This window comes from Streptococcus cuniculipharyngis (assembly GCF_007859195.1).
In the GTDB taxonomy this organism is placed as follows: Bacteria; Bacillota; Bacilli; order Lactobacillales; family Streptococcaceae; genus Streptococcus; species Streptococcus cuniculipharyngis.
In genome coordinates this window covers 57,672-115,342 of the sequence record NZ_VOHL01000001.1, presented here as the reverse complement: position 1 = coordinate 115,342, position 57,671 = coordinate 57,672, and the positions used below count along the sequence as shown (strand labels likewise).

The window sequence follows — 57,671 nt, the reverse complement described above, 5'->3', positions numbered from 1 at the left end:
CCCGTTAAAAGCTATGCCATTCCCGAAGATGAAACCATGGACGTGGGAATCCTCAAACTCCAAACACCTATCAGTTCAAATCCACAACTAAGCCATATCAAATTCCTTAAAATGGCTGATGAAAAAGTTATCCAATCTGTCAAGAAAGGACAACTTGTGCGAACCGTTGGTTATCCTGGTGATAAGGACTTTGGTACCCTCTGGGATAGTCACGGGGTTCTAAAAAATATTGAAGGAAATTTTCTCACTTTTAACGCTCCTATCACCTCAGGTTCTTCTGGCTCACCAATCTATGATAGCCAGTTCAACCTAATTGGCCTATCTAACGCCTCAACTGAAGACCCAAATAAGCCAACCACCTACGGTTTCCTCTTTGATAAAGCCATTCGTACCTTTGTTAATAAAAACTTAAACTCATAAAAAATAGCCCACCATGGCAATGGTGGGTTGTTTTTTGATGTTGTGTTGATGCTATTACTCAATAAATAATTGATATAGATAATCTTTTCTCAGCATATCTAAATTAAATACTTTGTTAATATGACCAAAGGCTTCCAATAAAGGAAGGTGGGCAGTTTTCCAACCTTGTCCATCTGTAACCCAAATAAATTCTACATTATCATCTGAACTTCTTACAAACTGACTGAGCTCGGTAAATTCTCCTGCCACAGCCTTTAATTTACTTCCGCCTCCTCCATAGTAATTGGTTTCAATCAACCACAGCTTATTATTTTCTTTTGAATAAACAGCAATATCAAAACGGCGTTCAGATTTATCAACCGGTACTGTAATTCCCCAAGTATCCAAAATATAGGGTGCTGTTGCTTGAGGTTTAAATTCTAAATTACATTCTTGACAGATTTTTGCAACATGCCTCTCTAAAATCCCTTCCATTGTTGAACCACTACGATTTTTTCGTGCATTGCTATCCAAGCCAGCTTCTACACCATAAACATAATCCACTAATGAACGATTGGCTTTATTTTGTAAAAAATCTAGCAGCCCAGCTTGCTCACTAAAATCAACATAATCTACGATACGAGTTGTATCAATTGTTGAAAAATTGAGTTGTTCAAAACTCATATTGTCATTCTCATCTATGGTTAAAATGTCTAAAATTTTGTCGCGACTAGCTATTAAACTAGGAATAGCTTTTAGTAAATCAGGTTGTTTTTCAAATAATTTTAAAGCCTCATGATAAATATCCATTTTACCAATTAAATAATTTAAAGTGTTTAATTCAAGTTCAAACTTTTTAGTTTCCCGTTCAACCTTTTCCCAGTTGACATAATATTCTGGTGTCCGATTAGTGATAGAGAGTGTGGATAAGAAAAAATTTAATCGTTCATCAGCAGACAGGCTAATATATTTTGATAGTTCCATTCTTAGATTTCCTTTTTTTTCTTAAGTTCTAGGAACAGGCAATCCCAGCTCCTTTAATGGGATATAGTTAAAATAAAATCCACAACCGACATCTATAATATAATTTAAAACATCTTTATACGCTGGATTATCAAACCAATTCTTATCTAGCAAATAATAATACTTAACTTCTTTATTTAGTGGGGAAAATAATTTACGATATTGTTTCAACTTAAAATCACAAGTCTGTAATTTTTCATCAACGCTGCCCTCAGTCGTTTGTATTTTCTTTTCAATAATAAAGACTGTATTATTAGCAATAACGAAGATAGCATCGTCTGGAAGTAATTTTTTAGAAATAATCTCACGATAATTCAATCCTACTTCATCAAAATAGCGATATAGCCCATGTTTCTGAAAAATTTCAGCAACAAATTCATCATTAAAATAAACTTTCCAACGTGCGATAGATTTTCGAGGTCTTTTTATTTTATCACCTGTACGCTTTCGTATAACTATATCAAAGTCATTATCAATAACTTCATAACCTTCTTGTTGTCGTATAAAAGTCGGTAAGTCAGTCTTTAATTCAAATGCCAGTCCTGTCTTGGTGTTAGCTCCACCTACTCCTCCTTTTTTCATTTTATCTTCTCCAATCTATTTTTAGCAATTTGCAAATAATCTTTTTCAGCATCAATGCCAATAAACTTTCTCCCTAAACGTTTAGCCACAACGCCCGTTGTTCCACTACCGACAAAAGGGTCTAGGACATAATCTCCCTCTTTAGTACTAGCTAAAATAATTCTCTCTAGTAAATATTCTGGCTTTTGGGTCGGATGTTTTCCTGCCCATTTTTCGGATTTAGATGTTAAGCTACCAGTCCAAACATCTTTCATTTGTTTACCACCATTTAGTTCTTTCATCAACTTGTAATTATAGCAATGCTTAGTATTTTTATCAGCCTTTCTCGCCCACAAAATGGTTTCTGTTGAGTGGGTAAAATAACGGCAAGACAAATTTGGTGCTGGATTAGTTTTCTGCCAAGTAATATTATTAAGAATTTTAAATCCCTCTTGTTCCAATGCCATACCTACAGAATAAATATTATGTAAACTTCCTGAAATCCAAATTGTTCCATTTGGCTTTAAAATTTCTTTAGCTAATCTAATCCATCGTCGATTAAACCTATGTTTTTCTTCTAAACCGTCAATTTTATCCCATTCCCCCTTATTAACTGAGACCACTTGACCACCTGAGTTTGAAAACCCATTGTTACTCAAAAAATAAGGCGGATCTGCAAAAATCATATCCATACTTTCTGGCTTCATTTTAGAAAGAAAATCAAATGTATCTGCATGGACTAAAATGGTTTGGTCCTTGTTATAGTATGGTTTAGTCATCATAACACCTCCATACTTATATTCGTTATTTAGCATAATTAGTTACAATAATCTCCGATACTTTCCCTCGGCTTGAAGAACTTGCTCCGTTTGTTCTGTTAGCTTCTACTTGGTGGATATGAAAATCACTATAAAGCTCTCTTACTAAAGGGTTTGACGAATTTGATAACATAACAAAAACACCTTCGTCACTTAAATACTTAAACATATCACGCAAACGAATTTGGTCTTGATAAGAAAATCCTTCATGCGTATAGGAAGTAAAACTACTTGTTTCTGAAAGTGGAATATAAGGGGGATCAAAATAGACAAAATCACCAGCCTTAGCATGTATGACTGCCTGCTCAAAATCACCACTTAAGATGATAATATCATTCTGGTTAAGGTAATCTGATATTGCTATAATTAACTCTTTATCAAGAATTTTCGGATTTTTATAACGTCCATAAGGAACATTAAATTGATTTTTAGAGTTAACGCGATAAAGTCCATTAAAATTCACACGCAACATATACATAATTCTAGCAGCACGCTCAACGTCTGTCATTCCAATCATTCTTCCATCTCGGTCTACTGAACGTAAATCAAGATAGTAGTCCTTTGAGTTAGATGCTTGATGTTCTGCTAGAAGACTTATTAACTCCTTAGGATTATCCTTAATTTGCTGATAACAATTTATCAATTCGATGTTAAAGTCATTGATAGTAGCAGTTTTCGGCACTAAATCAAAAAATAAAGCCCCCCCTCCTACAAAAGGTTCAAAATAATTCCCGTAATGTTCTGGCATTAATGATTTTATCTCAGGTAGCAATTGTCGTTTTCCACCAGTCCATTTTGTAAAAGGTTGTAAGCTCTCCTGGCTCTGTAAGATTGATTTCATACCCTCAATTATACCACATCATTCCCAGCTTGTAATAGCAAAAAACGACCCCTACGGGATCGTTTTTAGTCTAGCGAACTTCGACTTGGAGATTTTCAGTTAAAGATTTCACAATTTTAGTCATATAACCAAGAACTTCTTCGTCAGTCAGGCTGGCTTCTGAATTTTGGAAGGTCAAATTATAGGCCATTGATTTTTTACCGGCTTCAATGTTCTTACCAGCATAAACATCAAAGAGTTTAACTGCCACTAGGCGTTTGACTCCTGCCTGCTTGATACTATCAAGAATCTGACCATGGCTAACCGTCTTGTCCACCAAAAGGGCAATGTCACGAGAAACACTTGGGTATTTGCTAATCTCTTGGAAAACCAAAACATCTGGTAGCAAGGCTTCTAAACGGCTAAGATTGATTTCAGCCACATAGGTTTCTGGAATATTATAGGCCTTGGCAGTTTGTGGGTGAACCTGACCAAGTAAGCCAAGCTCTTGGCCTTGACAGAAAATCACAGCCGTACGACCTGGATGCATGTCTACCATTTCTTGGCTAGCAACAAACTCAAATGATAAGCCCAGTTTATCCGCAAGTGCCTCAACAATCCCCTTAGCATGGAAGAAATCTACCGGCACAGCTGGTGTTTGAAAATCTTTATCTGCGACTAGACCCGTCAAAACAAGGGCAAAGTGTTCATTTTCCGTCGGCAGGTCTTCCTGAGGGTTCTTGGTTTGTTCAAAGACACGTCCCAATTCATAAAGAGCAAGATTAGTGTTTTTTCGAGCCACATTGTAAGCAACTGTATCCAACATACCAGCAATCAGATTTTGCCTTAAAGCTGAGCGTTCAATAGTCATCGGCCACATCAATTCTGTCAGCTGACTTGGTTGAGGCGTAAAACTGAGCGCTTTTTCTGGTGTTGTCAAGGCATAGGTGATGATTTCAGACAAGCCTAAACCTTCTGCCAAGGTCTGCACCTGACGACAGAGAGACTGCATACTAGTCAACTCACCGACAGTACCATCCGTCTGAGGAAGGGTTGTTGGTAGCTTGTCATAACCGTAAATACGGGCAATTTCTTCCACCAAATCTGCTGGAATAGTAATATCCCAACGGCGTTTTGGTACGGAAACCATGAAGCCTTGCTCATCATTAGCCACAAAACCAAAGCCAAGCTGGTCAAAAATGGCTTCAATCTCTGACATCGTCAAGACTGTTCCTAAGCGGGTATTGACATAGTCAAGATTGGTTGACACCTGACTTGGTTCCAAATCCAACTGCCCCGCAGAAACGACACCTGCCAAGACTTGCCCCTCTGATAACTCAGCCAAAAGACTAGCCGCAAAATCTAGAGCTTCATAGCAATCTGCTTGATTGATGCCTTTTTCAAAACGGGCTGAACTTTCTGAGCGAAGACCGAGACGACTGCTGGTCTTGCGGATAGACTTCTTATCAAAAACGGCTACTTCCAAGACGACATTCTTAGACCCGGCATCAATTTCCGTATTGGCACCACCCATGATACCAGCTAGGGCAACTGGCTTATCGGCTACGGTGATGACCAAATCATCTGCCACCAAGTCACGCTCGTTACCGTCTAAAGTCACCAGTGTTTCACCTGCCTTGGCCTGTCGGGGTACAATGCTATTGGCTTCAAACTTGTCTAGGTCAAAGGCATGCATGGGTTGACCAAAGTACAAGAGGCAATAATTGGTCACATCAACCACATTGTTAATGGGACGAATACCTTGATTCATCAAGGTATTTTGTAGCCACTGGGGACTTGGCTTGATGGTGACATTTTCAATGACACGCGCCGAATAGAATGGCACCTTATCCGTCGCCAGTTCAACCGACAAGACCTGACTTGCTTTTTTCTCAGCCTCAATCAGCTCACGTTGCGGAAAGGCAACTGATTTGCCATAGATGGCAGCGACTTCATGGGCTACACCACGCATGGATAGGGCATCCGCACGATTGGGAGTGATTGATAACTCAATAATCTCATCATTGAGATCCAGGTAAGAAAAGACTTCTTCTCCTACTATTGCATGGTCTGGCAAATAGTAGATACCATCCGCATAGTCCTTGGGTACCACAGCATCTGAAATCCCCAATTCAGCTAAGGAACAAATCATACCCAAGGATTCCATCCCTCTGATTTTCCCTTTTTTAATCTTATAATTATCCTTGATGCGGGCACCAGGTAGGGCTACCATAACTTTGATTCCTGCCTTAACATTGGGTGCACCACAGACAATTTGGCGTAACTCTCCATCACCTGTATCCACCTGGCAAAGATGAAGATGAGTGTCTGGAACATCCTCACAGGACATGACTTCTCCAACAACAATTTTTGATAAACCTGCGCCTGCCTGACTAACACCTTCTACTTCAATTCCTGTGGTTGACATTTTTTCAGCCAAGTCTTGACTTGAAACCTCAATGTCAACCAGTTCTTTCAACCATTTGTAACTTACTAGCATCTTGTTCCTTTCTTTACTTGCTCTTCTTTCATAATCGGTTTTCTCAACAACCAATCCGTATCCACCGTATCACCAGTGATAAACTCATGTTGACCAAACTTTTCAAAGCCATACTTGGCATAAAAGGCCTGAGCCTTATAGTTATGTTCCCAAACACCTAGCCAAACCCAATCACAAGTTGACTTGTTTGCTAGGTCTAAGGCAAATTCAAAAATTTTCTTACCCAGACCAAGACCTTGGTAATCTTTTTTAATATACAAGCGTTGAATTTCAAAAGCATTTTCTAGTTCTTGCTCAGTTTGAGCAGAACCCTGATTGACCTTGACAAAGCCTACTGGCTCATCATCTTGCTTGATAAAATAGTACTGGGAGTTTGGATTTGCTAATTCTGCCGCTAGGTTGTCCATGGACAAGGTCGTCGCAAAATAAGTCTGCAAATCTTCTTCTTTGATTGACTGACCAAACGTATCAACATAGGTTTCCATGGCCAATTCTCGTAAGGTGGCAACATCTTTTTCGCTTATTTTAACAATCATGACAAGGCCTACTTGAATTGTTCAGAAAAACGGCTATCGCCTTGGTAGAAACCTCGAATGTCATTGATACCATAGCGGAGCATGGCAATCCGCTCCTGCCCCATACCAAAGGCAAAGCCTGAGTATTTACTACTGTCAATGCCACTCATTTCTAAAACACTTGGATGAGTCATGCCAGCTCCAAGGATTTCAATCCAGCCTGTTTTTTTACATACCGAGCAGCCCTTGCCCTCACATTTGAAGCAAGACACGTCCACCTCAACTGATGGCTCAGTGAAAGGAAAATAAGATGGCCGCAAACGAATCTTACGATCTTCGCCAAACATTTTTTGACTAATCAAGAGCAAGGTTCCTTTGAGGTCTGCCATGGAGATATTTTCTCCCACAACCAAGCCTTCAATCTGATGAAATTGATGACTATGCGTCGCATCGTCCGTATCACGACGGAAAACACGACCTGGCGAAATCATTTTCAAGGGACCTTTACTGAAATCATGCTGGTCCATGGCGCGTGCCTCAACAGGACTGGTATGCGTTCGCAACAAGATTTCCTCGGTGATGTAAAAACTATCCTGCATATCACGGGCTGGGTGATCCTTGGGTAGGTTCATGCGTTCAAAATTATAGTAGTCTTTTTCTACCTCAAACCCATCAATGATTTGATAGCCCATGCCAAGGAAAATATCTTCAATATCTTGACAGGTTTGACTCAAGATATGCCGGTTACCTAACTTGAACTGACGACCTGGCAGAGTGACATCTAGGCTCTCTTTTTCCAACTGGGCTTGAATGGCCATCTCTTCAATTAGTTTTGCCCGCTCTTCAAAAGCACTCGTTAAAACATCACGCACCTCATTAACCTGTTTACCAATCACAGGGCGCAAGTCATTTGACAAATCCTTAAGTCCCTTCAAGAGCTCAGTCAAACTTCCCTTCTTTCCCAGAACCTGCACGCGCAAGTCTTGCATATCACGGGCATGCTCATGGGTCATTTGAGCCAATTTTTCCTGCGTTGAGCGTTTTAATTCTTCCAACTGCGTTTGTAAATCCATAATTCCTCCAAAATCTCGTGGCGACCAACAAAAAAAGCATGCCAAAACCCCATCACTTGCGGAGCGTTGACACGCGGTACCATCCGTTTTTTGCCTGACTGAGCCAGACCTTAATTGCCAGTCCTTCAGGTGAGTGAATTGGCTAGACTTTCCTTGAGTAAGCTTTCAGTCACGGCTTACACTCCCTATCAAGTTCCCTCTAGTTACTAGTCTCACGGACCACTATTTAATTACCCCTTATTTTATCAAAAAATAGCAGAGCTGACAAGTTTTTATATTTTTAGTAAGCTATTTTACTATTCAGGGCGTTTCGATGACCATTTAGGATTTAACAACCCATTTTAGGTTTCATTTGTTATATTATAATTATCCAGTTGCAATGGATAATTACAACCTACAAAGGAGAAAATGATTATGAAAACAAATCACTTAACACATTTTAAAACAGTTACTGATGAAGAACTAGTAGTTAAAACTGGCGGCACTTCTTGGTGTCCACCAATCATGTATGGCGCTAATGGCTATTCCTGCCGAGATAAAAAAGGACAATGGCATTATATTGTTACTAAAGGTCCGCTAGAAGCAACATTGGGAGTCATGACAAACGGATGGGCATCATCAGCAGCAGGAGGGTTTGGCTTTGTTGGAAAACCGTAAAAAAGAAGATATAACAAAATCAGCACTGCTTGATGAAGTTAATTATTTACTAACTCAAGACTTGCCAGTAAAAGAATACGCCTTAATCCAACAATTTCGTTTGAAGTTATTGGATAACCGCAACTATTTTCCTAAACTTGCTCTAGATTTTGAAAAAAAACTAACACCATTAGCTATTAATCAAAAGTTATCAAAACCTCTAGCAGAGTTTTACCTAAGCTTAACCAAATTAAATAAAACTCATCAAACAGGAACTGGTTTGTCCTATATCCTTTCTAGTTTATTCAACCCTCGATAATTTTAATGAGGCAAATTTCAATTTATCATATCTTAACCTTCCATTTGCAACGGATAAATACAATATAGAAGGAGACTACATCATGAATACTAACTTTTTAGACAAATTTGAGCAAGTCCCTAGCCAGTCTTTAGCCACTATACAAGGCGGTTCAGTTACAGTAACAACAGTTCTTGTAACAGCTGCTAGTTATGTTGCTAAAAAAGCTCTTGATGGTGCTATTGCTGAAAGCACACGCAGTTGTCAAAAAAATCCCAATCAGTGGTTTTGTATTTCTGTTCCTTAATCAAGAGGATTAATTATGAAAAAAAATTGGAAATTATTTATAAATTTTTTTTTTAATTAGTTATGTAGTAGGCCTTGCTCTTAGCCCAATAAAAGATAATCTCCCAGTTCATTTCTATTATCCACTAGAATCTATAACCTATTTTATCTTATGTTACCTTTACCTTAGATATCTTGAAAAGAAAGGAAAGGAAAATAATATGAATACAACAACTCATATTCCAATTAGTGATGAAAAATTGTCAGGTATTATTGGAGGAACAGTCTGTTCTGTGTTTGATGTTCAATGTTGAGCATGGCCCAGTGTCAAACAAATAGGAAGTATGATTAAACCTGGTCCTAATCGTCCTTCAACTTGTGTTCCTAAAAGCGCTTCTAACCCTGCTCCACCTCTTCCCTGTCCTTAGATAAGATAAAAGAGCTAGACTTTGTCAAGCCCCAGATAAAATGGACAGTTGAAAAAGTTAGGTGTTTAGAAGGTATGACTCCCTAAATTCTAAGGGAGTCATGCCTTTTAATTTTTCTTGTGGTCTGTGGTGATTATACCAGTCAATGTATTCCCTGATTTGATGGACGAGGGCTTCCCTATCCTCAGGTGGAAATAGTCTCAAAGACTCACTCTTCAAGTGAGAAAAGAAATTCTCACATGCCGCATTATCATAACAATTTCCCTTGCCAGAATGAGATATGGTCACACCATATTGGTCTAATTTTCGGAGATACTGTTGATTGGTCTATTGAAAACCTTGGTCAGAATGAAGGACACAGACTTTGGTTGAATCCCAGGAATCATGAAAGACCTGGTCGATAGTGTCAAAAACTAACTTGTTATCATTGAAATCTGATAGTGTATAGGCTAAAATAGAATTGTCATAACAATCTTTTATGACACTTAAGAACATTCTCCCTTGTTTGTGGTAAACGTAGCTGACATCTGTTGTCAGTTTTTGGAGAGGACGTTCTGCTTTAAAGTTTCGGGCAAGCACGTTGTAGTGGACGTGTCTTGCCTTTTCATTTATCTCTCGTTGCGTGCAGGAGTGATACCGCTTCTTCCGAATCGGAGACTGGTAACCAAGAATACGCATATAACGCAAGACAGTCTTAGGGTTAGGGGAAAGTTGATAGTGTCTTCTCAGTTGATAAGAGATGAAGCGATAGCCCTTCTGAGTATCTTGGAAGATAGCTGTAATCTTTTGGGCTAAATGCGCATCAAACCGCTTATAGACCTGTCTCCCCTTGCTCAACCAAAGGTAGTAGGAAGATCTGGGGAAGCCGAAATAGGCACATAAAGCGGAGACGGAGTAACAATCTTTCAACCGCTCCACGACTTGATAGAGGTGGACTCTTCTCACGGATTGAGGAGAGTCCTTAAGGTCTTTAAAATCGCATTCTCCATTCGTAGATAAGTATTCTGTTCCTCTAGGGTCATCTCCTCTAGATTCCTGGTTTTGGGACGACCAGTGGACTTCCTACCTCGTAAATCCTGTGTGAGTAAAACAGGGTCTTCTCGGTATTTTCTTGTCCAAGTTAGAACCTGGTTGGCTGATTTTAAGCCATATTTTTTGACAATAGAGCTCATCCCTCCGCTCTTTCCGCTGAGGTAGTCTTCTACTACCTGTCGTTTGAACTCGGGTGGATAGTTGGTGAACTTGCTTCCTTTTTTGGCCATGAGAAAAGAACCTCCTTATATGAACAGTATACAACTTTTTTATACTGTCCATTATAAGTGGTTCTTTTCACTTATCTAGCTCTTGTTTTATGATTAAGGATTAACATTGACCTTGCCCGTTGCATAATTAAAGGTCAAACCACTCTGAACATTTGGCACAAAAACGTTAAATTCCAGTGTCCCATCTGAGGACTTGGCTTCCAGATGACTACCTGACGCCAAAATATTATTGCCATCATAAATTAAGCTTACCCGATAACGAACCCGCTTATTCTTATCCAAAGCTCGTCGAATCAGCGTTTCATAATAATTCTGACCAGTTGAATCGCTTGTATCTGCTTGATTAGCCCAAGCCGCTTGCGTTGCAATATTGGCAGGATTGCTGGCTGAGGCATCAAAACCAGTCAAGCCACCCGTAATCGCATAGCCTAACAAATGACCTCGGTCAACCGCATGGCTATACTCTCCCGGCAAATCATAAACCTGATACCAACCAGCAGGTTTCCAAGAGGTTGAACCATTACCAGTTTCCTCACGGTTTTTATACTGACGAGTCGCTCGTGATAGGAGGGCATTGGCTACCGTTGGCACTGTTTGCCCCTGAACTTGCTTGGTTTCATTATTAGCATAAGGCAGACTGGCCACATCAGCGTCTAGTGACGTTTTATTATTATTGATAATAAAGGCACCTGCCCCATTGTACTTAATTTTTGTCCCTAACTGTTTCTGGACAGCTGGGGTCAAAACGGAACGTGCTAGACTTTCCGTTGGTGTCCCATCACTCACTTTGGACCCATTATTAGTCACCGAGCCAGTCGTCGCCTGACCGGTCACTTGGCTGACCAGTTCTTGAACAGGATTGCCACTAGTGCTATTTAGACCAAAATAACCTAAGCCTAAACTGACCAAGAGTGCTAAGACCGATAGCCCTGACTTCCTTGCTTTTCTTGTCTGATATCTTGTCATTTTAGCTACCGTCCTGTAAATTTATCGAAAATCGCCTGCCATTTGCTTGGTGACAAAATAGCTAAAGGATTACGACCTTCTCCTAGCCCAGCATAGCCAATCATCAAGCCTAGGGCAAAAAAGATTAGACTCAATACCAGAACAAGCGCAATTAGACCAAACTGTTTTCTCACATACTTCCAACCACTAGCCATGACTGTCCTCACTTACCCGCTCAATTTTGGCACCAAGTGCCTTTAATTTTTCATGGAACTGATAATAACCGCGATCCAAATGATTCAATTTGCTGACAACCGTCTTTCCTTCTGCCACCATACCTGTTAAAATCAAGGCAGCACTGGCACGCAAATCAGTGGACATCACAGGTGCCCCCTGTAACTGCTGGCCGCCATGAATGAGAGCTGTCTCCCGCAAAATTTCTAAGTGAAGGCCCATACGACGCATTTCCTCCAAATGTTGGAAACGATTTTCAAAGACAGTCTCAATCATGGTTGATTCCCCTTTGACCACTGCCATCAAAGCGGTGAATTGCGCCTGCATATCCGTTGGGAAACCTGGATGAGGTAAGGTTTTGACCGTCACAGGTTTCAGTTGGTCACGATTGGCCTGAATGCGAATACCTCCTTTTTCTTCCGTCGCCTTAACGCCCATTTCCATCAACTTGGCCAAAAGCGGACGATTATGCTCCCAAATCGCATCCTTAATCAAGACATTTCCTGACGTCATGGCTGCCGCCACCATGAACGTTCCCGCTTCAATACGGTCTTGCACCACATCGTGCTCTGCCCCATGTAGCTCTTTGACACCGGTGATGGTCAGGGTTTCTGTTCCTGCTCCTTTGACATCAGCCCCCATCTTATTCAGCAAGATTGCCAAATCAACAATCTCAGGCTCACGAGCGGCATTTTCAATCACTGTCACGCCATCAGCCAAAGTAGCAGCCATCATTAGATTTTGGGTCGCTCCCACACTTGGAAAGTCCATGTAAATCGTTGCCCCTTTTAGCTTGTCTGCCTTGGCCGTGATGTCACCACCTTCTTGATGGATTTCTGCGCCCATCAATTCCAAACCTTTCAAATGCAAGTCAATCGGACGACTGCCAATCGTACAACCTCCTGGCATAGATACCTTAGCATGCCCTTGACGAGCCAAAATTGGACCCAATACCACGATAGAAGCTCGCATTTGACTAACATACTCATACGGTGCCTCGTCTAAAATCGGACCTCTGGCGTCAACCAAAATTTCATTCTTGGCTTGGTCAAAATCAACCTGGATATTCAGCCCTCGCACCACATTATTCATGGTAAAGACATCTGACAAAATTGGGACATTACGCAAGAGCGTTTTTCCCTCAGTCGGCAAAATCGTTGCCGCCAAGAGGGGTAGCACGGCATTTTTTGCCCCTTCAATCTTAACCTCACCACTTAGACGGGTTTGTCCGCCCTCAATAATAATTTTATCCACCATCATTCTCCATTCTTCTAAATAATTATCCACTTAACCTTGCCACATGAGCAAGCGACTAAAATTTAAGACGGCCAACATAAAATTGCTGACCAAATAGCCCAAGGCAATGCTCAACAAGAGTAAAAAAAGTCGTAAACGCCAGCTATTATCATGACTATTTTTTATCCAACGTGACCAGTCAAATAGCTGGAACAACAACTGATAAAACATGCCGATAAATAACAGATGGCTGCATAAACTAATGGTATTTTCGATAATTTCCATAGTGTTATTATAGCAGATTTAACCACTTTCGCAAAATTTACAACATCAGAAAAGACCCCTGCCTATCCAGAGGTCTATTTTTCAATATTTATTTCCTACACGAATGCGATTGATGGCCCGCTGCAAGGCAACTTTTGCCCGTTCCATCTCATCAATTCGATGGGCTTTCTCAGCTTCTGCCAAATCCTTCTCAGCCCGAAGCTTAGCGCGCTCAGCTCGGCTAATATCAATATCTCGCTCACGTTCTGCTGAATCAGCAATTATCGTAACTGTATTATCCTTAACTTCAATAATTCCCTTATTGACAGCAACCCAGTCCACATGACTATCCTTATCAATCCGACGAATCTTCATTTCGTGAACCACAAGAGGTGCAATCATATTAACATGATTAGGCAAAATTCCCAACTCACCATCTGGTGTTTTAATCGAAATAAAGTGTGCCTTATGCTGGTACTTGATGCCATCTGGTGTGACTATTTGTACGGTCATTTCAGACATCTTATCACCTCATTACTTAAAAGCCCATTTGCTTAGCTTTGGCAATCACATCTTCAATAGAACCAACCCCACGGAAAGCATCTTCTGGTAAATCATCATGCTTACCATCCAAAATTTCCTTAAAGCCACGAACAGTCTCAGCAACAGGAACATAAGAACCTGGTTGACCGGTAAATTGTTCAGCCACATTAAAGTTTTGTGACAGGAAGAATTGAATCCGACGAGCACGGCCAACCAAGACCTTCTCATCATCAGACAACTCATCCATTCCCAAAATCGCAATAATATCTTGCAGTTCACGATAACGTTGCAAGACGCGCTGAACCTCGGTTGCCACTTGATAGTGTTCCTCACCAACAATCTCTGGCGTCAAGGCACGAGAGCTTGAAGCTAAAGGATCCACCGCCGGATAAATCCCCATTTGCGTCAGACGACGTTCCAAGTTAGTTGTCGAATCCAAGTGGGCAAAGGCTGTTGCCGGAGCCGGGTCAGTATAGTCGTCGGCTGGGACATAGATAGCTTGAATAGAAGTTACTGACCCTTTTTTGGTTGAAGTAATTCGTTCCTGAAGTTGTCCCATTTCAGTTGCCAGAGTTGGCTGATAACCCACAGCTGACGGCATCCGTCCCAAGAGGGCTGAAACCTCTGAACCCGCCTGGGTAAAGCGGAAAATGTTGTCAATGAACAAGAGCACATCTTGACCTTCCACATCACGGAAGTACTCCGCAATGGTCAAACCAGTCAAGGCAACCCGCATCCGTGCCCCTGGTGGTTCATTCATCTGACCAAAGACCATGGCTGTTTTTTCAATGACACCAGATTCCTTCATTTCCCAATAAAGGTCATTCCCTTCACGGGTCCGCTCACCAACCCCCGTAAAGACCGAAATTCCCCCGTGCTCTTGGGCAATATTATGAATCAACTCTTGAATAAGGACGGTCTTACCAACTCCGGCACCACCGAAGAGGCCGACCTTCCCTCCTTTAAGATAAGGAGCCAGAAGATCAATAACCTTAATTCCAGTCTCCAAGATTTCTGATGAGGCTGATAATTCATCAAAGGTTGGTGCCTTCTTATGAATCGAATGACGTTCAACCTCGTCACCAAAAGGTTCCTCCAAGTCAATGGTATCCCCCAAAACATTGAAAACCCGTCCCAAGGTTTTTGGCCCAACAGGCACACTGATTGGACGCCCTGTATCAAGCACCTCTAATCCACGAGTCAAACCATCTGTCGACTCCATGGCAATCGTCCGTACCAGACCATCACCCAATTCTAAGGCAACTTCTAAAACGATTTTTTGCGTTTTGTCCTTATCCTTATAGACAATCAAGGCGTTGTTTATCTCTGGTAGCTTGTCGCCAGTCTCAAACAAGACGTCCACAACTGGTCCGACTACCTGAGCAATTTTACCTGCACTCATGTCTTTCTCCTTCTCAACTACTACTTGTTTTTATTCTAAAGCATTGGCACCAGCAACAATCTCTGTAATTTCTTGCGTAATTGTCGCCTGCCGCGCCCTATTATACTGAATGGTCAAATCATTAATAATGTTATGAGCATTATCTGTTGCTGTCTGCATGGCTGTCATCCCTGCCGCATGCTCTGCTGTTTTAGCGTCAATAATAGCTCCATAAATCAAGCTTTCCGTATATTGAGGTAGTAACTGCTCCAAAATCAATTCACGATTAGGCTCCAATTCAAAGCCTGCCTCTTTTTCTGACCTTGCTTCATCAGCCACCAAATCCACAATCGGCAACATCTGTTGCACCCTTACCTGACTGGTTAAGCTATTCACATGGTGATTATAACAGACATACAACTTATCAAATAGCTCTTCTTTATACATAGCTACGGATTGCGAAATAATGCGGCTCACATCCTCAAAACTAGGCTGGTCTTCCAAACCACGTAATTCAAAAGCCACATTCAAGCCCCTAGCCTTAAAGAAATCAGACCCCACACTACCAATCGAAATAATGGTATATTCTTGCTCATCATTGTCATGATAATCACGAATAATATCCATGACAGCTTTTAAAATCTTAGCATTATAACCACCGACCAAGCCCTTATCTGAAGTAATCACAAGATAAGCTGTCTTTTTAACCGGTCTGGTCACCAGCATGGCATTATCCGACCCAAACAACAATTCAGATTTGAGCAAATCTGTTGTAATCTGGCGTACCTTACTAGCATAGGTTTGAAAATCCTTGGCTGCTTGCTCTGATTTTACTAATTTAGCTGACGAAACCATTCGCATAGCACTAGTGATCTTACTAGTTTTTTCAGTTGATAAAATCTTTCCCTTAATTTCACTAAGCGAACCTGTCATGCACAACCTCCCTAGCTAAATCTTGACTGTTCTTTAAAGTCTTGAATCGCTGCATCTAGCAATGCCTCATCTGGCAGATCTTTGGTAACCCGAATAGTCTCCAATAAATCAGCATGATGAGCATCAAAATAGCCATACAAATCCGTTTCAAAGGCTAAAATATCATTAACTGGCACACTATCCAAAAAGCCATGTGTCAAAGCATACAGAATCAAAACCTGTTTTTCAACCGGTAGTGGCTTATGCAGAGGCTGCTTAAGAACTTCCACCGTACGACGCCCACGGTTTAACTTAGCCTGAGTTGCTGAATCCAAATCAGAACCAAATTGCGTGAAAGCCTCTAGCTCACGGTAAGAAGCCAAGTCCAAACGTAAGGTTCCTGCTACCTTTTTCATGGCCTTAATCTGGGCAGAGCCCCCTACCCGTGATACAGATGACCCTGCATCAATCGCTGGACGAATACCAGAATTAAAGAGCCCTTCTTGCAAGAAAATTTGACCGTCTGTAATAGAGATAACATTGGTTGCAATATAGGCTGAAATATCTCCTGCCTGAGTCTCAATAAATGGCAAGGCGGTGATTGACCCACCACCCAAGGCATCAGATACCTTAGCTGAACGCTCCAACAAACGGCTATGTAAGTAGAAAACATCCCCTGGATAGGCCTCACGTCCTGGTGGACGACGAAGAAGCAAGGAAAGCTCACGGTAGGCAACTGCTTGTTTAGACAAATCGTCGTAAACAATCAAGACATGTTGACCGTTATACATAAATTCTTCTGCCATGGCTACTCCAGCATAAGGAGCGATATAGAGCAGTGGAGAGGGCTGTGATGCTGAAGCAGTCACCACAATGGTATAATCTAGAGCTCCATATTGACGAAGGGTTTCGACCTGGGCACGTACGGTAGACTCTTTTTGCCCAATGGCCACATAGATACAGATAATATCCTGACCTTTTTGGTTAATAATTGCATCAATAGCAACAGAAGTTTTACCTGTCTGACGATCTCCGATGATTAATTCACGCTGACCACGTCCAATAGGCACCAAAGCATCAATGGCTTTAATTCCTGTCTGCAAGGGTTCAGCGACAGATTTACGCTCCATGACTCCAGGAGCTGGAGTTTCAATCGGGCGACTAGATGTCGTTACAATCTCTCCCAAGCCATCCACCGGTTGTCCTAGAGGATTGACAACACGACCAATTAGCTCAGGTCCTACTGGAACTTCCATGATTTTACCAGTACGTTTCACCAAATCCCCTTCACGGATACTTGAAAAATCACCCAAAATAATGATACCAACATCTGTTGACTCAAGATTCTGAGCCATACCATAGGCACCATTTGCAAATTCTAATAACTCGCCACTCATGGTATTATCCAAACCACGAGCACGGGCAATCCCGTCCCCGACATAAGTAATGATACCAGTTTCTGTGACATCAAAATTTGGCTTCAAATTCTCAATCTGTTGTTTAATTAAAGCACTAATTTCTTGTGTATTAATTGCCAAAGGCCACACCACTTTCTACTTTAGATTTGTTTTAAAATCTTGCAATTGCCGACGAATACTAGTATCAATAATTTGATTATTGGCTTTCAACACAAACCCACCAATAAGCGTCGGATCAATTGTCTCAATCAACTGACGTGTGTCAATCGCAAATTTCTCGCGTGCAACACGTAACATATTCTCTTTCTGACTGGCAGATAAAGGACTAGCACTGATAACACTGACATCAAATACCTGTCTCGCCCTAGCCAATCTTTCTAAGACCATCTCAAGAATCGGCAGCAAATAAGCTTCCCGCTTATTCTGCAAAATTACCTCAAGAAAATTTTTCAAATACGCTGAACTAGACTCTTGAAGCAACCTAACAAGACCTGCCTTATCTTCCTGGGAAAAAGCCAAGCTTGACAAATAGTCTGCCATCTTATTGTCACGCATGAGTTGAAGAAGGCTTGAGACCTCCTGATCAATAGTTTCAACACAATCGTTTTCCATAGCGACCGCAGTCAAGGCCTTGGCATATTGCTCAATCAGATTAGTCATCCTACTTCTCCCCTAATTGGTTCAAATACTGATCTACCAATTCACTCTGTGCCTTAGCATCTAGTTTGGTCATCAACAACTTCTCAGTCAGGCTGACGGTCAAATCTGAAATGTCATTTTTAACACTAGCCATGGCTTCGATTTTGCTTTGCGCAATTTCCTGATGAGCCTGTTCTTTCAGTCGTTTTGCCTCATCATGAGCCTGCTCAACGATTTTATTTCCTTGAACCTTACCAGTTTCCTTAGCACCTTCAATAATTTGCCCAGCTTCTTGACGAGCATTAGCCAGTTCTAGTTGGCGTTTATCCGCCAGCTCTTCAGCTTGACGTCTAGCTGTTTCCGCACCATCAATATCTTGCGAAATTTTCTGTTCCCGTTCCTTAAAAACTCCCGTCAACTGTTCCCAGGCAAATTGCTTAATCAGAACAAGTAAGAGTAGAATTGAACCAAGAGTGATGATGATATTACCAAGACTGGTTTCGTTGAATAATAAAGACATATTCTCTTCCTTTCTTAATCCTCTTCTCCTGCATTGAGTTTATTTCCCAAATAGGTTGATGCCAAAATGATAAAGACATAAGCCTGGATACAAGAAATAAACATTGAAAAACCAGCCCACAACATATTTAAAGCAAAGGCAACTGGAGCCAAGGCAATATTGAGGTTTTTCATCTGCAAAATCAAGGTGGTCATCACTTCACCGACATAGATGTTACCAAACAAACGAAGAGCCAATGACAAGATATTGGTTACCTCTTCTAGCAAATTCATGGGTAACATTGCTGGGTATGGACTTAAAAAACCTGTTAAATAACCTTTAATGCCATTTTTTCGGATACCTTCAACATGACACATTAGGGCGACAATCACTGACAGGGTCAAATCCACCGCAAAAACAGATGTTGGTGATGTCCACAAGTTAAAGTGCTCTGTTTCAATTTTCACTAACAAACCAAGGTTATTAGCGACCACCAAAAACAAGAAGATGACAAAGAAGAAAAGACTGTAATTCTCAGTATATTTTCCTAATTTTGGACTGATTGTCTCACGAACAAAATCATACAACCATTCAATCACATTCTGCTTGCCACTTGGTTTCAGGCGCATCTGCCGACTGCCCCAGTAAACCAAACCAAAAACTGCCAAAACAGTAATCAGAGACATGGCAAGAATGGTTAAATCAAAGGTAATGCCAAACAGGGTCACACTGGGATTGAGTAATGTTTCCAATAGATTCCCTCCTTGTTAATCCACAAAACTGGTCTATTTAACCAAGAAAGTGAAGACAAATAGAATGAAGAAAGTTCCCTCAATAAAAGCCACACCCAAGAACATCAATGAGCGAAGCTTATCAAACATTTCTGGCTGACGTGCAGCAGCTTTGGCAATATTGGCAACCAAGATACCTTCACCAATACTAACACCCAACACGGCAAAACCAAGAGCTAAAATTGCTAAATTCATTACGAATTCCTCCTATTTATTTTTTTTACTCCCTTAGTCTAGTCCTATTTTCTGAAAATGTCAACAAAAACACTAGGATAATAGCGTTTTCTTAGATTTATCTTAAACCTTTCTTGACCTTAACGAGCCCCAAAAAACAACTGTCTTCCTATTTAATAGGATTGATAAATTAATCAAAAGAACCAGACAATCTGTCTGGCTCTTTTGAACCTATTTTTCCAAATGCCAAATGTCCTTGGCATATTCTGTAATGGTATCATCCGAAGTGAATTTATCTGAATTGGCAATATTAGCCAAACTCATGCGAGACCATTTTTCTTGGTCTCGATAAAGCTGATCAATCTGTTCCTGAGCTTCTATATAGGACATAAAGTCCGCCAACAAGAAATATTCATCGTTATGGGTGACCAAGGCTTCAAAAATATCCGCCCCTTCACGCACTGCCCCCGGTAGACTACCATTGATAAAGGTATCCAGCACCCGAGTTAGGATAGGATTATTCTCATAAAGACTGCGTGAATAGTAATCATGAGCTTCATAATGGCGGTAAACCTCGTCCTTGTCCATGCCAAAAATCACAATGTTATCATCACCAACTTCTTCCTTGATTTCAATATTAGCTCCGTCCAAGGTTGCCAGCGTAATGGCCCCAGTCATCATAAATTTCATATTAGAGGTTCCTGAGGCTTCTTTAGAGGCTAAAGAAATTTGTTCTGAAACGTCTGCTGCCGGAATAATCAATTCCGCCAAGCTGACATTATAATTTTCTAAAAAGACAACCTTGAGCTTGCCCTGCAAAGTCTCATCATAATTGACCAAGTTGGCGACTTCGTTAATCAACTTAATCACTGATTTGGCAAAATGATAACCTGGAGCTGCCTTGGCACCAAAGATAAAGACGCGTGGCACCATGTCTTTGTCTGGATTATCCTTCAAATCCCAGTACAATTTAATGATGTGTAAGAGATTGAGCAATTGACGTTTATAGGCATGAAGGCGTTTGACTTGGACATCAAAAATTGCCTCCGTTGACACTTCAATCCCTGTTGTCTCCTTGATATAGGCTGCTAATTTGGCCTTGGCCACCTGCTTGACCTGATAAAACTCAGCCAAAACCTGACTATCATCAAGGTAGGCATTGAGTTTTCTCAATTCATGAATATCCTGCCGCCATCCCTGACCAATGGTCTCATCAATCACCTTGGATAATTCTGGGGCCGCAATTTGTGTCCAACGACGTTGCACAATACCATTGGTCTTGTTGTTGAATTTTTCTGGATAAAGCTGGTAGAAATCTTTCAAGGTATCAGCCTTGAGCAGTTCTGTATGCAATTTGGCAACACCATTGACAGAATAGCCCCCAATAATGGCCAAATTAGCCATATGGACGTGATGTCCCTTGATAATCCGTGTTTTTTCAATAATATGATGAGGAACCTCTTTTTCTGCCATTTCGAAAACAAAGCGATTATCAATTTCGACAATGATTTGGAAAACACGAGGAATGGTCGTTTTAAAAAGGTCTATATCCCATTTTTCCAGGGCTTCCGACAAAATGGTGTGATTAGTGTAAGACATGGTCTTAACCGTCGTTGACCAAGCCGTATCCCAATCTAAACCATAATCATCAATCAAGAGACGCATAAACTCGGCCGGTGCTACGGCTGGGTGAGTGTCATTGATATGAACAGCTACTTTTTCATGAATCCTTTCCAAAGGGAGCCCCTGTTTCAGGTAAGACTTGATAATAGTCTGCAAGCCTGCACTAGTCATGAAATACTCTTGAATCAGACGTAACTGTTGGCCTTCATAATTGGAATCATCAGGATATAGGACTGCGGTAATATCCTGAATTCGGCGACGCTCAGTCAGGGTTGGGTAATTAAGTTCATATTCTGCTGGAATTTCCACATCCCAGAGACGCAGATTATTAATCACCTGATTTTGGTAACCAATCTGCGGCACATCATAAGGCACGGCATGTAGGATTTGGGCATTTTCATAAACAGGCTTCAAGCGACCTGCATCATCTTTTTTCAGGTAAACTTGTCCAAAAAGTTTGATGTCAACAGTATGACGCTCCTTTTTGACTTCCCAAACATTACCATTAGAGCCAAACCATGAATCTGCCAATTCTACCTGATAACCATCAACAATTCGTTGCTTAAACAAACCATACTTATACCGCAAACCGTTTCCAAAGCCAAGGTAACCTGTTGTTGCCAAGGAATCCATAAAGGCAGCCGCCAAACGTCCAAGTCCCCCATTTCCCAGGGCCATATCATACTCAGCAGTTTTAACAGCTTCAAAATCTAGACCTAGGTCAGTAAAGGCTTCTTTAACTAAATCTAGAATGCCTAAATTTAAGAGATTTGTCTCCAACATCCGCCCTGGCAGAAATTCCATGGAAAAATAGTAGGCAACTTTTTGCTGCTTACTGGTAATCTCTTCATTGCGCTTACTCCATTCATTGGTGTAATATTTACGAATGACTTTGGCAAGAATGGTAAAAAGCTCTGCTGGTACAGCTTCTTCCAGGGTCACTAGTTTTTCTTCATAAAGTTTTTCTTTAAAATCTGTAATAAATTGTTTTTTGGTTAATGTTTTAATCGACATGTTTATTCTTTCTAAAAGGTAATGTGGTGATAAAGGTCATCATAGGCTTGACTAGCTGTATCCCATGAAAAATCACGTGTCATGGCTTGTTCTTGCAAGTGGCGCCAAGTTGCTTGATCATGGTTAAAAATCCAAAGCGCCTCCTCCAGAGTTTTAACCAACCAGTAGACAGAAAACTCTTGGAAGCCAAATCCTGTACCAGAGCCATCATAATAATTATATGGAAGGACCGTATCTCGCAAGCCACCAACTTCATGGACTAAGGGCAAACTTCCATATCGCATCGCAATCATCTGAGACAGGCCACATGGTTCAAAGGCACTCGGCATCAAAAAGAGGTCTGAGGCAGCATAAATTTGCTGAGCAAAAGCCAAATCAAACGATATTGTCGCCGAAACCTTATCTGGGTAGTGTTGACTAAACCAGCTAAAGCCCTCTTCAAACTGAGGATAGCCCGTTCCCAAAAGAACAATTTGCACGTCCTCCTGAATAATCTCATTCATAGCCTCCAGAACAAGATCAAAGCCTTTTTGATCAGTGAGACGAGAAACAACCCCAATCAACAAGGTATCCGAACGAACTGGCAAACCGAGCCGCTCTTGGAGAGCCGCTTTATTAAGTGCCTTATCCTCTAACTGACCGACCGAAAAATGTTTGACAAGATGAGGATCCGAAGCAGGGTCAAAGACCCCTGTGTCAATGCCATTGATGACCCCTGATAATTTATAGCGAATCATTCGAATAGCAGAATCCAACCCCTTACCAAATTCAGGAGTCATGATTTCCTGGGCATAGCTTGGCGACACTGTTGTTACCCAGTCGGCATAAACCAAGGCAGCTTTCATCCAATTCAAGCAATTATGCCAACGAAGGCTACCGCTCTCATAAAAATTCATCCCCATGCCAAACAAATCACCCAAGGTTTCAGGCGCAAACTGCCCTTGAAATTCGATATTATGAATGGTAAAAACAGTTTTAATGGATTGATAGGCAGTAATCCAGGCATATTTCTCTTTCAACAAAAACGGAATCATAGCTGTATGGTAATCATGTACATGAAGCACGTCTGGAACAAAATCCACCTTTTCCATCATGTCAATAGCAGCCAATTGGAAAAAAGCAAAGCGTTCATGGTCATCATCAAACCCATAAACTTGTCCACGATGGAAATAATACTGATTATCAATAAAGTAGAAGCTAACCTCTTCATGAACAAGACGCTTAACCCCAACATACTGCCAGCGCCAACCTACCTGGGTATAAAAGGAAAATAAGTCCTCGACTTGTTGACCATATTTTCTTTCAATCACATCATAATAAGGCAAGACGACTGCCACATCATGACCTTTTTTAACAAGTGATTTAGGCAATGCCCCAATGACATCGCCTAAGCCACCTGTCTTAGCAAAAGGAGCCCCTTCTGCTGCGACAAACATTAATTTCATACGATAATATCCTCTTTCACTCGCTGTCCTTTAGAAACAACTACCGGTTGTTCAGCTGTTCCACGAATCGTAACACCAGCATCAATGGTCACACCCTTATCAACAATAGCATATTCAAGCACAACATTCTGACCAATAGTTACCTTAGGAAAGATTAAACTACCGACCACCTGGGCGCCCTCCTCAATCAAGCAACCACGAGAAACAATAGAATGATCTACTTGCCCCTTAATCACACTACCAGAGGCAAATTGAGAATTACTCACTTTTGATGACTGATCAAAGTAAGTTGATTCTTCATTTTTTACTCTAGTATACACTTTTTGGTTGGAATAGAGAAGCGAATAGAATTTTTGGGGATCTAGCATATCCATATTCGCATCATAGTAAGACTTGACTGAACAGATATTCGCCAGGTAACCTGTGTATTCAAAAGCCAGAGATTCTTCCGTTACAATCAAATCTCGCAAGAGGTAACGTAGTTTGCGTGGATTTTCCTGCTTCGATTCTTCTTCTAGTTTTTCAATCAACCAAGGGGTATTAACCACATAAATATCAACTGACATTGGCTCAAGGTCACTGCCTTCAGACATTTCTTTTTTACCAACGATATTATCAAAATCATCAATGGCTAAAATCTCATTGGCAGGCGATAGAGAGGTCTTGGGAAGTTTTTTGTAAACAACCGTGATATTACGCTTGCTGGCATTATGAAGATGGATAACCTCTTCTAGATTAATATTACAGAGAATATCACAAGTCATATAGATGGTTTGATTTGAGCCAGAGCGTTTCAAGTAGGTCAAGACCTGCTCGTAATAATCGCGATCTGCGACCTCTTCTCCCCCGACTGTGTTATAAAATCCTAGGAAATAGTGGCTGAGCAAGGTATGAAAGCCCCACTCACGACCACTACGAATGTGATCAAAAACAGAACGAATATTTTGACCTCGGAAAATCCCGTAAACACTCCGAATTCCTGCATTAGCTAAACTAGATAACTGAAAATCAATCAGGCGATATTTCCCATCAAAGGGGAGGTTAGCTAATGGTCGTTTATCGGTTAGGCCTGACATATCATTATAGCCGATTGCATTGCCCAGGATGGCAGAATATTTATCAATTTTCATTTGGTACCCCCACTGTTTCATTATAGCCAACAACTTGTACTTGGCCTGTTCCGTCAATCACTACACCATCACTGATAATTGCGCCTTCACCAATAATAGCACGTGTAATCTTGGCTCCTACTCCAATCTTAACACCTGACATGATAAAACTGTCTTTAATTTCAGCACCTTCTTTAACTTGAACATTAGTTGACAAGATGGAGTGCTCTACCGTTCCAGCTACAAAACAACCATCCACAACTAAGGAATCCTTGACCGTCGCATCGGCAGTAATAAAATTAGGTGGTGCAATTAAGTTCTTAGAATAAATCTTCCAACTCCTATCCCGACTGTCTAGGGCATTATCAACGGCAATATATTCCATATTAGCTTCCCAAAGTGATTCAATAGTCCCCACATCCTTCCAGTAGCCTTGGAAATTGTAAGTATAGACACGCTCACCACCATCCAAGTAGGCTGGAATCACATGCTGACCAAAATCGGACATCTCAACATTATTTTTCTCTGCATCAATCAACATGGTACGTAATCTTGCCCAGTTAAAGATGTAAATCCCCATGGAAGCTTTGGTCGATTTGGGGTGAGCTGGCTTTTCTTCAAATTCAACAATGCGGTCATTTGAATCTGTGTTCATAATCCCAAAACGACTGGCTTCTTTCAGTGGCACATCAATAACTGCTACGGTCAGACTTGCTAGGTTATCCTTATGGGTTTGCAACATCTCATCATAATCCATCTTGTAAATGTGGTCTCCCGACAAAATCAACACGTATTCTGGATTTAAGCTATCAATATAATCAATATTTTGATAAATCGCATGACTAGTCCCTTGAAACCAACGGTTACCCTCGGTCGCTGAATAAGGTTGTAAAATTGTTGCTCCGGAATCCACTCCATCTAAGCCCCAAGCAGAACCGTTACCGATATGGCTATTCAATACCAAAGGTTGGTACTGCGTAATGACACCAACATTATTAATCCCTGAATTGGCGCAATTGGACAAGGCAAAATCAATAATACGGTATCTCCCACCAAATTGAACAGCTGGTTTGGCAATGTTTTGAGTTAATTTGCCAAGACGAGTTCCTTGACCTCCGGCAAGGATAAGTGCTAACATTTCATTCTTCATAGATGTATTCCTTCCTAATGTTACTTCCGAAAACGACGTTTAATTTTCCAAATACTAGCCCCTAAAGCGGGCAGAGTAAAGGTCAAGCGGTAGGGATAGTCTTTCCATAGTCTCGTTTCTGTTTTTTTATTACTATTGCCTTCTTTCCAACTCCCTCCATATCTATCTAGTTCTGTATTAAACACTTCCTCATAAATTCCTGGAACAGGAACCCCTATGGTAAATTCCTGACGCTCAACGGGGGTTAAATTAAAGACACATACCAAGAGTTCCCCCTTATCTGTCTTACGAATAAAAGATAGGACACTCTCTGCCTTGTTATCGGCATCAATAACCTCTAATCCCTGATAAGAATCGTCAATTTGCCATAAGGCCTTATGCTCACGATAAAACCGATTAAGCTGAGCGGTAAAATCGTGCATTTTCTGATTGAGGCCATCTGCTTCGGCTAAATTGCCCCATTCTAATTCCTGGTCATATTTCCATTCCAAAAATTGACCAAACTCTCCCCCCATAAAGAGAAGTTTCTTTCCTGGATGACAGATCTGATAGGCATATAGGTTTCGCAGACCAGAAAATTGCTGCTCTCGACTGCCCCACATCTTGTGCATCAGGCTTTTTTTTCCGTGAACAACCTCATCATGTGAAAATGGTAGAACAAAATTTTCCTTAAAACAGTACATAAAACTAAAGGTCAATAAATTGAACTCATATTGCCGGTAAATCGGATCCAACTCGTAGAAACGCAACGTATCATTCATCCAGCCCATATTCCATTTGTAATCAAAGCCTAGACCACCATCTGAAATCGGACTCGTGATTGGCGTGTCAGCTGTTGCTTCTTCTGCAATCATCATCACCTCCGGATAGTGATGCTTCATGACGCCATTTAATTTTTGTAAGAAAGAATAGCCTTGCCGGTTACGGTTACTGCCATCTTCATTGGGTTGCCAAGGCCCATCATCGTAATCTAGATAAAGCATGCTACTCACTGCATCCACTCGAATCCCATCAATATGAAACTGCTCTACCCAGTACAGAAGGCTGGAAATCAAAAAAGACTGAACTTCATTTTTTCCTAAATCAAAATTAAGCGCCCCCCAGCGATAATTATGAGCCCGGTCATGGTCTCTGTATTCAAAGGTGGGAGTACCGTCATAATAGGCTAGAGCATCGTCATTTTGCGTAAAATGGCCAGGCACCCAGTCAACAATCACACCAATATTATTGAGGTGGCAGGTTTCAACAAAATCTTGAAAATCTTCCGGTCGGCCGTAACTTGCTTCAAAAGCAAAATACCCCATTAATTGATAGCCCCAGCTCTTGTCTAAGGGATGAGCCATTAAGGGCATAAATTCTACATGAGTATAATTCATTTCAACCAGATAAGGGATTAGCTGGTCCTTTAGTTGAGCAAAGGTCTGCCCTTTTTTCCAGGAACTCGCATGAACCTCATAAATATTGACCGGCCTATCTTTAAATCCAAAACGTTTTCGCCTACCTAGCCAAAGACTATCCTTCCATTTTTTGGAAGTTGAAGGAATCAAGACAGCCCCTGTAGCCGGTCGTTGCTCGAAATACCTAGCAAAGGGATCAATTTTTTCAACAACTTGCCCTCCTTGTCGCTGAACCAGATATTTATAAATCTGCCCATCTTGAGCCGGTGCAAAGGTCTGCCAAATCCCACCATCTAACCGGGTCATCTCTAAGGGAGACTCAAACCAAGTTGTAAAATCTCCAATCACACTGACTTTCTCTGCCTGTGGGGCCCAAACCCTAAAATAGTATCCGTCCTTGCCATCTTTCTGTCCTGGATGAGCACCTAAAAAATCTTGTAAATGAAAATTTTCTCCTGTCAAAAATGTTCTTATGGTTTCCTTAACCATAACTAACCACCTCCCACTAATGAACGGCTTTAAAGCAAAAAAAGCCCAATCTCTTGGACTTTTTTCTTTTTTCAAAGGGCTTTTTTAAACATTTTTTAATCTACATTTATTATAGCACTTTTCTGAATATTTGTCACAGTTATTTTAGGATTTTTTTGCTGATTTTCTAATTTAATTTGGTAAGAACGATTGCTTCCTGTCAATCGATAAACCAATTGTTCCTCACTTAAGCTCTCTAGCTGCAAAATAGTTTCTAATTGGCTAAATTCTTGACAAGTCAATAAATCATCACTCAATTTCAGTCTAATGGCTTCCTTAACCAAGTTAATCGTCTCTTGATGCTTGGTTACCAATCGCCAATCAATTTGGTTGACCCGATCAGGGGCATTATAAGAATTCATGGCGTATTGCCTGTCCTGCTCTGTTAGCCGACCATCCTTACCTGTTGGAGTGCACTTGCTCCGGCAGAACTCTTGTCCCAACTGCATAAAAGTCATGCCTGGCAATAGGAGGTTTAAAACATTGGCCACCTCAAGGCGTCGCAAATGTTCTTGAGAACTATCAGTCGGGTGTAACTCCCAAAGCAGATCATTTAAATTATAATTATCATGGGCTTCAATATAGTTAACCACCTGACTAGGCTTTTGATAGGGGGCAAAATACCGCCCTCCCTTGACCAATTCAAACAAGGCGGTCACGGTTGCCTCACCAGAGACAAATCCCCCTTGAAAATGTCCGTAAACCTCCGCCCCCTTGATGGCATTACGCCCGTCATCATTGAAAAAACCAATTCCTGGTAACAGGTCTGCATTAGCTTTTTTAGCCTTTTGCCGATCTTCCAGGGTCCTTCCCAGGTCCCAACCCTCACCATAGAGGAGAATATTGGGGTCAATCGCATCAACCAATTGACGAATAGCTCTCATGGTCTCAACATCATGTAAGCCCATGAGGTCAAACCGAAAACCATCAATATGGTATTCTTCAATCCAAAAACGTATGGAATCCAAGAGGTATTTTCGTACCATTTCCTTTTCACTAGCGATTTCATTACCACAACCCGAGCCGTTTTCAAAAGACCCATCAGCTGTCATTCGATAGTAATAATCGGGAACCGTTAGCTGGAAAGCAGAACTCCTAGAAGAATAAGTATGGTTATAAACGACATCCATAATGACACCAATTCCAGCTTTATGGTAACGTTGAATCAACGTTTTCAGCTCCACAATGGCTGCTACAGGATGGGAGGGGTCGCTAGAAAAAATAGGGGTGGGCCGATTATAATTTTCAGGGTCATAACCCCAATTATAAGCATAGTTTCCTTCTTCATCCAAGGTTTGATGATGGTCAAAAATCGGTTGAAGTTGAATATAATTAATGCCCAAGGATGAGAGGTAATCAAAGCACGTTGCATCACCCCATTGATTTTTGGTTCCTTTTTGGCAGGCTCCTAGAAACTTACCTCGTTTATCTCTATCAACTCCCGAGGTTTTTGATTTTGAAAAATCTCTCAAGTGCATTTCCATAATGACTGCCTGGTTTGGATTGCTTAAACGCCAAGGGGCTGCAAGACCGTGAACAACCTTAAACCCTTCAGGTGATCTGTCTTCCTGTCGCAAGATAACCGAACGGCTACCCTGCCTATTGCCAGCAATCATATATGGGTCACGACTGTCACGGTAAGTTCCATCTGCATCATACAAGCGATAAACATAAGCATGGTTAGCTACATCTTGCTTGACGGTGCAAAACCAAACGCCTTGCGTATTATGAGCATGATTACTAAAATCAACGGTTTTACCACGCTGCATAGGGAGTTGCTCTACTAACTGACTGTCATCTGTCCAGTCCCGGTACAAGAGTAAGTCTACCCGACTGGCAGTTGGTGCCCAGAGGCGAAACTCTGTTTGCTCCCTTGTGTACTCCACTCCTAGCCAACCCGCATAGCCCCATTGCCGATCAAATTCACTAGCCTTAAGAACCATGTCAAAGGCATCCGGCTGAGAAAAACGATAGGAGGGACTGCTAATTGCCGCCTGTCTAGAATAATATAAGGTGTCGTCCCCTTCAACCAACCAAACATGGGTCAAAGGTTCCCCCACTTCTAAGTTGACCAAAAAATCACGGCTTTGCCAGGTAAAATCCTGATGTTTTAGTAAAAAATACACCTGAGATAAGGGAGACTGGGAGCAATAAGTTAGGGTGGCAACACGCCCAAAACTGTCTTGCTTGTTAAAAAGACAGTCAAATCCCTCTTGACCGTCCTGCCATTGCCAAATCTGGCTCTTCTTTGCTTGGGCTGATCGAGCATGATAATGCACTATCAAGGTATTTTTCATCCTAGTTGACCTCATTGCGACTTTCTAAATCTTCTACCTCGTGGGCAAATTTAGCAACAAATTCCTTGTACTCTGCTTCACTTGGGTCTTGACTGATGGCGTCATCCGAGATTTCGTCAGTATTGGCAAAAAATTCAATATGATTTTTTAGATTTTTCAAGGTAATCGGAGCATCTCCACCATATTCCCCATCCAAATTAATCATCATGCGCTGGTCGCTCTGGGGCTCAATCGTCAACTGACTGGTCTTAATGTATTCAATCCGCCGATCTTCAATATGCTTGCCCCCTTGAATAACCAAGCGAATCAGGTGACTAATTTCCAACAAATTATCCGTTTTGACCAAAATTAAGGTAAAATTACCATCATCCAGTTTAGCATCCGGAGCAATTTGCTCAAAACCACCAACCGAATTGGTCAGAGCGACAAAAATCATAGAGACATCCCCTTCAAAAACACCACCATCATGGCTAATTTTAACGGGAACATTGCTAACTCGGGGCAATAATTCAACCCCCTTAGCCAAATAAGCCAAATAACCGAAAATGGTTTTTAACTGGCTAGGGACACTATAGGTCAGCTCACTCAAACTACCTGCTGCTGCGATGTTAATAAAGTAATTCTCATCATAGGCCAGACCAATGTCTTGTTGGATAATCTGGTGTTTACCAATTATCTTGGCGGCTTCTACCGGATTTCCCCGAGGAATTTTTAGGGCACGTGCAAAATCATTGGTCGTTCCAGTCGGGATGATAGCCATGCGAGGTCGCTTGTCTAGTGGAGCAATACCATTAACAACTTCATTAATGGTGCCATCGCCTCCCGCTGCAATAACCAAATCAAATCCAACCAATCCTGCTCGTGTTGCTTCATCTTTAGCCGAATTTTCTTCGGCTGTTGTTTGAAAGGTTGACGTTTCATAACCTAAATCTTCTAAAATTGTGAGAACTTCCGCAACGTGCTTTTTCATCATTTCCTGACCTGACACAGGATTATAGATTAATCGTGCTCGTTTTACTTGTTTTGCCATCCTACAATTCCTCCAACCATTCTTCTGATTTAATGGTAATTCCTAATGCTTGTGCTTTTGCTAACTTGCTGCCAGCATCAGAACCAGCCACAAGAATATCTGTTTTTTTAGAGACACTCCCTGTCACCTTGGCCCCTAACGCTTGCAATTTTTCCTTGGCTGCTTGACGGGTGAATTTTTCCAATTTCCCTGTCAATACCACCGTCTGACCAGATAAAAGGGCATCACCAAGAACCAACTGGCCTTTGAAGGTCAGATTAAGCCCTGCCTCTGCTAATTCTGTCAAGAGTTGCTGGGCTCCCTTGGTTGAAAAATAAGAAACAATGGCCTGACCCACCGTTTGCCCTAGACCATCAATTTGGGCAACTTCTTCTACTTGAGCCTGACTCAGACGGTTGAGGTCGCCAAAGTATTCCAATAACTGCTGACTGACCTTGCTCCCCACATGACGAATACCCAAACCAAACAAGAGTTTCTCCGCCGAATGACTTTTAGAGGCCTGAATGGCTTGATAGAGTTTATCAGCAGACTTGTCCTTGATACCTTCCAAGGCTAAAAAGTCTTCCTTACTTAGTTGATAAATATCAGCCACATCATGAACCAGGTCAGCCTGAAAGAGTTTTTTTATCACAGCTGGCCCCAAGCCAACAATATTCATGGCCTGACGACTGGCAAAGTGAATTAAACGTTCTTGCAACTGACTAGGACATTGGGGATTAATACACCGCAGGGCTACCTCATCCTCATAATGGAGCAGCTCTTCCTGACAGGAGGGACAATGACTGGGTACAGGCATTTTCTCCTGACTGGTCCGTTTTGTCGTCACCACCTTCAAGACGGCTGGAATAATATCCCCAGCCTTATAGACAATGACCGTATCACCAATGCGGATATCCTTGTCTGCGATGTAATCAACATTGTGCAAGGTTGCCCGACTGACCTTGGTTCCCGCTAGCTGAACAGGACTGAGATTAGCCGTTGGTGTCACCACACCCGTCCGTCCAACCGTCCAATCCACACTTTCAATCACAGCTTCTTTCTCCTCAGCTGGAAACTTATAAGCTATGGCCCAACGTGGGGCCTTGACCGTAAAGCCCAACTCTTCTTGAATGGCCAACTCATTGACCTTGATGACAATTCCATCAATGTCATAAGGAAGCCGACCACGGTCCTGCCCAACCTCTTGGATAAATTGCCAAATATCTGCCATAGAGGCTGACACTCGGTAACGAGGGTTAACCGAAAAACCATACTGGCCCAGAGTTGTCAGCACAGCCTCTTGACTGGCCTGACGACTAGGACTAGCCTCCTGATAAAGAAAGGTCGCTAGCTGCCGTTGAGCAACCATGGCCGTATCTAATTGACGCAGGGTTCCTGCTGCTGCATTACGAGGGTTGGCAAATTCGGCTTGACCTTGCTCACGCCGTTCAGCATTTAAGCTCTCAAAGGATTTTTTTGGTAAATAGGCTTCGCCACGCACGGTTAGATTGACTGGAGCAGGCAGACTGAGCGGAATATCCTTAATCCGCCGCAGATTTTCCGTGATATTTTCACCGACCAGACCATCGCCACGTGTCGCCCCTACCTGCAAAAGACCGTCAACATAGGTCAGGGAAATAGACAAGCCATCAATTTTTAATTCTGCCAAATAAGTGGCCTGCGGAAATTCTTTCTTAATCCGTTTGTCAAACTCTAGTAATTCGGACTCGGAAAAAGCGTCCTGTAAACTGTACAAGGGATAGTCGTGCTGGTATTTTTCAAAACCAGACAAAATCATTCCCCCCACACGGTGGGTTGGGCTATCTGCCTGAACCAAGTCAGGATAAGCGGTCTCTAAATCAACCAATTGACGATAAAGGGCATCGTATTCAGCATCTGATACGCTCGGATTGTCATCTGTATAGTATTCCTTGGCATAGCGATTTAACTGCGCCACCAAGTCTCTCATCTTTTCTTTCATAAGTTTATTTTAGCATAGAATAGACTGGCAATCAAAAAATCAGAATAAAAAAGCTAGGAGTTATTGCCATCATACCTAGCCTTTCCTGCACAAATGAGACTAAAATAGTCAAACCAAACAGAGAGGTCTAGTCCCTATCCCCTTTTCAAAATTAAAAAAAGACCTGTCAAACAGGTCTATCATCATAAATCGAAGGGCCTACCAACCAAACTCCTCATAAAAAATCTGTCCCTTAGGCACACCATACGCTTCTAAACAAGCCATCCAATAACGAGCCATAGCAGCTGGCCCACTAATCAAAACTGTCACTGAATTCAATTCTTTTGGCAAACTGGCTAAAACCTCTTCTTCCTCAAAGCGTCCAACTAGACGATGGGCGACAAAATTCGGCCGTTTTGACCATTCTAGGAATTTTTCCTCATAAAGCAGCGCCTCCTTGGTGCTTGCTCCATGGAAAACAGTTGTTTTAATATTGGGATTGGCTTCAACAATGGATAAAATTGGTGTTATTCCAATGCCACCTGAAATCGCCAAGATTTCTTTCGGTGCCTGTTCATCAATAATGGTTTGATAAAGACCATACCCACCATTAACCATAAGTTGGGCAGGAGCCTCTAACTCTTGTAATTGACGAGTAAAATCACCATCACCACGAATGGCTAAGACAATATCGCAACTATTTTTAGGATTATTAACCAAAGAAAAGGGATGGGGTTCTTCCAAACCTTTTATATCGGGAAAAGAGATAAAAACAAAGTCACCCGCCCGTAAGGTCAAATCATGTTTGGCTGGCAACTGAATGCGAAACTCATGAATATTGTCCGCTAGCTGACGGTTGCTCACAAGTTGAGCTTGCACCCCTTGCGCTGTTTTCCCTAGCTTAGAGCGAAGATAGCTAAAGAAAACAAAGAAGGTAGCTAGATAAACAACCAGCATAAAGGGAACATTGCTCCGAATGTAATCAATCAATTGAATATGGACAAAAATTAAAAAGGTAGCCAATAGATTTAATCGGTGAAGGGCAAGCGATACCTCATGCTTAAAAGTTGTCTCGAGTTTTTTCTTGATTGTTGCCAAAAAAGGCACACGACTAGTTAACCATCCCGCCATAAAAATCAAGGAATACAATAACAAGGCTAGAAAAATATTAAAGGCAATATTCCCAGTTAGAGCAATCAAACCATAGGAAGGACTAGCCGACTTATGTAACATAGCTAGAAAAATAGCCACCATACTCAAAATACCATGAATCATATAAGCCACTGGCAAACCGATTAAGCGATCCAACCATTTTGGTTTAGTGCCAATATAGATAGCTAAAAGCATCCACACATAGGCAATAATACCGTTAGCAATGGCTAACTTTTGCCCCTCCATACCAGCGGGTAAACCTTGAACAAAGGTGTAAAGAAATGGCAGGGGTAGGACAAAAACTGCTACCAACCAAGCCAATAATGTTCTCAAATGATGGTTTTTTGACATGTTTCAAATTCTCCGTTTCTAAAAAATTGTAATCCTGTTTGATGGATATATAGGCCGCTCAGTTTTTCCTGAACAAGTAATCTATCAAAGACGGTCTGACCGGCTGATAAGGCGGCTGTTGCCCAGACATCTGCCCAGCTAAGACTATGACCAATAATCGTCACCTGTTTCAAATCTTCTGGACCAAGAATTCGTAAGTGTCTGCCGCGCTTACTATAACCAGAGGTGGCCACTGCTCCAGCTTTCATGGTCAGTTGAGCCAGCAAGTCTTGTGGCTTATCTGGATTTTCAATCCCAATCTTCCACGAGAAATCACTAGATTGAGCCGTAGCAAATTGCATATCTCCCGCCCCATTGATAGCCACTGCTTCAATTAAGGGATTAACTAGTAAAGGAAGCAAGTACTTTCGGTAAATCTTCTCAACAATCCAGCCTTTAACAAAGCCCGTCGGATCATAAGCATCGTGGTCATAGGGATTGAAAAAACCTTCGGTTTCAATCTTGGCTGCCTGAACAGCCGTATAGACCTCCTGAAATTCCTTATCAAATAAGACCTTTACTTGTCCTTGACGAAATTGTGTCACCAAGGAATGGGGTAAAAAGGGCGAAAATTTTGCCTCTAGCCGACCTAGTTCTTCTGTCACCGGCTCAACTAACTGGGACAGGGCTTCGGTAACTACCTGCTTATCCTGACCGACCAGACAGAGGGTAAATGGCATAGTCATGGCTTCTATGGTGTGTGATTGAATGGTTCTCATGACTGAGCCTGAGTGATGGCATCCTGTAAGGATCCCGTAAACCCTTTAAGGGCTTCAGAAGCACCAGACACTAACTCAACTTGACTGGATTGATTAGTTAAGGCCTGACTCGTGTACTGGGGCAGGGCATTTTCATTAATCCTAACCGAATTAGGATTATCTTGGGGATAGGCAAGCACATCAATGGCACTCATTTGGCCATTTGACACGGTTAGTTGAACCTGATAATCGCCGCGATTGGTCGTGACTACTTGACCGGTATAGGTACCATCTACTAAATTCCCAGCCTGGTCCTCGTTCATTGACGAGCTGGATTCATTAGTCAGGGCTAATTCTGACTGGGGCTGATAATTAGCCTTAGTCTCTGAAGCGGGCTTAAAGAACAGTAAGTAAATATCGGCAAGGGCAGCACCTAAAGCCAAGAGGCCGACAGCAGGAGCCATTAGCTTTTTTCTCATCATCACATTCCTTTCTGTATTAGGTATTCTATTTATCAATTATATCACATGATTCGTCCTTTTATATAACAGTTTTGTTTCATTTATATATAAAATTAAATTATTTGTGAAAGTATCTGTTTTCAAAGCTATTGAAAATCTCTTGAAAAATTACAAGTAATTTTTCAGTCCGGACAAACAAAAAGTTTTGACCAGCCTCAGCCAGTCAAAACTTTTTCTTATCACAACCCCAGACCGACACCCTGTCCAAACCGATCATATTTGTTATTTAGTTCCTTGATTTGTTGCCAAGTGACTTTTTCCTCGTTAGTTAACACCCAGAGCCTGTCATAAATCAAGGCACCAATTTATCCATAAAATCCCTTGAAACCATGTTTCAAGGGCTGAGGAGGACATTTTTTGAAGTCTGTTGGCTATAAACTATAAACCTTGTGATTTAACTTTGCTAAACCATTTGTCAAACTCTTCTTCTGGCGTCATGTGGACATCATCTGGACGTGTTTCATAACGTGCGTTATAATTGTATGTTACTATCAGTTTATCATTTAAAACATCATAAACTAGAAAACATTCTGTATGCGGCTTCTCTCCTAAATTGACATAATATTTCCTGATTTCCTCTATCTTACTCAAACAGTCATCTAACAGCAAACATTGTTTGTCACTAGATTCATTAACATATTCATTATTCGAAAGGGCTCGATTAATCTCTCCTCTTTCAACATATATGTTGTTAATTTTATAAAAAACATCAAAGCTCAATAAATGTCTCTCTGAAACATAGTAAATATAAATGTATTCTGCCAGATGATTAACATACTCACTCGAAGCTGATATTATCTGTTTATGAATATTATTTAACATTTCTTCAACACACATGTGGCAGATCCTTTCTAATTATTACCAATAATTTTACTAATTACTTTACCGCTATCAATCCTATACTTGATGTCAAATTTCTGCGGTCTTTTTGATAGTCCGTCATAACTCAGCCTAATACTCACTTCAACTTTTTTCCCTGCCTTAATAGCATTATGCCATAATCTCTCAAGTTCACGATACTCTCTCATATTGACGAACTTATCTTGAGAGACAAGATTATCTAGCTTTGGAGAACCTCCGAAGAGATCAGCAATCAGATGACCGGCATGATCGGTAACTATTTTACCCGTAGTATTAGGATTATGAGTAAGCCGTCCAGCATGAGTTTTTAATTGCAACTCACCCACACCAACTCCAATAATACGACCTAGAGCATCTGTCTCATAATAATAGTCATGCTCCCCTGAACGGTAATTAATATTTGGTCGTAAGTTTCCTTGACTATCAAAATGAGAACCATCCAGTATAATATTATTAGCTAGGATTAACATTTCTTCATTAGGTAGAGGGAAGCTTTCAATATCTGGTCTGCCTTGACTCTTCGGCGGCTGAACTGTTATCCCCTGACTTGGCTTTACTTGAGCGGGACCAGGTGTTATCCCTATCCCTGATGAAACAGACGGTGGATGGATAGTAATGCTTGGTTGCTTACCTGGCGTTGGAAATGTCTCAACATTTTTGACTGGTGGCGAAACAGCTATTGCTCCTACAATCAGTTTTTGATTTGGGTAAATCGATTTATTGGACAAACCATTCCATGTAACAAGTTCAGCAATCGTAACTCCATACTGATTAGCTATTCCCCACAATGAGTCTCCTCGCTGAACAGCATGGACTCTTTCTCCAGACTTATTTACTGGATTACTGATTGTCAAATTAAGCACCTGACCTGGGTAAATCAGGTCTCCAACAACTCCTGTTCGTTGTCGCAAGTCAGTCAAACTCATGCCATATTTATTAGCAATACGCCAAAGAGAGTCACCTTGACGAACTGTATAATGACTAGGCACTAAAGTTGCTGAATTTATCGTCAATCCAACTATAGGACTTAACCGCAAGGACTGATTGGGCCTAATTAAATTTCCCTTAATACCATTCCATGCTACTAGTTGTTCTACTGTTAGACCATAACGACGGGAAATCGACCAAAGTGTGTCTCCTCGTTGCACGGTATGAATAGCTGGAGCTGTTACTTGAAGACGTTCCCCTGGATGAACAGTATTATTTCTAATACCATTCCAAGTAATAAGCTGCTCCATACTAATACCATAGTGACGTGAGATTGACCAAACTGATTCTCCTGCCTGAACAGTATGACTACTTGTTCCTCGGACTAAGAGAGGGGGCACCACTTGTAAAATCTGCCCTGCATGAATGGTATTATTACTAATATTATTCCATGCAACTAATTGTTGCATACTAATGCCATAACGACGTGAGATTGACCAGACTGATTCTCCTACGAGAACTTGATGAGCACCTCTTACAAGAACTTTTGGTTGTGGTTTCACAGCTAGATTTCCCGAAAATTGCGGAATAATCTGAGAGCTAGATAAGGCACGCGCAGTTGCTTGAGCTCTCAAACGTTGAAGCTGATTGGATACCACAGTAGTTCCCCATTGATAATTGAGGGAGAATTGTATCGGCTAGTAGCTTGTGATAAAGATTGTCTCGCAACACCATTGACTTGACTTATAGCGTGATTACGATAAGTCAAGTTAGCTTGTGCAGTCACACGACGTGCCAAACGTTCTTGTGTTCTCTGAGTCGCATGATAATTAACCGTCTGCCGTATTTGTAGTTGTTGGTTTTTATTTGCCTGATAGGCTTGATAGGCTTGATAAACTTTGTATCCAATATAGAGGCTGTCCCTGCAACAGCTGCTGCTGTCGCTATAATAGGAGCAAATGGCGCAATAGCTGTCACTGCACGTGCCAATAGAGCTCCTGTTCGCAAAAGACGAGTCGCTTTGGGCAAAGCAAATACTAAACCTCTCCCCAAACTAACAGCTGACCGTGATTCATTACCAGAATCTCTTGAAGTTACCATATCAACAAAGGTATCACTAAGTTCTTCTACAGTCTTAGCTTGAAGAACACGTTCAAACTCTTTAGGACTGCTAGCCAAAAGTAACTGATCAACTAATTCCTCTAAATCAGTTTGTATACTGTAAGTTTCAAAATAGGATTTTAAGAGTTCTTGATATTTAAGCGGATCTTTTTCATTATCTAGACGATTTAACTCTTCTGCCGTTAAGTATTGTCTTAATGTTGCTAATTCTTTAATAGCATATTCTTCATTAATCTGATTTTCCAAAAGATAAACCAAGGATTTTACCTTATCCTCGTTTGTAGCAGAGATTTTAAATAAATTTATTTCGTCGTCACTAGCATTGTCTAAATAACCATCTATCCCAGCTTCAATATTGTTAATTGAGTCAGATGATGGTGGTGATGAAAGACTATTATTGCTCGTAATTGCTCGTAAAATCAACTTTTTGAACAGGAACTAAATTATTTTCTACTCTTAAAGAATCATTATCAATAATTTCAGAATCAGAAGTAGCAGACAGAGCTTGTTCTCCCATTCCCGGAGATGGTTTAACTTCAGTAGCAACTAATCCTAAGTCAGGACTCTCCGCAAATACACTGCTTGAGGCGAAACTCAGAAAAAATATAACTATAATAATAGGTAATAACCCTCTAAAAGAAACCGTCTTTTTTCTAAAAGTCATGAAAGCCTCCTTTCTAAACCATGACTCCTAAAAAACAACCCTCCTCAATACAATTATATCACACAAAAAAATAATCTGCCAATACTTAATTTTCAGATTTTTATATCAAAAAAAGTAACCAAGAGTCCTTAACTCTCGGCTATTTTTCTTCTTTCTCCTTGGCTAGGCGGAGTTTACGGTTGGGATTAAGGGTGTTGAATAATTCTTCTAATTTTTCACTTGTCCAGATGTCAGCAGCTGAAACAAAGTTCCCATCCTTATCCTTAAATGATATTGGTTTATCACCCATCTGCTCACCTCACCTTGGTCTTAATCCACAAATTCAAATTCAAAATTCCCAATGCGGACAATATCGCCATCTCTTGCACCACGCTCACGCAGGGCTTCATCAACCCCCATGCCACGCAATTGACGGGCAAATTTCACGATGGATTCGTCCCGTTCCATATTGGTCATGACAAAGAGTTTTTCCAATTTCTCACCCGACAAGACCCAGGCGGCATCGTCATCACGAGAAATCTCAAAGGCTTTTTCTTCGCCATTAAAGCCATAATAAACTTCTTCTGCCATATCTGTTTCTTCGTAAAGGAGGAATTCGTCTGTCTTGTCCAGCAAATCTGCGGTCGCTTCTAAAAGATTATCTAAACCTTGGTGAGCAATGCTGGAAATTGGAAAAATCAGCGGCAAGTCATCAAATTCATCATAGTTGGCAGCTAATTTCTCCCGGAAAACCTTGAGATTTTCTGCTGCTTCTGGCATATCCATCTTATTAGCAACAATAATCTGTGGCCGCTCCATCAACCGAAGGTTATAAGTCTCCAACTCATGGTTGATGGCTTCATAGTCTTCATAAGGGTCACGGCCCTCGCTGGCTGACATATCAATGACATGGAGAATAACCCGCGTCCGCTCAATATGACGCAAGAACTGGGTCCCTAGCCCAACCCCTTGACTGGCTCCCTCAATCAAACCTGGCAAATCCGCCATGGCAAAGCCGTCGCCAGACTTGGTTCTCACCATCCCTAGATTTGGCACAATGGTGGTAAAGTGATAGGCACCAATCTTGGGCTTGGCTGCTGAAACAACGCTAAGCAGGGTTGATTTACCAACTGAAGGAAAGCCAACCAAACCGACATCCGCCAAAATTTTCAACTCCAAGGCCAGCTCGCGTTCTTCACCTGGTTCACCATTTTCCGCAATTTCGGGAGCGGGATTGCGTGGTGTCGCAAAACGAATATTGCCACGGCCACCGCGACCGCCCTTGGCAATGATAAACTCCTGCCCATGCTCTACCAAGTCAGTAATGACCTTACCTGTTTCAGCATCACGGACCGTTGTTCCCTGCGGCACTCGCACATAGAGGTCTTCTGCCCCTCGGCCATGCATGCCCTTGGTCATGCCTTTTTCACCTGATTTGGCTTTAAATTTACGATTGTAGCGAAAATCCATCAAGGTACGCAACCCCTCATCAACAATAAAGATAACATCGCCACCTCGACCACCATCGCCACCCCATGGACCACCATTGGGAACGTATTTTTCCCGGCGGAAGGCCACCATGCCATCGCCACCTCGACCTGCCTTGACACTAATTTTGGCCGTATCTAAAAACATACTCATTTTTTTCTCCTACAAAAAAGAGAGGACAAGGTCACACTTCATTGTCAGAATTTGTCACTCTCTAGTTATCCTCTCCTATGATGAAATGGCACTCAAAGCTGTTAAAACAGCAGCACCGATCGTGATCAACAACATGATGACCACAACAACTAGGGTTAATTTTTCAAAAAGTGTTTTCTTTCTCACTTCATTATCGCCAAAAGCCATAGCCTCTTACCTCTTCATAGTTTACTCCCTATTATACTACCATGAATGGGATAAATTCGCAACTTTTTTACCATGGCTTTCCGTTGAGATTTCTTGGAATTTGTGCTATATTATTAGGCATATCTTGCAATTAAAGGAGACTTATTAATGACCCTACCTCATTTTTCAGAAAATCTTAAAAAATACGCCCAATTACTCATTGCAAAAGGTGTCAATGTTCAAAAAGGGCACACCCTAGTCTTAGCCATTGATGTGAGACAGCATGAATTTGCCCGTCTCTTGGTCCAAGAAGCCTATGCTAAAGGAGCTAGCGAGGTTGTCGTTGACTACACTGACGAAGTCGTCACCCGTGAAAAATACCTCCACGCTGACCAAGACCGCTTAACAACCATTCCCCAATACATGGTTGATCGCTCCAACTATTTCCTGGATAAAAAAGCTAGCCGCCTAGTTATCCTATCAGCTAATCCAAATGCCTATGCAGCTGTTGACCCAAGTCGCCTATCTGCGGCAACCAAGGCCCTCAATACAGCCCTTGAAAAACAACGCAATGCCATGCAGGCCAATAAGTTCAGCTGGAACTTGGGAGCAGCTGCCAGTCCAGAATGGGCAGCCATGGTCTTTCCCGACCTTGAAACGAGTGAAGAACAGGTTGATGCCCTTTGGGACGCTATCTTCAAGATGAACCGTGTCTATGACGAGGACCCAATCAAATCTTGGGATGAGCACGAGGCCAAGCTAACCGCCAAGGCTAAAATTCTCAATGACATGCAGTTTGACGCCCTCCACTACACTGCTCCTGGTACAGATTTAACTCTCGGTATGCCAAAAAATCATGTTTGGGAGGCTGCTGGCAGCTACAATGCACAAGGCGAGAAATTCATCGCTAACATGCCAACTGAAGAAATCTTCACTGCCCCTGACTATCGCCGTGCCGACGGTGTCGTGTCTAGCACCAAGCCACTCAGCTATGCTGGTGTTGTCATTGAAAACATGACCTTTACCTTCAAAGATGGACAAATTGTTGATGTCAAGGCTGACAAAGGTGAAGAAACCCTCAAACGCATGATTGAAGAAAATGACGGTGCTCGTTCGCTAGGTGAAGTAGCCCTTGTCCCTCATAAAACACCAATTTCCCTCTCTGGCTTGACCTTCTTCAATACCCTCTTTGATGAGAATGCCTCAAACCACTTGGCTATCGGAGCTGCCTATGCCCATAGCATTGAAGGGGGCGTTGACATGAGTCGTGAGGAGCTCAAAGAGGCTGGCCTTAACAACTCAAGTACCCACGTTGACTTTATGATTGGTTCTGACCAAATGGATATTGATGGTATCACTGCCGATGGCAAACGTGTGCCAATCTTCCGTGGCGGCGAATGGGCTATTTAACCTTAGAAAGAGATTAAGATGCTTAATTCAATTATTATTGGTGCTCTTATCGGTTGGTTAGCTGGTATGATTACCAAACGTAACGACCGTATCGGCTGCTTGACTCGTATCATCGTTGGCCTGCTAGGCGCCTCTCTCGGTCAATTCTTCTTTGGCCATTGGGGACCCAGACTAGGCGATACTGCTCTTATCCCTTCTATTTTAGGGGCTATGATTATTCTAACCATTTTTATCGCCAAAAGTGACCGATGATAACAATCAACCATCAGTTCAACTGATGGTTTTCTGTTGCTCTCATCAAAAAAAGAACTGATCAGCAGTTCTTTTTTTACTCTTCAATAATCTTAATATCTGCTCCCAAAGCAGTCAGCTTTTCAATGATATTGGAATAGCCACGGAGAATAAATTCAATATTACTAATCTCTGTAGTTCCCTCAGCCATCAAACCTGCCGTCACTAGAGCTGCTCCTGCCCGTAGGTCAGTCGCCTTAACAGGAGCACCGGTCAATTTATTTGGGGCATGATAAACAATTTGACCGCCAGTGACTGTGATGTCTGCTCCCATACGAGCCATTTCAGCCACATGATTGACCCGTTTTTCATAGATGGTGTCAATGATAGTGCCACGACCTTGAGCGGTCAAGAGAAGAGGCGTAATTGGCTGTTGTAAGTCAGTGGCAAAGCCAGGATAAGGGGATGTTTTAACCGAAACAGCCTTGAGCTGCTCTTGCTTTTCAACAAAAACACTGTCCTCATCGATGGTCATGCGAACACCCATCTCTTCCAACTTGGCAATAAAACTTTCCAAGTGTTCATACAAGACATTGGTGATATGAACACCCTCACCAATAGCAGCTGCCATAGCGATATAAGACCCCGCTTCAATGCGGTCTGGAATAACCTGATGACGAGTCCCATGGAGGCTATCGACACCTTCAATACTGATGACATCCGTTCCAGCTCCACGAATTTTAGCCCCCATATTGTTCAAAAGGGTCGCCACATCAATGATTTCTGGCTCTCGGGCAGCATTTTCAATCACTGTCCGTCCTTTGGCCTTGGTCGCTGCAATCATGGTGTTGATGGTTGCCCCCACACTGACCGTATCCATGTAGATATGAGCGCCTTGCAAGGGTTGGCCATCAGTAGCCAATCGCATAGACTCCCCTTCATAGGAAACCTTTGCCCCCATGGCTTCAAATGCTTTCAAGTGCAAATCAATGGGGCGTGGGCCCAAATCACAACCACCTGGTAAACCAACTGTCGCTTCAGCAAAGCGCCCTAACAAACTACCATAAAAATAATAAGAGGCACGCAAACTATTGATTTTACCATAAGGGAGGGGGATATTTTTAACCCCACGTGGGTCAATTTCCAAGGTTTCGCCAGAGCGTTTAACCTGACAGCCCATAATTTCAATAATCTCAACCAAGCTATCCACGTCACTGATGGCTGGAACACCATCTAGAGTCACAATATCATCCGCTAAAATAATGGCTGGAATCAAAGCCACAACACTGTTTTTAGCCCCCGATACAGCAACATGCCCTTTAAGGGATTTACCACCATTAATTACAATCTTACGCATTCGTTCTATTCTTTCTCATACTATATTTAACTATATTATTCTATCACATCTCAGGTCATTTGACAAACAGATAATATGGGAAACTATCGTTTTTACCAAAAGACTAGCATGGGGTAAAAAAGACGGACTAACTCCACAGTCCATCTTTAATCCACTAGTTTTCGATTTTAAAATAGGCTTTTAAGGCTTGAACTTGATCCAAACGTTCCCAAGGCAAATCAATATCTGTCCGCCCCATGTGACCATAGGCTGCTGTTTGGCGATAAATTGGCCGTTTGAGGTCAAGCATCTTGATAATACCAGCTGGTCGTAAATCAAATAGCTGCCGAACGGCCTTTTGTAAATCTGCTTCTGCCACCTTGCTGGTGCCAAAGGTGTCCAGGCGAACGGAAACAGGTTGAGCCACACCAATCGCATAGGCCAACTGAACCTCAACTTTTCTGGCTAGACCTGCAGCCACGATATTTTTGGCAATGTAACGGGCGGCATAAGAGGCTGAGCGATCAACCTTGGTGGCATCCTTGCCTGAAAAAGCACCCCCACCATGGCGGGCATAGCCACCATAGGTATCGACAATAATCTTACGCCCTGTCAAGCCTGAATCGCCTTGGGGGCCACCAATCACAAAGCGGCCTGTTGGATTGATAAAATACTTGGTGTTTTCATCCAGATACTCAGCTGGAATCACCGCCTTAATCACCTGTTCAATCATGTCATGACTGATTTGCTCTTGACTAACATCTGGGTCATGCTGGGTAGAGATGACCACGGTATCCACTCGAAGAGGCTGGTCATTTCCGTCATATTCTACGGTCACTTGTGATTTAGCATCTGGTCGTAAATAGCTCAATTGACCTGACTTTCGTAGCTCTGCCAATTTTCTGACCAAGGCATGTGACAGCGAAATCGGCAGAGGCATCAATTCGGGTGTTTCATCAATGGCAAAGCCAAACATCAACCCCTGATCACCAGCACCAATCTTATCAAGCTCCTCATCTTTCCCTTGACGAACTTCCAAGGCTTCCTTGACCCCTTGGGCAATATCTGGTGACTGTTCCACTAAGGAAGGATGCACCCCAACCGTTTCTGCCGAAAAACCATACTCCGTCTTGGTGTAGCCAATCTCAGCAATGGTATCTCTGACAAGGCGATTGATGTCCACATAGGCTGTCGTCGAAATCTCACCAAAGACATGAACAGAACCCGTATAAACCGCTGTTTCAGCAGCCACATGGGCCTCTGGGTCCTGCTCAAGAATGGCATCTAAGATGGCATCAGAAATCTGGTCTGCAATCTTATCTGGGTGCCCCTCAGATACTGACTCAGACGTGAAAAGTTTACGTTCTGACATAAAAATGTCCCCCTTTTAATAAAATGCGTTAAAAAGTTACAAAGAACTAGTAGGAGGTTAACCACTACTACCTTTTCGGGACTTTATAACACCCCTATTTTAACACAAATGGCGAAAAATAGGATAAAAAAGATGAGTTAGCAGTTGCATTTTTACCACTTTATATTATACTAAAATCATGTTAAAGGATTACTTAGACCCAGAAACTATTCGTCAACAAGTCGGTTGGCCTGTCTATTTCAAGGAAAAAAGCTCCTCTACCCAAACAGACGCTAGAGAGGGCATTCAGAAAAATCATGCCTGCCCTGCCCTCTACCTGGCCGATGGTCAAGAACAAGCAGTGGGACGATTTGGCCGGCCATTTTATACAGAAGATCAAGGAGGGATTTACATGACCCTCCATCTCAAGCCAACTCGTCCCCTAAGCCAGCTGGCTGTCTACACCATGATGATTGCTACAAGCATCGTCAAGGCTATTGAAGGCTTAACCCAACAACGCTGTCAAATAAAATGGGTCAATGACATCTACCTCAACCAGAAAAAAATTGCTGGCATCTTGCTTGAGAGCATTCATCGTGAAGATCAGCAAGCGACTGATTTATTAATTGGAGTCGGTATCAATTTTGCCATTTCAACCTTTCCACCAGAATTAGCTAGCAAGGCCGGCTCCTTGTTCCAAGAACACCCTTCAATTAGTCGGAGCCAACTAATCTGTGAGATTTGGCGTATTTTTCAAGAAACTCCCGAACAGGATTTGATTAAGGTTTATCGAGACAAGTCCATGGTTTTAGACCAGCTAGTCAGTTTTACAGAAAATGGCCAGACCTTCCAAGGCCTAGCCATAGACATCAGTCAAAAAGGCGAGCTAATCGTACAACTCGCTAATCATGAGACCAAGATTCTCTCTAGCAATGAAGTTAGTCTTTCTTCTTGGTTATCTTGAGAATATTATCCGTAAATTTACTGACAATATAGACGCGCTTCAAGTCACGGTACAATAAGAAGCCCCAGAGTAGGGCAATCAGGTATTCTTTTTCAAAAAGTGCCTGATTAAAAAAGATGGTTTCTAGAAGACAAAAACTAGCAATAATAATAAACTGTAAAATACTCATCATTCCATTTTTATGCAGTAAGCCAAATCGCTTACCATCAGCAGTGAAACTAGCAAGCAGAGAGAAGTAACTTCTTTCTGCTCACTTTTTAATCATTAATAACCCTTATTTTATCTTGCAAGAACTGAAAGCCCTCAGGTAGTAAGGCTGGCTCTTGACTAGCCTGGACCTCTTCCTTTTCTTGACGATGTTTCTGAGCGAATTCTTGCCGAATCAGGTTAAAATCAGCCCTTGGTACTGCCATAATTTGCGGTGAAAAACCGGCTACTTGACTCATGACATTTCCAAAAATCGTATTCAAATCACTGCGCCTCATCGCCTGCTCAGCATTAAAGGCCGCATCAAAAGCCAAAATAGCATGTTCCGCATTGGCCAAGACTGGCTCAGATCCCATCAAGAGAGCCTTTTCCTGGGCCGATAGGCTTTCTAAAATTTCCTGCCAAGCCTCCTTTAAAGCCCCTAAATATTGGCGGGATTTCTGGCTATCCTCCACCGTCTCAGCCATTATCATCAGAATCTTCTCTTTATTCACCTTAAAAGAGGACGGTTTGGGAAGCGGCTTAGCTGGAGGAAGCTGGGAATCAGTAGTGCTCAAACGATTTTTGAGTTCTAAGACTTCTTGTCTCAATTGTTCAAGCTCCTGCTCAATCTGCCCCCTCAAGTCAAGAGAATTGTTCTGTGGTTCAGAGGTCTGGGCCAGTCGCATGGTCATCATTTCTGCATAGATTTTCGGATAACTGGCAGCCTTAATTTGTTGTAAACCGTCCGTTACCTGGTCAATCATCGTAAACAAGCGTTCTTGAGACAGGACTAGATTATCTTGGAACCCCTGGCTCAGCTGACTAAGCTCTACCCCTGCCTTGGCTAACAACAAATCTCTCAGGTAATTTAATAAATCCGTGGCAAATCGAGACATACTCTTGCCACTATTAAAAATAAGGTCCATTTCTGACAAGGCCTGGGTCACTTGTCCTTGAGAAATAAAGCTCACATAAGCATCTAAAGCTTTAAGGGAAATGCTTCCCGTAATCTCCTCCGCAGTTGCCAAATCTAGCTGTTTCTCTTGGGTCAGACTGAGCGCCTGATCCAACATTGATAAGGCGTCACGCATACCTCCTTCTGCCCTTTTGGCAATTAAGGTCAAGGCGAGAGGGTCATAAGTCAGCCCCTCTCGGGTCAAAATCTGCTCTAAATGCTGACTGATGTCACTAACCCCAATGGCTTTAAACTCAAAACGTTGGACCCGAGACAAAATCGTTGCAGGAATTTTGTGCAATTCAGTCGTGGCCAAGATAAAAACAACATGATCTGTCGGCTCTTCCAAAGTCTTCAACAAGGCATTAAAGGCTCCCGTTGATAACATATGAACCTCATCAATAATGTAAACCTTGTAGCTAGCTCGACTAGGAGCATAGGTTGATTTATCGCGGATATCCCGTATCTCATCCACCCCATTGTTTGAGGCCGCATCAATTTCAATAACATCCTCCAAGCTCCCCTTAGTAATATCTTGACAAATATCACAGGCATTACAAGGTTCACCATGGGATTGATTGGGACAGTTCATGGCTTTGGCAAATATTTTGGCAGCACTTGTTTTCCCAGTTCCTCTAGGACCAGAAAACAAATAGGCATGGCTGACCTTACCACTAGAAACTGCCTGTTTTAAGGCCTTTGCCACCACTGTTTGCCCGACCATTTCGGCAAAGGTTTGGCTCCGATATTTCCGATATAAGGCTTGGTACATTAACGTTCTACTCCAAATTGACTAAAATCCCATCTGGTTTGAGTCATTAAAAGCTGGACAAACTCTTCTAAATAGGCCTGATCAAGCTCATCGTAATCCCCTACAAGTCGAGAATCCAAGTCAAGAACACCAAGTAATTGACCATTTTTGACCATAGGAACCACAATCTCACTCATTGCAGCCGAATCGCAAGAAATATAGTTATCATGCTCTTTGACATTTGCCACAATCAAGGTTTCTTGAGTCTGAGCAGATTCACCACAAACCCCTTTTCCAAGAGCAATACGGGTACAAGACACCTTGCCTTGGAAGGGGCCCAGGATTAACTCTTGACCATCAAAAAGGTAAAAACCGGTAAAAACCGAATTGGGTAGGGTCTGATTCAACATAGCAGATGCGTTGGACAGATTAGCCAAGGCATTTTCTTCTCTATCAAAGAGTAGGCGAGCCTGGGCCAAGAGTAAATCATAGGCTTCTTTTTTAACAGTTGTTTCCATCGTTCTCCTCCACTCCTTTAATCAGCTAAAATGCTAGCAATTTTCGTATTAATCACATCAATAGCAACCAGATTGGACACACCTTCTGGAATGACGATATCTGCATAACGTTTGGTTGGTTCAATAAATTGATGGTACATGGGTTTGACTACACTAGTATACTGTTCAATAATGCTATCTAAACTCCGTCCCCGTTCTTGCATATCACGTTTAATCCGACGAATAATCCGAATATCATCATCAGTGTCAACAAACAATTTAATGTCCATCAAATCACGCAAGCGCTTGTCTTCCAAGACCAAGATTCCTTCAACGATGAAGACATCTTGCGGCTCTTGACGATAGGTTTCCTGACTCCGAGTATGTTGGGTATAATCATAGATTGGAATATCAACCGATTGACCATCAGCAAGAGCAGATAAATGCTCAATTAACAAGTCGGTATCAAAAGCCAAAGGGTGGTCATAATTCGTTTTAATCCGTTCTTCAAAAGTCAAGTGACTCTGGTCCTTGTAATAAGAATCATGTTGAATCATGGCCACCTTAGCATCAGAAAAATTCTCCAAAATAGCATGGGAAACACTGGTTTTACCGCCTCCAGAACCACCCGTCACGCCAATAATAATTGTTTTCTTTTGCATGTCTTCTCCATCTCTACAATAAATCTTTCTCTCTATTTTACCAAAATTCATGATATAATAAAAGGAACAAAATAGAAAAATAAGGATTTTTACATGATTAAGCGTTTCCCAAATAGTTGGCAAGAGCAACTTCACCAGCTTGGTTTTAACCAACTGACCCCAGTCCAAAAAGAAAGTTTTGATCCCATCCAACAAGGCCAGAACCTTCTCGTCATTAGCCCTACTGGAACTGGTAAAACCCTTGCCTACCTCTGGCCCAGCCTACTTAAGCTAAGCCCCCGAAAAAGTCAGCAACTCTTGATTTTAGCCCCTAATACTGAACTTGCCGGACAAATCTTTGCTATCTGTAAACAATGGGCAGAGCCTCTAGGTCTCAATGCTCAGCTCTTCATTTCAGGATCCAGTCAAAAACGACAAATTGAACGCTTGAAAAAAGGACCTGAAATTCTCATCGGTACACCAGGCCGGGTCTTTGAACTAATAAAACTCAAAAAAATAAAAATGATGTCCGTTCAAACCATTATTTTAGATGAATTTGACCAACTACTCGGCGATTCCCAATACCCTTTCGTCGAAAAAATCATTCACCATGTTCCACGTGAGCACCAAATGATTTATGTCAGTGCAACCCAGGGCATTGATGCTAGCCAGCTCGCACCAAAAACACAAAAAATTGACCTCTCAGCCATAGAATTGGACAAGATAAACCATTACTATATCCAGGTAGACAAGCGTCAACGACTTGATTTATTACGTAAATTTTCCAATATTCCTCATATCAGAGGCCTGGTCTTTTTTAACAATCTCTCTGACCTCGGTGCTGTTGATGAACGCCTACAATTTAGCGGGGCCAATGTTGTTTCCCTCGCCAGTGATGTTAATGTTAACTATCGTAAAGTGATTCTTGACAGATTCAAACAAGGCGCCCTCTCGCTTCTCTTGGCAACAGATTTGGTCGCTCGTGGCATTGATATTGCTGACTTAGACCTAGTCATTAATTATGACTTACCACGTCAATTAGATGATTACACCCACCGTAGTGGTCGGACAGGACGCATGGGCCGCTCTGGAACAGTCATTACCTTCATCAGCCATCCAGAAGAACTCAAAACATTAAAAAGATATTGTTCAGCCCAAGAAGTTATTCTCAAAAATCAGGAATTATTCCTTAAAAACGAACCGAGTAAGCGATAAAAAACACCTCCCATCATGATGATGGGAGGTGTTTTTTATCAGTTTAGTAGCCATAAAGTTCACTAATCGTAACAAATTTATAACCTTGGCTGATCAAGTAATCTAGGACAGCAGGCAGAGCATCAATCGTTGATTGGTGGATATCATGCATGAGGATCACACTACCAGGCTGAAGACCTTCCTTAACATTTTGGAGAATCATGTCTGGATTTTTATTCTGCCAATCATAGGTATCGACGGTCCACATAACTGGTGGGAGGGCGGTAGCCGCTCGAACAATGTCATTGCTGGCACCATAAGGAGGACGCATGGTTTTGGTCCCTTGGCCAAGAACCTCCTTGACAGCATCACTAGTGGCACCCAAAGAAGCCTTGACCTGATCCAAACTCATTTTACTTAAATCACTATGGTCCCAACTATGGTTACCAATCTCATGCCCTGCCTTTTTCATCTGTTTCAACAAGTTCTCATTACCGGCGATATTCTGTCCAACCAGATAAAAGGTAGCCTTGACCTTATAGTCTTCTAAGATGGCTAGGGCTTGGGCAGTGGTTTCACTCTTTGGTCCATCGTCGAGTGTTAGAGCAACAACCTTTTCTGTAAAAATTTTATTTTCACGTAAATATTGCTGGTAGGCTTCCAAATCCTTATCTTGTAAATACTCACTATTAATCACATCATAAAGATTTTTCAAAGGAACTTTAACACCATCAGCTAATATCAGATTTCCTTTCTGATAGTCAAAGTCATCAGACTGACTAACCTTAATTTCTTGTTCTGGGTAAAGAACCGCCAATTCTTCTTCTAAACGCTCCATGCCATTTCCATTATCCTTAAATAAATGGCCTAGGCTAAAGGGACTGCTATCCCCCTTGACCCGCATGGAGTTAATAATCTTATCTGATCGATTTTTAACTCCAAAAGGACCTTTATCATAAGTCACCTGATGAATTTCTAGCTGCTTAACCCCTTTAAGACTAGTATCGGTAGCAGTTGGGTAAACAACAGTTATCTTTGGATTTTTTTTATCAGTTGGAATGGCTTTTGGGGCCAATACCATATTCTCATAAACTGGTGTCCCTTTTTCCGTTGGACTCAAGTAGTAAACCGGATTAACCTTGCCATTAGTTTGGTCAACTACCTTGATGTTAACACTCTTTTGCGATATTTTTTTCTCGGCATTCACGGCATGCGCCACTGAAAGCTGCACCACCCAGTTAAAAACAGAGTTCCACAAGAGTAGGCCCAACAAGAGACTGATTGAAACGACCAATGCCAAATCCAAATATTTTTTCATCTACCTCACCTTCTGCTAATAATCCCTAGTTCCTAATGATTTCTTTTTCTTACATCTAAACGATTAACGGCTACTTACTGAATGTCAAACACAACAGATTTGACCTGGGTCATGGCTTCAATAGAATATTTCACCCCTTGCACGCCCGCACCTGATTTTTTAGCCCCCAAGAATGGGAAATTATCTGTTCCCCGTTGGGTCTTGTTGTTAATATGTACCGTTCCAACTTCTAACTGCTCTGCGATGGCAAAGGCTTGTGGGAAGTTTTGCGTGAAGACTGACGCCTGCAAACCATATTCTGATTGGTTAGAAATGGCAATGGCCTCCTCAACCGAAGTCACACGAATGATTGGCAAAACCGGCCCAAATGGCTCTTCCCAAGCCAAGCGCATGTCTGTGGTCACCTTGTCAAACAAGACAGGTGTGATGAGATTAGCCTCACGCTTAAATTCAGTCAGGGCTGTCGCCCCCTTATCAGCGGCATCCTCAACCAAACCTTGAATAAAATCAGCAGCCGCTGTATCAATCAATGGTGTAATATCTGCATTATCTTCTGGCATCCCGACGCTCAACTTCAGCACTTCTGCCTTAATCAAATCTGCTAGTTTATCCGCTACACTGTCCATCACAAGGACACGCTTAACTGCTGTACAACGCTGACCAGAGTAACCAAAAGCACCTGCCACCACTTGCTTGGCAGTCAATTCCAAATCAGCATCTTCTAAGACAATGGCTGAATCCTTACCACCAAGTTCCAACATAATCGGACGCATACCAGCCAACTGACCAATCCGCTCACCGACTGGGGTTGAGCCTGTAAAGTTGACAAAGTTAACTTCTGGATGCTCAACAATGTAGTCCCCAATTTCTGACCCACGGCCAGTGATTGTGTTGAAGACACCTGCTGGTAAGCCCGCTTCAACAAAGGCTTCTGCCAAAAGCAAGCCTGAGATAGAACCTTGTGTTGGTGGCTTGAACATAACGACATTTCCCCCAATCAAGGCTGGGGCAATCTTAGAACCCGCCAAGTTAACTGGGTAGTTAAATGGTGAAATGGCCAAGACCACTCCAACAGGTTCACGACGAACCACCGCAATTTTTTTCTTGCTAGCGGCTTCAAAACTTCCCCCCTCAAGGACCTCACCAGATAGACGAACCCCTTCTTCAGCGGCATAACGGATAATGTCTGCTGTCCGAACAACCTCACTAACAGCGGCCTTATAGCCCTTGGCAACTTCCTTAGATAAAATCGCACCAATTTTCTCCTGGTCGCGAACCAAAATGTCAGCCACTTTATGCAGGTAAGCTGCACGCTCCACATAAGATAGACTCCGCCAAGCTGGTAGGGCCGCACGAGCTGCTGCCATGGCATCATCAACTTCAGCCTGACTCATGGCAGGTACAGTTCCTAGAGCTTCATTGTCAGCAGGGGCAAAAATGGCAATCTCCTTTTCCGAAGTCTTCCATTCGCCATTGATATAATTCTTGTATTGTTTTGACATAACTGTCTCCTTTAACCTTTACTGACTACTATTATAAAGACTTTTTCATCTTATTTCAAGCAGACAAGATCTCAATGCTCTTTGTCAGTCTTTTCAACAAAAAGGTTTAGTTCCTCCATTATAGAACTAAACCTTGTTAATCATCGGTGACTACTGATGACTTAGTCAAAATTAACATACTCTTTTTCAAGGGCAAGCACTTCTTCTGCCGTTGAACATTCTGTTAAAGCACGGTGAGCATACTCTTGCATCTTAGCAGTATCAAGCTGCTTCATCAAGCTACGTGTCCGAAGAACTGATGTGGCACTCATTGAGAACTCATCCAGTCCCATACCCACAAGAAGTGGTACAGCCTGTTGGTCACCAGCCATCTCTCCACACATACCTGCCCATTTGCCTTCAGCGTGGGCTGCCTTGATCACATTGTTAATCAAGCGTAGGATTGATGGGTTATATGGTTGATAAAGATAAGACACTTGTTCATTCATCCGGTCTGCTGCCATGGTGTATTGAATCAAGTCGTTGGTTCCGATTGAGAAGAAATCAACTTCTTTGGCAAATTGGTCAGCCAACATGGCTGCCGCTGGAATTTCAATCATAATCCCCACTTGGATATCATCAGCAACAGCAACGCCTTCTGCCTGCAATTTAGCTTTTTCTTCATCAAAGACAACCTTAGCCGCACGGAATTCTTTCAACAAGGCAACCATTGGGAACATGATACGTAATTGACCGTGAACAGAAGCACGAAGCAAGGCACGGATTTGCGTCCGGAACATGGCATCCCCTGTTTCAGAAATCGAGATACGAAGGGCACGGAAACCAAGGAATGGGTTCATTTCGTTTGGTAAATCAAAATATGGTAATTCCTTATCGCCACCAATGTCCATGGTACGAACGACAACTGGTTTCCCATTCATGCCTTCAAGAACAGCCTTGTAAGCTTCATATTGCTCATCTTCTGTTGGGAAGTCTTGTGAATCCATGTACAAGAATTCTGTACGATAAAGACCGACAGCTTCTGCACCATTGTCATTGACACCTTCAACATCTTTCGGAGTTCCGATATTGGCAGCTAACTCAAAATGCTTACCATCAGCAGTTACGGTTTGAGCATCTTTCAACAAAGCCCACTCAGCCTTTTGTTTGGCATAGGCTTCACCTGCTGCCTTGAAGTCAGCGATTTGCTCTTCTGTTGGGTTGATAACAACCTCACCAGTAATTCCGTTAACTGCTAGAACATCACCATCTTTAACCAATTCCGTAATGTTGTTTGTTCCTAGAACTGCAGCAATTTCAAGGGTACGAGCCATGATGGCTGAGTGACTGGTACGACCACCGATATTGGTAACAAAGGCCTTAACAAATTTTTTATCAAGTTGAGCCGTATCAGATGGTGTCAAGTCATGGGCAATCACGATTGACTCTTCACTGATTGTTGCAGGGTTTGGCAATTTAACACCAAGCAAGTGTGACAACACACGCTTAGCCACGTCACGGATATCTGCTGCACGCTCTTGCATGTATGGGTTATCTTCCATGCCTTCAAAAATCGTGATAAACATGTCCGTCACTTCTTTCAAACCAGTCTCTGCATTGACTTGTTTGGCACGGATTGTTTCCTTAATCTGACCAATCATTTCTGGGTCAGCAAGAACCATCAAGTGAGCATCAAATACTGCTGCCGCTTCTTCACCAAGGCTATCTACTGCTTTTTCACGGATAAGAGAAAGCTCGTTTTGCGATGCTTCAAGAGCTGCATCTAAACGAGCCTCTTCTACACTTGTATCAGAAACAGTTACTGTTTCAAATGACAAATCTGGTTGAACAAGTAGATATGCCTTAGCAACAGCAACACCATCAGATGCTGCAATTCCTTTTAGCATTTCTGTCATATTAAACCAAACCTTCTTTTGTCATTGTTTCTTCAATAGCAGCAAGAGCTTCATCTGCATCTGCACCTTCTGCTGAGATTGTCACATCTGCACCTTGACCTACACCAAGACTCATAACGCCCATGATTGATTTAAGGTTAACTGCTTTCCCTTTGTAATCAAGCGTGATGTCTGAAGCAAATTTGCTAGCTGCTTGAACAAGCAAAGTTGCTGGACGTGCATGAATACCTGTTTCTGCCACAATGTGGAAATCTTTTGAAGCCATAATGGTTCTCCTTTTAATTCTACTAATTTTTTGAGTTATTCATGATAACCCTTACAATGATAAATTATAGCACACTAATCTTTTTTTATCAAGTATAAAATGCTCTTACTTCCTAAATTTCCTTTTCATATTTTCACTATTTACATATATTGTTTCAAGACCTCTCCTCCTCTCCCTTCAACATGGGGATTTTCAAGGAATAACACAAGATATAGTAGGTGAGCAGAACATCAAACACTATATCTTGAAATTTTTTTATTGCAATCTCTCCCTTTTTTAGGTATGATAGTAGGGTAAAATTTTGGTCTAGCCAAATGAATATAAGGAGAACAAAAGAATGTCAACTGTAACCGTTTTTTCCAAGAATAATTGCGTGCAATGTAAGATGACTAAGAAATTTTTAGACGACAAAAACCTTAGCTATAGGGAAATTAATCTAGATGAAGAGCCCCAATACATTGACTATGTGAAGAATCTTGGTTTTACAGCGGCCCCTGTCATAGAAGCTGGTGATTTAGTCTTTTCTGGCTTCCAACCAGACAAATTGAAAGAGCTTCTATGATTACACTTGTTTTTTACTCGTTAACCGGCCAATGTCGTCGTTTTGTTGACAAGTTGGGCTTATTGGATACCAGTATCGAACTCAAGTCTACTGCTAACTATCCAAGAATGACTAGCCCTTTTATCTTGCTTGTCCCTAGCTATGATGATAGTGATGTTGAACTGGTTGACGACTTTTTAACAGAGAATGTCGCCCTTTGTCAAGGATTGCTGGGCTCTGGAAACCGCAACTTTGGCCCAGAATTTTGTAAAACCGCAAGACGCTACGCTCAAACCTATGGTCTCCCCATTCTTCATGAATTTGAATTTAATGGAACTGACCAAGATCTTGAATATGTAAAAGGAATCTTATCCCATGAGTCTTAAAAATCTGACCGACGTATCCTATTTCCGTCTCAACAATGAAATTAACCGCCCTGTTAATGGGCAAATTCCTCTCCACAAGGATAGAGAGGCTCTCAAAGCCTTCTTTCATGAGAATGTTCTGCCAAACACCAAGTCATTTGCTACTATTAGCGACAAAATTGCCTATTTACTAGAGCACGACTACTTGGAAGAAGCTTTTATTCAAGCCTATCGCCCTGAATTTATCGAAGAATTGGCTCAAGCTCTCAAGAATGAAAACTTCCGCTTTAAGTCCTTTATGGCGGCCTATAAATTCTACCAGCAATATGCCCTCAAAACCAATGATGGCCATTATTATCTCGAAAGTATTGAAGACCGGGTCCTCTTTAATGCTCTTTATTTTGCTGATGGCAATGAAGAATTGGCGCGTGACTTGGCCATGGAAATGATTAATCAGCGCTATCAACCCGCCACCCCAAGTTTCCTCAATGCCGGTCGCAGCCGCCGTGGCGAATTGGTGTCTTGTTTCCTCATTCAAGTGACTGACGACATGAATGCCATCGGTCGCTCCATCAATTCAGCCCTGCAATTATCCCGTATCGGGGGGGGTGTCGGTATCTCACTAAGCAATCTGCGTGAGGCCGGTGCTCCTATCAAGGGCTTTGCCGGAGCAGCCAGCGGGGTTGTTCCTGTCATGAAACTCTTTGAGGATAGTTTCTCTTATTCTAATCAGCTGGGCCAACGCCAAGGGGCTGGCGTGGTTTACTTGGATGTTTTTCACCCTGATATTCTCAACTTCCTTTCTACCAAAAAGGAAAATGCTGATGAAAAAATCCGTGTGAAAACCCTCTCCCTAGGCATTACTGTCCCTGATAAATTCTACGAACTGGCTCGTAATAATGAGGACATGTATCTGTTTAGCCCCTACTCCATTGAACG

General features: G+C 41.9%; 61 protein-coding genes (2 of these 61 cut by a window edge). 11 read left to right on the top strand and 50 right to left on the bottom strand.

Annotated elements, in window-relative coordinates:
• Positions 1 to 420, top strand: partial view of a S1 family peptidase gene (locus FRX57_RS00560; protein WP_146565620.1) — the 3' portion only. The gene continues 309 nt to the left of window position 1, outside the view; only the last 420 of its 729 coding nucleotides appear in the window; the start codon falls outside the window, past its left edge; the stop codon is at positions 418 to 420.
• Positions 421 to 474: 54 nt separating this feature from the next.
• Here the strand turns inward: FRX57_RS00560 and FRX57_RS00555 are convergent, their stop codons facing one another.
• The 7 genes from FRX57_RS00555 to pheS form a co-directional block, all read right to left on the bottom strand.
• The gene (locus FRX57_RS00555) at positions 475 to 1,383 is read right to left on the bottom strand and encodes a type II restriction endonuclease (protein ID WP_146565618.1); all 909 of its coding nucleotides are present in this window, start codon (positions 1,381 to 1,383) and stop codon (positions 475 to 477) included.
• 21 nt (positions 1,384 to 1,404) lie between these two features.
• Positions 1,405 to 2,004, bottom strand: a complete 600-nt coding sequence (locus FRX57_RS00550; protein WP_146565616.1) for a hypothetical protein — start codon at positions 2,002 to 2,004, stop codon at positions 1,405 to 1,407.
• Positions 2,001 to 2,798 carry a DNA-methyltransferase gene (locus tag FRX57_RS00545; RefSeq protein ID WP_146565614.1) on the bottom strand — a complete coding sequence of 266 codons (798 nt, stop codon included), beginning with the start codon at positions 2,796 to 2,798 and terminating at the stop codon, positions 2,001 to 2,003. Before FRX57_RS00545 ends, FRX57_RS00550 begins: the two co-directional genes overlap by 4 nt.
• Entirely contained in the window at positions 2,788 to 3,642 is an 855-nt protein-coding gene (locus tag FRX57_RS00540; RefSeq protein ID WP_146565612.1) for a DNA adenine methylase, read from the bottom strand. Before FRX57_RS00540 ends, FRX57_RS00545 begins: the two co-directional genes overlap by 11 nt.
• 70 nt (positions 3,643 to 3,712) lie before the next feature.
• Positions 3,713 to 6,121, bottom strand: a complete 2,409-nt coding sequence (gene pheT / locus FRX57_RS00535; RefSeq protein ID WP_146565610.1) for a phenylalanine--tRNA ligase subunit beta — start codon at positions 6,119 to 6,121, stop codon at positions 3,713 to 3,715.
• On the bottom strand, positions 6,115 to 6,657 hold the full coding sequence (locus FRX57_RS00530; RefSeq protein WP_146565608.1) for a GNAT family N-acetyltransferase: 543 nt from the start codon (positions 6,655 to 6,657) through the stop codon (positions 6,115 to 6,117). The genes pheT and FRX57_RS00530 overlap by 7 nt, the downstream gene beginning before the upstream one ends.
• Before the next feature lie 8 nt (positions 6,658 to 6,665).
• Positions 6,666 to 7,709 (bottom strand): phenylalanine--tRNA ligase subunit alpha, encoded by a 1,044-nt coding sequence (gene pheS, locus FRX57_RS00525; RefSeq protein WP_146565606.1) that lies wholly within the window; start codon positions 7,707 to 7,709, stop codon positions 6,666 to 6,668.
• Positions 7,710 to 8,123: 414 nt separating this feature from the next.
• Here pheS and FRX57_RS00520 point away from each other — a divergent pair, with 414 nt between their 5' ends.
• The 3 genes from FRX57_RS00520 (at position 8,124) to FRX57_RS00510 (ending at position 8,950) form a co-directional block, all read left to right on the top strand.
• Positions 8,124 to 8,366 carry a garvicin Q family class II bacteriocin gene (locus FRX57_RS00520; protein ID WP_146565604.1) on the top strand — a complete coding sequence of 81 codons (243 nt, stop codon included), beginning with the start codon at positions 8,124 to 8,126 and terminating at the stop codon, positions 8,364 to 8,366.
• Positions 8,353 to 8,664, top strand: coding sequence for a bacteriocin immunity protein (locus tag FRX57_RS00515; RefSeq protein ID WP_146565602.1), 312 nt, complete (start codon positions 8,353 to 8,355; stop codon positions 8,662 to 8,664). Before FRX57_RS00520 ends, FRX57_RS00515 begins: the two co-directional genes overlap by 14 nt.
• 82 nt (positions 8,665 to 8,746) lie before the next feature.
• Positions 8,747 to 8,950: a bacteriocin gene (locus tag FRX57_RS00510; RefSeq protein ID WP_146565600.1), complete on the top strand. Its 204-nt coding sequence runs from the start codon at positions 8,747 to 8,749 to the stop codon at positions 8,948 to 8,950.
• Between the two features lie 463 nt (positions 8,951 to 9,413).
• Here FRX57_RS00510 and FRX57_RS07680 read toward each other — a convergent pair whose 3' ends face one another.
• The 33 genes from FRX57_RS07680 to FRX57_RS00350 form a co-directional block, all read right to left on the bottom strand.
• Complete coding sequence (locus FRX57_RS07680; protein WP_246100860.1) at positions 9,414 to 9,644, bottom strand: IS3 family transposase; 231 nt, start codon at positions 9,642 to 9,644, stop codon at positions 9,414 to 9,416.
• A 39-nt stretch (positions 9,645 to 9,683) separates the two neighbouring features.
• Positions 9,684 to 10,301, bottom strand: coding sequence for an IS3 family transposase (locus tag FRX57_RS07675; RefSeq protein ID WP_246100858.1), 618 nt, complete (start codon positions 10,299 to 10,301; stop codon positions 9,684 to 9,686).
• Positions 10,298 to 10,618 (bottom strand): transposase, encoded by a 321-nt coding sequence (locus tag FRX57_RS00500; protein WP_146565598.1) that lies wholly within the window; start codon positions 10,616 to 10,618, stop codon positions 10,298 to 10,300. The genes FRX57_RS07675 and FRX57_RS00500 overlap by 4 nt, the downstream gene beginning before the upstream one ends.
• Before the next feature lie 93 nt (positions 10,619 to 10,711).
• Positions 10,712 to 11,584: a DNA/RNA non-specific endonuclease gene (locus FRX57_RS00495; RefSeq protein ID WP_146565596.1), complete on the bottom strand. Its 873-nt coding sequence runs from the start codon at positions 11,582 to 11,584 to the stop codon at positions 10,712 to 10,714.
• Between the two features lie 5 nt (positions 11,585 to 11,589).
• A complete protein-coding gene (locus FRX57_RS00490; protein ID WP_146565594.1) occupies positions 11,590 to 11,778 on the bottom strand; it encodes a DNA-directed RNA polymerase subunit beta in 189 nt (62 codons plus the stop codon).
• Positions 11,771 to 13,051, bottom strand: coding sequence for a UDP-N-acetylglucosamine 1-carboxyvinyltransferase (gene murA, locus FRX57_RS00485; RefSeq protein ID WP_146566669.1), 1,281 nt, complete (start codon positions 13,049 to 13,051; stop codon positions 11,771 to 11,773). The genes FRX57_RS00490 and murA overlap by 8 nt, the downstream gene beginning before the upstream one ends.
• Before the next feature lie 33 nt (positions 13,052 to 13,084).
• Positions 13,085 to 13,318, bottom strand: coding sequence for a DUF1146 family protein (locus tag FRX57_RS00480; protein WP_146565592.1), 234 nt, complete (start codon positions 13,316 to 13,318; stop codon positions 13,085 to 13,087).
• An 81-nt stretch (positions 13,319 to 13,399) separates the two neighbouring features.
• Positions 13,400 to 13,819 carry a F0F1 ATP synthase subunit epsilon gene (locus FRX57_RS00475; RefSeq protein ID WP_146565590.1) on the bottom strand — a complete coding sequence of 140 codons (420 nt, stop codon included), beginning with the start codon at positions 13,817 to 13,819 and terminating at the stop codon, positions 13,400 to 13,402.
• Positions 13,820 to 13,835: 16 nt separating this feature from the next.
• Complete coding sequence (atpD, locus tag FRX57_RS00470) at positions 13,836 to 15,242, bottom strand: F0F1 ATP synthase subunit beta (protein WP_146565588.1); 1,407 nt, start codon at positions 15,240 to 15,242, stop codon at positions 13,836 to 13,838.
• A gap of 30 nt (positions 15,243 to 15,272) precedes the next feature.
• On the bottom strand, positions 15,273 to 16,154 hold the full coding sequence (locus FRX57_RS00465) for a F0F1 ATP synthase subunit gamma (protein ID WP_146565586.1): 882 nt from the start codon (positions 16,152 to 16,154) through the stop codon (positions 15,273 to 15,275).
• A gap of 11 nt (positions 16,155 to 16,165) precedes the next feature.
• On the bottom strand, positions 16,166 to 17,671 hold the full coding sequence (gene atpA / locus FRX57_RS00460) for a F0F1 ATP synthase subunit alpha (protein ID WP_146565584.1): 1,506 nt from the start codon (positions 17,669 to 17,671) through the stop codon (positions 16,166 to 16,168).
• Between the two features lie 15 nt (positions 17,672 to 17,686).
• Positions 17,687 to 18,211 (bottom strand): F0F1 ATP synthase subunit delta, encoded by a 525-nt coding sequence (locus FRX57_RS00455; RefSeq protein ID WP_146565582.1) that lies wholly within the window; start codon positions 18,209 to 18,211, stop codon positions 17,687 to 17,689.
• Between the two features lies 1 nt (position 18,212).
• On the bottom strand, positions 18,213 to 18,710 hold the full coding sequence (atpF, locus tag FRX57_RS00450) for a F0F1 ATP synthase subunit B (RefSeq protein ID WP_146565580.1): 498 nt from the start codon (positions 18,708 to 18,710) through the stop codon (positions 18,213 to 18,215).
• A gap of 14 nt (positions 18,711 to 18,724) precedes the next feature.
• Positions 18,725 to 19,441 carry a F0F1 ATP synthase subunit A gene (atpB, locus tag FRX57_RS00445; RefSeq protein ID WP_146565578.1) on the bottom strand — a complete coding sequence of 239 codons (717 nt, stop codon included), beginning with the start codon at positions 19,439 to 19,441 and terminating at the stop codon, positions 18,725 to 18,727.
• Between the two features lie 33 nt (positions 19,442 to 19,474).
• Positions 19,475 to 19,675 (bottom strand): F0F1 ATP synthase subunit C, encoded by a 201-nt coding sequence (locus FRX57_RS00440; RefSeq protein ID WP_146565576.1) that lies wholly within the window; start codon positions 19,673 to 19,675, stop codon positions 19,475 to 19,477.
• A 210-nt stretch (positions 19,676 to 19,885) separates the two neighbouring features.
• Positions 19,886 to 22,291 (bottom strand): glycogen/starch/alpha-glucan phosphorylase, encoded by a 2,406-nt coding sequence (locus tag FRX57_RS00435; protein ID WP_146565574.1) that lies wholly within the window; start codon positions 22,289 to 22,291, stop codon positions 19,886 to 19,888.
• Positions 22,292 to 22,302: 11 nt separating this feature from the next.
• Positions 22,303 to 23,736, bottom strand: coding sequence for a glycogen synthase GlgA (glgA, locus tag FRX57_RS00430; protein WP_146565572.1), 1,434 nt, complete (start codon positions 23,734 to 23,736; stop codon positions 22,303 to 22,305).
• Positions 23,733 to 24,866 (bottom strand): glucose-1-phosphate adenylyltransferase subunit GlgD, encoded by a 1,134-nt coding sequence (glgD, locus tag FRX57_RS00425; RefSeq protein WP_146565570.1) that lies wholly within the window; start codon positions 24,864 to 24,866, stop codon positions 23,733 to 23,735. The genes glgA and glgD overlap by 4 nt, the downstream gene beginning before the upstream one ends.
• Positions 24,856 to 25,995, bottom strand: coding sequence for a glucose-1-phosphate adenylyltransferase (locus FRX57_RS00420; RefSeq protein ID WP_146565568.1), 1,140 nt, complete (start codon positions 25,993 to 25,995; stop codon positions 24,856 to 24,858). Before FRX57_RS00420 ends, glgD begins: the two co-directional genes overlap by 11 nt.
• 20 nt (positions 25,996 to 26,015) lie before the next feature.
• Positions 26,016 to 27,881, bottom strand: coding sequence for a 1,4-alpha-glucan branching protein GlgB (gene glgB / locus FRX57_RS00415; protein WP_146565566.1), 1,866 nt, complete (start codon positions 27,879 to 27,881; stop codon positions 26,016 to 26,018).
• A gap of 95 nt (positions 27,882 to 27,976) precedes the next feature.
• Complete coding sequence (pulA, locus tag FRX57_RS00410) at positions 27,977 to 30,217, bottom strand: type I pullulanase (protein WP_146565563.1); 2,241 nt, start codon at positions 30,215 to 30,217, stop codon at positions 27,977 to 27,979.
• 1 nt (position 30,218) lies between these two features.
• Positions 30,219 to 31,247, bottom strand: a complete 1,029-nt coding sequence (locus tag FRX57_RS00405) for a diacylglycerol kinase family lipid kinase (RefSeq protein ID WP_146565561.1) — start codon at positions 31,245 to 31,247, stop codon at positions 30,219 to 30,221.
• A 1-nt stretch (position 31,248) separates the two neighbouring features.
• A complete protein-coding gene (gene ligA / locus FRX57_RS00400) occupies positions 31,249 to 33,207 on the bottom strand; it encodes an NAD-dependent DNA ligase LigA (RefSeq protein ID WP_186600799.1) in 1,959 nt (652 codons plus the stop codon).
• Between the two features lie 198 nt (positions 33,208 to 33,405).
• Entirely contained in the window at positions 33,406 to 34,689 is a 1,284-nt protein-coding gene (locus tag FRX57_RS00395; protein ID WP_146565559.1) for an FAD-binding oxidoreductase, read from the bottom strand.
• Positions 34,668 to 35,414, bottom strand: a complete 747-nt coding sequence (locus tag FRX57_RS00390; RefSeq protein ID WP_186600798.1) for an FAD:protein FMN transferase — start codon at positions 35,412 to 35,414, stop codon at positions 34,668 to 34,670. Before FRX57_RS00390 ends, FRX57_RS00395 begins: the two co-directional genes overlap by 22 nt.
• 29 nt (positions 35,415 to 35,443) lie before the next feature.
• Positions 35,444 to 35,908, bottom strand: a complete 465-nt coding sequence (locus tag FRX57_RS00385; protein ID WP_246100855.1) for an FMN-binding protein — start codon at positions 35,906 to 35,908, stop codon at positions 35,444 to 35,446.
• Between the two features lie 417 nt (positions 35,909 to 36,325).
• Entirely contained in the window at positions 36,326 to 36,784 is a 459-nt protein-coding gene (locus tag FRX57_RS00380) for a hypothetical protein (protein WP_146565555.1), read from the bottom strand.
• Between the two features lie 14 nt (positions 36,785 to 36,798).
• Positions 36,799 to 38,394 carry a LysM peptidoglycan-binding domain-containing protein gene (locus tag FRX57_RS00375; RefSeq protein ID WP_146565553.1) on the bottom strand — a complete coding sequence of 532 codons (1,596 nt, stop codon included), beginning with the start codon at positions 38,392 to 38,394 and terminating at the stop codon, positions 36,799 to 36,801.
• A 124-nt stretch (positions 38,395 to 38,518) separates the two neighbouring features.
• On the bottom strand, positions 38,519 to 39,280 hold the full coding sequence (locus FRX57_RS00370) for a hypothetical protein (RefSeq protein ID WP_146565551.1): 762 nt from the start codon (positions 39,278 to 39,280) through the stop codon (positions 38,519 to 38,521).
• Positions 39,252 to 39,521, bottom strand: coding sequence for a hypothetical protein (locus FRX57_RS00365; protein ID WP_146565549.1), 270 nt, complete (start codon positions 39,519 to 39,521; stop codon positions 39,252 to 39,254). The genes FRX57_RS00370 and FRX57_RS00365 overlap by 29 nt, the downstream gene beginning before the upstream one ends.
• Positions 39,522 to 39,660: 139 nt before the next feature.
• Positions 39,661 to 39,810, bottom strand: a complete 150-nt coding sequence (locus FRX57_RS00360) for a hypothetical protein (RefSeq protein WP_146565547.1) — start codon at positions 39,808 to 39,810, stop codon at positions 39,661 to 39,663.
• 20 nt (positions 39,811 to 39,830) lie between these two features.
• Positions 39,831 to 41,141: a GTPase ObgE gene (obgE, locus tag FRX57_RS00355; protein ID WP_146565545.1), complete on the bottom strand. Its 1,311-nt coding sequence runs from the start codon at positions 41,139 to 41,141 to the stop codon at positions 39,831 to 39,833.
• A 75-nt stretch (positions 41,142 to 41,216) separates the two neighbouring features.
• A complete protein-coding gene (locus FRX57_RS00350; protein WP_146565543.1) occupies positions 41,217 to 41,348 on the bottom strand; it encodes a DUF4044 domain-containing protein in 132 nt (43 codons plus the stop codon).
• Between the two features lie 147 nt (positions 41,349 to 41,495).
• On the opposite strand from FRX57_RS00350, the gene FRX57_RS00345 reads away from it, so the two are divergent.
• Both FRX57_RS00345 and FRX57_RS00340 read left to right on the top strand, forming a co-directional pair.
• Complete coding sequence (locus FRX57_RS00345) at positions 41,496 to 42,737, top strand: aminopeptidase (RefSeq protein WP_146565541.1); 1,242 nt, start codon at positions 41,496 to 41,498, stop codon at positions 42,735 to 42,737.
• 18 nt (positions 42,738 to 42,755) lie between these two features.
• The gene (locus FRX57_RS00340; protein WP_146565539.1) at positions 42,756 to 42,989 is read left to right on the top strand and encodes a GlsB/YeaQ/YmgE family stress response membrane protein; all 234 of its coding nucleotides are present in this window, start codon (positions 42,756 to 42,758) and stop codon (positions 42,987 to 42,989) included.
• 76 nt (positions 42,990 to 43,065) lie between these two features.
• On the opposite strand, the gene FRX57_RS00335 is transcribed toward FRX57_RS00340, so the two are convergent.
• Positions 43,066 to 44,325: a UDP-N-acetylglucosamine 1-carboxyvinyltransferase gene (locus FRX57_RS00335; protein WP_146565537.1), complete on the bottom strand. Its 1,260-nt coding sequence runs from the start codon at positions 44,323 to 44,325 to the stop codon at positions 43,066 to 43,068.
• Between the two features lie 154 nt (positions 44,326 to 44,479).
• Positions 44,480 to 45,676 carry a methionine adenosyltransferase gene (metK, locus tag FRX57_RS00330; RefSeq protein WP_146565535.1) on the bottom strand — a complete coding sequence of 399 codons (1,197 nt, stop codon included), beginning with the start codon at positions 45,674 to 45,676 and terminating at the stop codon, positions 44,480 to 44,482.
• A 178-nt stretch (positions 45,677 to 45,854) separates the two neighbouring features.
• On the opposite strand from metK, the gene FRX57_RS00325 reads away from it, so the two are divergent.
• On the top strand, positions 45,855 to 46,619 hold the full coding sequence (locus FRX57_RS00325; RefSeq protein ID WP_146565533.1) for a biotin--[acetyl-CoA-carboxylase] ligase: 765 nt from the start codon (positions 45,855 to 45,857) through the stop codon (positions 46,617 to 46,619).
• Here FRX57_RS00325 and FRX57_RS00320 read toward each other — a convergent pair.
• The 4 genes from FRX57_RS00320 to udk all read right to left on the bottom strand — a co-directional run bounded on the left by FRX57_RS00320 (position 46,594) and on the right by udk (position 49,673).
• Positions 46,594 to 46,788 carry a DUF3272 family protein gene (locus FRX57_RS00320; RefSeq protein ID WP_146566663.1) on the bottom strand — a complete coding sequence of 65 codons (195 nt, stop codon included), beginning with the start codon at positions 46,786 to 46,788 and terminating at the stop codon, positions 46,594 to 46,596. The genes FRX57_RS00325 and FRX57_RS00320 overlap by 26 nt on opposite strands.
• A gap of 88 nt (positions 46,789 to 46,876) precedes the next feature.
• Entirely contained in the window at positions 46,877 to 48,535 is a 1,659-nt protein-coding gene (gene dnaX / locus FRX57_RS00315; RefSeq protein WP_146565531.1) for a DNA polymerase III subunit gamma/tau, read from the bottom strand.
• Positions 48,535 to 49,032, bottom strand: coding sequence for a GAF domain-containing protein (locus FRX57_RS00310; RefSeq protein ID WP_146565528.1), 498 nt, complete (start codon positions 49,030 to 49,032; stop codon positions 48,535 to 48,537). Before FRX57_RS00310 ends, dnaX begins: the two co-directional genes overlap by 1 nt.
• Before the next feature lie 17 nt (positions 49,033 to 49,049).
• A complete protein-coding gene (gene udk, locus FRX57_RS00305) occupies positions 49,050 to 49,673 on the bottom strand; it encodes a uridine kinase (RefSeq protein WP_146565526.1) in 624 nt (207 codons plus the stop codon).
• A 93-nt stretch (positions 49,674 to 49,766) separates the two neighbouring features.
• Between udk and FRX57_RS00300 the strand changes: the two genes are divergently transcribed.
• Positions 49,767 to 50,867: a DEAD/DEAH box helicase gene (locus FRX57_RS00300; RefSeq protein WP_146565524.1), complete on the top strand. Its 1,101-nt coding sequence runs from the start codon at positions 49,767 to 49,769 to the stop codon at positions 50,865 to 50,867.
• A 43-nt stretch (positions 50,868 to 50,910) separates the two neighbouring features.
• Here the strand turns inward: FRX57_RS00300 and FRX57_RS00295 are convergent, their stop codons facing one another.
• The 4 genes from FRX57_RS00295 to FRX57_RS00280 all read right to left on the bottom strand — a co-directional run bounded on the left by FRX57_RS00295 (position 50,911) and on the right by FRX57_RS00280 (position 55,826).
• Positions 50,911 to 52,164, bottom strand: a complete 1,254-nt coding sequence (locus FRX57_RS00295) for a polysaccharide deacetylase family protein (RefSeq protein ID WP_146565522.1) — start codon at positions 52,162 to 52,164, stop codon at positions 50,911 to 50,913.
• 74 nt (positions 52,165 to 52,238) lie between these two features.
• Entirely contained in the window at positions 52,239 to 53,666 is a 1,428-nt protein-coding gene (locus FRX57_RS00290; protein WP_146565520.1) for an NADP-dependent glyceraldehyde-3-phosphate dehydrogenase, read from the bottom strand.
• 161 nt (positions 53,667 to 53,827) lie between these two features.
• Entirely contained in the window at positions 53,828 to 55,561 is a 1,734-nt protein-coding gene (gene ptsP, locus FRX57_RS00285) for a phosphoenolpyruvate--protein phosphotransferase (protein WP_146565518.1), read from the bottom strand.
• Position 55,562: 1 nt separating this feature from the next.
• Entirely contained in the window at positions 55,563 to 55,826 is a 264-nt protein-coding gene (locus tag FRX57_RS00280) for a phosphocarrier protein HPr (RefSeq protein ID WP_146565517.1), read from the bottom strand.
• 337 nt (positions 55,827 to 56,163) lie between these two features.
• Here FRX57_RS00280 and nrdH point away from each other — a divergent pair, with 337 nt between their 5' ends.
• The 3 genes in view from nrdH to nrdE are tightly spaced (each overlapping or abutting the next) and all read left to right on the top strand, a layout consistent with a single transcriptional unit that may run on beyond the window.
• On the top strand, positions 56,164 to 56,388 hold the full coding sequence (gene nrdH / locus FRX57_RS00275) for a glutaredoxin-like protein NrdH (RefSeq protein WP_146565515.1): 225 nt from the start codon (positions 56,164 to 56,166) through the stop codon (positions 56,386 to 56,388).
• Complete coding sequence (gene nrdI / locus FRX57_RS00270; RefSeq protein ID WP_146565513.1) at positions 56,385 to 56,753, top strand: class Ib ribonucleoside-diphosphate reductase assembly flavoprotein NrdI; 369 nt, start codon at positions 56,385 to 56,387, stop codon at positions 56,751 to 56,753. The genes nrdH and nrdI overlap by 4 nt, the downstream gene beginning before the upstream one ends.
• Positions 56,743 to 57,671, top strand: partial view of a class 1b ribonucleoside-diphosphate reductase subunit alpha gene (gene nrdE, locus FRX57_RS00265; protein ID WP_146565511.1) — the 5' end (the start) only. The gene runs 1,231 nt beyond the window's last position; 929 of the gene's 2,160 nt are visible here — the first part of the coding sequence; the start codon lies at positions 56,743 to 56,745; its stop codon lies off the right edge, out of view. Before nrdI ends, nrdE begins: the two co-directional genes overlap by 11 nt.

Coding starts and splice junctions, on each gene's coding strand:
- FRX57_RS00555 (WP_146565618.1), bottom strand. CDS start 1,383: ATGGAACTATCAAAATATATTAGCCTGTCTGCTGATGAACGATTAAAT.
- FRX57_RS00550 (WP_146565616.1), bottom strand. CDS start 2,004: ATGAAAAAAGGAGGAGTAGGTGGAGCTAACACCAAGACAGGACTGGCA.
- FRX57_RS00545 (WP_146565614.1), bottom strand. CDS start 2,798: ATGCTAAATAACGAATATAAGTATGGAGGTGTTATGATGACTAAACCA.
- FRX57_RS00540 (WP_146565612.1), bottom strand. CDS start 3,642: ATGAAATCAATCTTACAGAGCCAGGAGAGCTTACAACCTTTTACAAAA.
- pheT (WP_146565610.1), bottom strand. CDS start 6,121: ATGCTAGTAAGTTACAAATGGTTGAAAGAACTGGTTGACATTGAGGTT.
- FRX57_RS00530 (WP_146565608.1), bottom strand. CDS start 6,657: ATGATTGTTAAAATAAGCGAAAAAGATGTTGCCACCTTACGAGAATTG.
- pheS (WP_146565606.1), bottom strand. CDS start 7,709: ATGGATTTACAAACGCAGTTGGAAGAATTAAAACGCTCAACGCAGGAA.
- FRX57_RS00520 (WP_146565604.1), top strand. CDS start 8,124: ATGAAAACAAATCACTTAACACATTTTAAAACAGTTACTGATGAAGAA.
- FRX57_RS00510 (WP_146565600.1), top strand. CDS start 8,747: ATGAATACTAACTTTTTAGACAAATTTGAGCAAGTCCCTAGCCAGTCT.
- FRX57_RS00500 (WP_146565598.1), bottom strand. CDS start 10,618: ATGGCCAAAAAAGGAAGCAAGTTCACCAACTATCCACCCGAGTTCAAA.
- FRX57_RS00495 (WP_146565596.1), bottom strand. CDS start 11,584: ATGACAAGATATCAGACAAGAAAAGCAAGGAAGTCAGGGCTATCGGTC.
- FRX57_RS00490 (WP_146565594.1), bottom strand. CDS start 11,778: ATGGCTAGTGGTTGGAAGTATGTGAGAAAACAGTTTGGTCTAATTGCG.
- FRX57_RS00480 (WP_146565592.1), bottom strand. CDS start 13,318: ATGGAAATTATCGAAAATACCATTAGTTTATGCAGCCATCTGTTATTT.
- FRX57_RS00475 (WP_146565590.1), bottom strand. CDS start 13,819: ATGTCTGAAATGACCGTACAAATAGTCACACCAGATGGCATCAAGTAC.
- atpD (WP_146565588.1), bottom strand. CDS start 15,242: ATGAGTGCAGGTAAAATTGCTCAGGTAGTCGGACCAGTTGTGGACGTC.
- FRX57_RS00465 (WP_146565586.1), bottom strand. CDS start 16,154: ATGACAGGTTCGCTTAGTGAAATTAAGGGAAAGATTTTATCAACTGAA.
- FRX57_RS00455 (WP_146565582.1), bottom strand. CDS start 18,211: ATGACTAATCTGATTGAGCAATATGCCAAGGCCTTGACTGCGGTCGCT.
- atpF (WP_146565580.1), bottom strand. CDS start 18,710: ATGTCTTTATTATTCAACGAAACCAGTCTTGGTAATATCATCATCACT.
- FRX57_RS00440 (WP_146565576.1), bottom strand. CDS start 19,675: ATGAATTTAGCAATTTTAGCTCTTGGTTTTGCCGTGTTGGGTGTTAGT.
- FRX57_RS00435 (WP_146565574.1), bottom strand. CDS start 22,291: ATGTCGATTAAAACATTAACCAAAAAACAATTTATTACAGATTTTAAA.
- glgA (WP_146565572.1), bottom strand. CDS start 23,736: ATGAAATTAATGTTTGTCGCAGCAGAAGGGGCTCCTTTTGCTAAGACA.
- glgD (WP_146565570.1), bottom strand. CDS start 24,866: ATGAAAATTGATAAATATTCTGCCATCCTGGGCAATGCAATCGGCTAT.
- FRX57_RS00420 (WP_146565568.1), bottom strand. CDS start 25,995: ATGAAGAATGAAATGTTAGCACTTATCCTTGCCGGAGGTCAAGGAACT.
- glgB (WP_146565566.1), bottom strand. CDS start 27,881: ATGGTTAAGGAAACCATAAGAACATTTTTGACAGGAGAAAATTTTCAT.
- pulA (WP_146565563.1), bottom strand. CDS start 30,217: ATGAAAAATACCTTGATAGTGCATTATCATGCTCGATCAGCCCAAGCA.
- FRX57_RS00405 (WP_146565561.1), bottom strand. CDS start 31,247: ATGGCAAAACAAGTAAAACGAGCACGATTAATCTATAATCCTGTGTCA.
- ligA (WP_186600799.1), bottom strand. CDS start 33,207: ATGAAAGAAAAGATGAGAGACTTGGTGGCGCAGTTAAATCGCTATGCC.
- FRX57_RS00395 (WP_146565559.1), bottom strand. CDS start 34,689: ATGTCAAAAAACCATCATTTGAGAACATTATTGGCTTGGTTGGTAGCA.
- FRX57_RS00390 (WP_186600798.1), bottom strand. CDS start 35,414: ATGACTATGCCATTTACCCTCTGTCTGGTCGGTCAGGATAAGCAGGTA.
- FRX57_RS00385 (WP_246100855.1), bottom strand. CDS start 35,908: ATGATGAGAAAAAAGCTAATGGCTCCTGCTGTCGGCCTCTTGGCTTTA.
- FRX57_RS00380 (WP_146565555.1), bottom strand. CDS start 36,784: ATGTGTGTTGAAGAAATGTTAAATAATATTCATAAACAGATAATATCA.
- FRX57_RS00365 (WP_146565549.1), bottom strand. CDS start 39,521: ATGACTTTTAGAAAAAAGACGGTTTCTTTTAGAGGGTTATTACCTATT.
- FRX57_RS00360 (WP_146565547.1), bottom strand. CDS start 39,810: ATGGGTGATAAACCAATATCATTTAAGGATAAGGATGGGAACTTTGTT.
- obgE (WP_146565545.1), bottom strand. CDS start 41,141: ATGAGTATGTTTTTAGATACGGCCAAAATTAGTGTCAAGGCAGGTCGA.
- FRX57_RS00350 (WP_146565543.1), bottom strand. CDS start 41,348: ATGGCTTTTGGCGATAATGAAGTGAGAAAGAAAACACTTTTTGAAAAA.
- FRX57_RS00345 (WP_146565541.1), top strand. CDS start 41,496: ATGACCCTACCTCATTTTTCAGAAAATCTTAAAAAATACGCCCAATTA.
- FRX57_RS00340 (WP_146565539.1), top strand. CDS start 42,756: ATGCTTAATTCAATTATTATTGGTGCTCTTATCGGTTGGTTAGCTGGT.
- FRX57_RS00335 (WP_146565537.1), bottom strand. CDS start 44,325: ATGCGTAAGATTGTAATTAATGGTGGTAAATCCCTTAAAGGGCATGTT.
- metK (WP_146565535.1), bottom strand. CDS start 45,676: ATGTCAGAACGTAAACTTTTCACGTCTGAGTCAGTATCTGAGGGGCAC.
- FRX57_RS00325 (WP_146565533.1), top strand. CDS start 45,855: ATGTTAAAGGATTACTTAGACCCAGAAACTATTCGTCAACAAGTCGGT.
- FRX57_RS00320 (WP_146566663.1), bottom strand. CDS start 46,788: ATGAGTATTTTACAGTTTATTATTATTGCTAGTTTTTGTCTTCTAGAA.
- dnaX (WP_146565531.1), bottom strand. CDS start 48,535: ATGTACCAAGCCTTATATCGGAAATATCGGAGCCAAACCTTTGCCGAA.
- FRX57_RS00310 (WP_146565528.1), bottom strand. CDS start 49,032: ATGGAAACAACTGTTAAAAAAGAAGCCTATGATTTACTCTTGGCCCAG.
- udk (WP_146565526.1), bottom strand. CDS start 49,673: ATGCAAAAGAAAACAATTATTATTGGCGTGACGGGTGGTTCTGGAGGC.
- FRX57_RS00300 (WP_146565524.1), top strand. CDS start 49,767: ATGATTAAGCGTTTCCCAAATAGTTGGCAAGAGCAACTTCACCAGCTT.
- FRX57_RS00295 (WP_146565522.1), bottom strand. CDS start 52,164: ATGAAAAAATATTTGGATTTGGCATTGGTCGTTTCAATCAGTCTCTTG.
- FRX57_RS00290 (WP_146565520.1), bottom strand. CDS start 53,666: ATGTCAAAACAATACAAGAATTATATCAATGGCGAATGGAAGACTTCG.
- ptsP (WP_146565518.1), bottom strand. CDS start 55,561: ATGACAGAAATGCTAAAAGGAATTGCAGCATCTGATGGTGTTGCTGTT.
- FRX57_RS00280 (WP_146565517.1), bottom strand. CDS start 55,826: ATGGCTTCAAAAGATTTCCACATTGTGGCAGAAACAGGTATTCATGCA.
- nrdH (WP_146565515.1), top strand. CDS start 56,164: ATGTCAACTGTAACCGTTTTTTCCAAGAATAATTGCGTGCAATGTAAG.
- nrdI (WP_146565513.1), top strand. CDS start 56,385: ATGATTACACTTGTTTTTTACTCGTTAACCGGCCAATGTCGTCGTTTT.